At 70.0% G+C, this 56,489-nt stretch carries 55 protein-coding genes and 1 rRNA gene; 38 read left to right on the forward strand and 18 right to left on the reverse strand.

All coding sequences use genetic code 11. The features are described from left to right. Positions 1–152: 152 nt before the first annotated feature. From rrf to ACFY12_RS15370, 8 genes are all read left to right on the forward strand, one after another. Positions 153–269 (forward strand): 5S ribosomal RNA (rrf, locus tag ACFY12_RS15335). A 76-nt stretch (positions 270–345) separates the two neighbouring features. Continuing rightward, positions 346–996, forward strand: a complete 651-nt coding sequence (locus tag ACFY12_RS15340) for an HAD family hydrolase (RefSeq protein ID WP_390716290.1) — start codon at positions 346–348, stop codon at positions 994–996. 151 nt (positions 997–1,147) lie between these two features. After that, on the forward strand, positions 1,148–2,323 hold the full coding sequence (locus ACFY12_RS15345) for an acetoin utilization protein AcuC (protein WP_390716291.1): 1,176 nt from the start codon (positions 1,148–1,150) through the stop codon (positions 2,321–2,323). Positions 2,324–2,887: 564 nt separating this feature from the next. Beyond that, positions 2,888–3,703 (forward strand): phosphatase, encoded by an 816-nt coding sequence (locus ACFY12_RS15350; protein ID WP_390716292.1) that lies wholly within the window; start codon positions 2,888–2,890, stop codon positions 3,701–3,703. A gap of 128 nt (positions 3,704–3,831) precedes the next feature. Further along, positions 3,832–4,041: a helix-turn-helix domain-containing protein gene (locus tag ACFY12_RS15355; protein ID WP_014144137.1), complete on the forward strand. Its 210-nt coding sequence runs from the start codon at positions 3,832–3,834 to the stop codon at positions 4,039–4,041. A gap of 154 nt (positions 4,042–4,195) precedes the next feature. Further along, positions 4,196–4,294, forward strand: a complete 99-nt coding sequence (locus ACFY12_RS15360) for a 30S ribosomal protein bS22 (RefSeq protein ID WP_003948845.1) — start codon at positions 4,196–4,198, stop codon at positions 4,292–4,294. Positions 4,295–4,540: 246 nt separating this feature from the next. Continuing rightward, positions 4,541–5,590 carry an NAD-dependent epimerase/dehydratase family protein gene (locus ACFY12_RS15365; protein WP_390716293.1) on the forward strand — a complete coding sequence of 350 codons (1,050 nt, stop codon included), beginning with the start codon at positions 4,541–4,543 and terminating at the stop codon, positions 5,588–5,590. Positions 5,591–5,604: 14 nt separating this feature from the next. Continuing rightward, complete coding sequence (locus ACFY12_RS15370) at positions 5,605–6,597, forward strand: lysophospholipid acyltransferase family protein (protein WP_390716294.1); 993 nt, start codon at positions 5,605–5,607, stop codon at positions 6,595–6,597. 135 nt (positions 6,598–6,732) lie between these two features. Here ACFY12_RS15370 and ACFY12_RS15375 read toward each other — a convergent pair whose 3' ends face one another. From ACFY12_RS15375 to ACFY12_RS15390, 4 genes are all read right to left on the reverse strand, one after another. Continuing rightward, positions 6,733–7,926, reverse strand: coding sequence for a DUF5667 domain-containing protein (locus ACFY12_RS15375; RefSeq protein WP_390716295.1), 1,194 nt, complete (start codon positions 7,924–7,926; stop codon positions 6,733–6,735). Positions 7,927–8,218: 292 nt separating this feature from the next. Beyond that, positions 8,219–9,001 carry an ECF subfamily RNA polymerase sigma factor, BldN family gene (locus ACFY12_RS15380; protein WP_390716296.1) on the reverse strand — a complete coding sequence of 261 codons (783 nt, stop codon included), beginning with the start codon at positions 8,999–9,001 and terminating at the stop codon, positions 8,219–8,221. 434 nt (positions 9,002–9,435) lie between these two features. Beyond that, complete coding sequence (locus ACFY12_RS15385; RefSeq protein WP_390716788.1) at positions 9,436–10,386, reverse strand: HAD family hydrolase; 951 nt, start codon at positions 10,384–10,386, stop codon at positions 9,436–9,438. Between the two features lie 160 nt (positions 10,387–10,546). Then, positions 10,547–10,825: a glutaredoxin family protein gene (locus tag ACFY12_RS15390; RefSeq protein WP_390716297.1), complete on the reverse strand. Its 279-nt coding sequence runs from the start codon at positions 10,823–10,825 to the stop codon at positions 10,547–10,549. Positions 10,826–11,212: 387 nt separating this feature from the next. On the opposite strand from ACFY12_RS15390, the gene ACFY12_RS15395 reads away from it, so the two are divergent. Genes ACFY12_RS15395 through ACFY12_RS15410 form a run of 4 tightly spaced genes read left to right on the forward strand, consistent with a single transcriptional unit; the run spans position 11,213 to position 16,099 of the window. After that, positions 11,213–12,031: a redox-sensing transcriptional repressor Rex gene (locus ACFY12_RS15395; protein WP_390716298.1), complete on the forward strand. Its 819-nt coding sequence runs from the start codon at positions 11,213–11,215 to the stop codon at positions 12,029–12,031. Next, positions 12,028–13,395, forward strand: coding sequence for a glutamyl-tRNA reductase (locus tag ACFY12_RS15400; protein WP_390716299.1), 1,368 nt, complete (start codon positions 12,028–12,030; stop codon positions 13,393–13,395). The genes ACFY12_RS15395 and ACFY12_RS15400 overlap by 4 nt, the downstream gene beginning before the upstream one ends. Next, the gene (gene hemC, locus ACFY12_RS15405; protein ID WP_390716300.1) at positions 13,392–14,441 is read left to right on the forward strand and encodes a hydroxymethylbilane synthase; all 1,050 of its coding nucleotides are present in this window, start codon (positions 13,392–13,394) and stop codon (positions 14,439–14,441) included. Before ACFY12_RS15400 ends, hemC begins: the two co-directional genes overlap by 4 nt. Beyond that, complete coding sequence (locus tag ACFY12_RS15410; RefSeq protein ID WP_390716301.1) at positions 14,438–16,099, forward strand: uroporphyrinogen-III synthase; 1,662 nt, start codon at positions 14,438–14,440, stop codon at positions 16,097–16,099. Before hemC ends, ACFY12_RS15410 begins: the two co-directional genes overlap by 4 nt. Positions 16,100–16,275: 176 nt before the next feature. Here ACFY12_RS15410 and ACFY12_RS15415 read toward each other — a convergent pair whose 3' ends face one another. Next, positions 16,276–16,839 (reverse strand): YbaK/EbsC family protein, encoded by a 564-nt coding sequence (locus ACFY12_RS15415; RefSeq protein WP_390716789.1) that lies wholly within the window; start codon positions 16,837–16,839, stop codon positions 16,276–16,278. A gap of 186 nt (positions 16,840–17,025) precedes the next feature. Between ACFY12_RS15415 and hemB the strand changes: the two genes are divergently transcribed. Then, the gene (hemB, locus tag ACFY12_RS15420) at positions 17,026–18,015 is read left to right on the forward strand and encodes a porphobilinogen synthase (protein ID WP_390716302.1); all 990 of its coding nucleotides are present in this window, start codon (positions 17,026–17,028) and stop codon (positions 18,013–18,015) included. Positions 18,016–18,160: 145 nt separating this feature from the next. Here the strand turns inward: hemB and argS are convergent, their stop codons facing one another. Next, the gene (gene argS, locus ACFY12_RS15425) at positions 18,161–19,915 is read right to left on the reverse strand and encodes an arginine--tRNA ligase (RefSeq protein WP_390716303.1); all 1,755 of its coding nucleotides are present in this window, start codon (positions 19,913–19,915) and stop codon (positions 18,161–18,163) included. A 230-nt stretch (positions 19,916–20,145) separates the two neighbouring features. Here argS and lysS point away from each other — a divergent pair, with 230 nt between their 5' ends. Then, the gene (lysS, locus tag ACFY12_RS15430) at positions 20,146–21,900 is read left to right on the forward strand and encodes a lysine--tRNA ligase (protein WP_390716304.1); all 1,755 of its coding nucleotides are present in this window, start codon (positions 20,146–20,148) and stop codon (positions 21,898–21,900) included. A gap of 118 nt (positions 21,901–22,018) precedes the next feature. Continuing rightward, the gene (locus ACFY12_RS15435) at positions 22,019–22,219 is read left to right on the forward strand and encodes a hypothetical protein (RefSeq protein WP_390716305.1); all 201 of its coding nucleotides are present in this window, start codon (positions 22,019–22,021) and stop codon (positions 22,217–22,219) included. A 20-nt stretch (positions 22,220–22,239) separates the two neighbouring features. Here ACFY12_RS15435 and ACFY12_RS15440 read toward each other — a convergent pair whose 3' ends face one another. Continuing rightward, complete coding sequence (locus tag ACFY12_RS15440) at positions 22,240–22,965, reverse strand: DUF3558 family protein (RefSeq protein ID WP_390716306.1); 726 nt, start codon at positions 22,963–22,965, stop codon at positions 22,240–22,242. Positions 22,966–23,154: 189 nt separating this feature from the next. Continuing rightward, a complete protein-coding gene (locus ACFY12_RS15445) occupies positions 23,155–24,213 on the reverse strand; it encodes a hypothetical protein (RefSeq protein ID WP_390716307.1) in 1,059 nt (352 codons plus the stop codon). Positions 24,214–24,374: 161 nt separating this feature from the next. Between ACFY12_RS15445 and ACFY12_RS15450 the strand changes: the two genes are divergently transcribed. After that, the gene (locus ACFY12_RS15450; RefSeq protein WP_390716308.1) at positions 24,375–25,568 is read left to right on the forward strand and encodes an RtcB family protein; all 1,194 of its coding nucleotides are present in this window, start codon (positions 24,375–24,377) and stop codon (positions 25,566–25,568) included. A 64-nt stretch (positions 25,569–25,632) separates the two neighbouring features. On the opposite strand, the gene ACFY12_RS15455 is transcribed toward ACFY12_RS15450, so the two are convergent. Continuing rightward, positions 25,633–26,391: an SDR family NAD(P)-dependent oxidoreductase gene (locus tag ACFY12_RS15455; RefSeq protein WP_390716309.1), complete on the reverse strand. Its 759-nt coding sequence runs from the start codon at positions 26,389–26,391 to the stop codon at positions 25,633–25,635. Positions 26,392–26,574: 183 nt separating this feature from the next. On the opposite strand from ACFY12_RS15455, the gene ACFY12_RS15460 reads away from it, so the two are divergent. From ACFY12_RS15460 to ACFY12_RS15470, 3 genes are all read left to right on the forward strand, one after another. Continuing rightward, a complete protein-coding gene (locus tag ACFY12_RS15460) occupies positions 26,575–27,318 on the forward strand; it encodes an AAA family ATPase (RefSeq protein WP_390716310.1) in 744 nt (247 codons plus the stop codon). A 159-nt stretch (positions 27,319–27,477) separates the two neighbouring features. Next, the gene (locus tag ACFY12_RS15465) at positions 27,478–27,978 is read left to right on the forward strand and encodes a cupin domain-containing protein (protein ID WP_390716311.1); all 501 of its coding nucleotides are present in this window, start codon (positions 27,478–27,480) and stop codon (positions 27,976–27,978) included. Continuing rightward, positions 27,975–28,883: an SDR family NAD(P)-dependent oxidoreductase gene (locus ACFY12_RS15470; protein WP_390716312.1), complete on the forward strand. Its 909-nt coding sequence runs from the start codon at positions 27,975–27,977 to the stop codon at positions 28,881–28,883. The genes ACFY12_RS15465 and ACFY12_RS15470 overlap by 4 nt, the downstream gene beginning before the upstream one ends. Positions 28,884–29,041: 158 nt before the next feature. Here ACFY12_RS15470 and ACFY12_RS15475 read toward each other — a convergent pair whose 3' ends face one another. Further along, positions 29,042–29,593 carry a hypothetical protein gene (locus tag ACFY12_RS15475; RefSeq protein ID WP_079123999.1) on the reverse strand — a complete coding sequence of 184 codons (552 nt, stop codon included), beginning with the start codon at positions 29,591–29,593 and terminating at the stop codon, positions 29,042–29,044. A gap of 321 nt (positions 29,594–29,914) precedes the next feature. Between ACFY12_RS15475 and hemL the strand changes: the two genes are divergently transcribed. The 7 genes from hemL to ccsB all read left to right on the forward strand — a co-directional run bounded on the left by hemL (position 29,915) and on the right by ccsB (position 38,102). Continuing rightward, entirely contained in the window at positions 29,915–31,240 is a 1,326-nt protein-coding gene (hemL, locus tag ACFY12_RS15480; RefSeq protein ID WP_390716313.1) for a glutamate-1-semialdehyde 2,1-aminomutase, read from the forward strand. A gap of 47 nt (positions 31,241–31,287) precedes the next feature. After that, on the forward strand, positions 31,288–31,968 hold the full coding sequence (locus tag ACFY12_RS15485) for a histidine phosphatase family protein (RefSeq protein WP_390716790.1): 681 nt from the start codon (positions 31,288–31,290) through the stop codon (positions 31,966–31,968). Between the two features lie 230 nt (positions 31,969–32,198). Next, on the forward strand, positions 32,199–33,419 hold the full coding sequence (locus ACFY12_RS15490; RefSeq protein WP_390716791.1) for a hypothetical protein: 1,221 nt from the start codon (positions 32,199–32,201) through the stop codon (positions 33,417–33,419). Between the two features lie 273 nt (positions 33,420–33,692). Next, on the forward strand, positions 33,693–34,319 hold the full coding sequence (locus ACFY12_RS15495; protein WP_390716314.1) for a TlpA family protein disulfide reductase: 627 nt from the start codon (positions 33,693–33,695) through the stop codon (positions 34,317–34,319). Between the two features lie 4 nt (positions 34,320–34,323). Then, a complete protein-coding gene (locus tag ACFY12_RS15500) occupies positions 34,324–35,082 on the forward strand; it encodes a cytochrome c biogenesis CcdA family protein (RefSeq protein ID WP_390716315.1) in 759 nt (252 codons plus the stop codon). A 3-nt stretch (positions 35,083–35,085) separates the two neighbouring features. Further along, positions 35,086–37,011 carry a cytochrome c biogenesis protein ResB gene (locus ACFY12_RS15505; RefSeq protein ID WP_390716316.1) on the forward strand — a complete coding sequence of 642 codons (1,926 nt, stop codon included), beginning with the start codon at positions 35,086–35,088 and terminating at the stop codon, positions 37,009–37,011. Then, positions 37,008–38,102, forward strand: coding sequence for a c-type cytochrome biogenesis protein CcsB (gene ccsB / locus ACFY12_RS15510; RefSeq protein WP_390716317.1), 1,095 nt, complete (start codon positions 37,008–37,010; stop codon positions 38,100–38,102). The genes ACFY12_RS15505 and ccsB overlap by 4 nt, the downstream gene beginning before the upstream one ends. A gap of 172 nt (positions 38,103–38,274) precedes the next feature. Here the strand turns inward: ccsB and ACFY12_RS15515 are convergent, their stop codons facing one another. After that, positions 38,275–38,724 carry a PLD nuclease N-terminal domain-containing protein gene (locus ACFY12_RS15515; protein ID WP_390716318.1) on the reverse strand — a complete coding sequence of 150 codons (450 nt, stop codon included), beginning with the start codon at positions 38,722–38,724 and terminating at the stop codon, positions 38,275–38,277. Positions 38,725–38,812: 88 nt separating this feature from the next. Here ACFY12_RS15515 and ACFY12_RS15520 point away from each other — a divergent pair, with 88 nt between their 5' ends. Continuing rightward, positions 38,813–40,273 (forward strand): menaquinone biosynthesis decarboxylase, encoded by a 1,461-nt coding sequence (locus ACFY12_RS15520; RefSeq protein ID WP_390716319.1) that lies wholly within the window; start codon positions 38,813–38,815, stop codon positions 40,271–40,273. Next, a complete protein-coding gene (gene mqnP / locus ACFY12_RS15525; protein ID WP_390716320.1) occupies positions 40,270–41,172 on the forward strand; it encodes a menaquinone biosynthesis prenyltransferase MqnP in 903 nt (300 codons plus the stop codon). Before ACFY12_RS15520 ends, mqnP begins: the two co-directional genes overlap by 4 nt. 317 nt (positions 41,173–41,489) lie before the next feature. On the opposite strand, the gene ACFY12_RS15530 is transcribed toward mqnP, so the two are convergent. Beyond that, a complete protein-coding gene (locus ACFY12_RS15530) occupies positions 41,490–42,041 on the reverse strand; it encodes a rhomboid family intramembrane serine protease (RefSeq protein ID WP_390716792.1) in 552 nt (183 codons plus the stop codon). Positions 42,042–42,440: 399 nt separating this feature from the next. Between ACFY12_RS15530 and ACFY12_RS15535 the strand changes: the two genes are divergently transcribed. Then, positions 42,441–43,109 (forward strand): UbiX family flavin prenyltransferase, encoded by a 669-nt coding sequence (locus tag ACFY12_RS15535; RefSeq protein WP_390716793.1) that lies wholly within the window; start codon positions 42,441–42,443, stop codon positions 43,107–43,109. A 117-nt stretch (positions 43,110–43,226) separates the two neighbouring features. On the opposite strand, the gene ACFY12_RS15540 is transcribed toward ACFY12_RS15535, so the two are convergent. Continuing rightward, positions 43,227–43,361, reverse strand: a complete 135-nt coding sequence (locus ACFY12_RS15540) for a hypothetical protein (protein ID WP_258527797.1) — start codon at positions 43,359–43,361, stop codon at positions 43,227–43,229. A 121-nt stretch (positions 43,362–43,482) separates the two neighbouring features. Between ACFY12_RS15540 and ACFY12_RS15545 the strand changes: the two genes are divergently transcribed. The 6 genes from ACFY12_RS15545 to ACFY12_RS15570 all read left to right on the forward strand — a co-directional run bounded on the left by ACFY12_RS15545 (position 43,483) and on the right by ACFY12_RS15570 (position 49,012). Further along, a complete protein-coding gene (locus tag ACFY12_RS15545; protein WP_390716321.1) occupies positions 43,483–43,941 on the forward strand; it encodes an Lrp/AsnC family transcriptional regulator in 459 nt (152 codons plus the stop codon). Between the two features lie 293 nt (positions 43,942–44,234). Further along, positions 44,235–45,398 carry an aminofutalosine synthase MqnE gene (gene mqnE / locus ACFY12_RS15550; protein ID WP_390716794.1) on the forward strand — a complete coding sequence of 388 codons (1,164 nt, stop codon included), beginning with the start codon at positions 44,235–44,237 and terminating at the stop codon, positions 45,396–45,398. Positions 45,399–45,514: 116 nt separating this feature from the next. After that, positions 45,515–45,802 (forward strand): DUF4229 domain-containing protein, encoded by a 288-nt coding sequence (locus ACFY12_RS15555; RefSeq protein ID WP_390716322.1) that lies wholly within the window; start codon positions 45,515–45,517, stop codon positions 45,800–45,802. A 504-nt stretch (positions 45,803–46,306) separates the two neighbouring features. Beyond that, the gene (locus ACFY12_RS15560) at positions 46,307–47,767 is read left to right on the forward strand and encodes a dicarboxylate/amino acid:cation symporter (protein ID WP_390716323.1); all 1,461 of its coding nucleotides are present in this window, start codon (positions 46,307–46,309) and stop codon (positions 47,765–47,767) included. A gap of 114 nt (positions 47,768–47,881) precedes the next feature. Beyond that, complete coding sequence (locus ACFY12_RS15565) at positions 47,882–48,157, forward strand: hypothetical protein (protein WP_390716324.1); 276 nt, start codon at positions 47,882–47,884, stop codon at positions 48,155–48,157. A gap of 132 nt (positions 48,158–48,289) precedes the next feature. Further along, entirely contained in the window at positions 48,290–49,012 is a 723-nt protein-coding gene (locus ACFY12_RS15570) for a TetR/AcrR family transcriptional regulator (RefSeq protein WP_390716325.1), read from the forward strand. Between the two features lie 84 nt (positions 49,013–49,096). On the opposite strand, the gene ACFY12_RS15575 is transcribed toward ACFY12_RS15570, so the two are convergent. From ACFY12_RS15575 to ACFY12_RS15590, 4 genes are all read right to left on the reverse strand, one after another. Beyond that, positions 49,097–49,636 (reverse strand): hypothetical protein, encoded by a 540-nt coding sequence (locus tag ACFY12_RS15575; RefSeq protein WP_390716326.1) that lies wholly within the window; start codon positions 49,634–49,636, stop codon positions 49,097–49,099. A gap of 362 nt (positions 49,637–49,998) precedes the next feature. Further along, the gene (locus ACFY12_RS15580; protein ID WP_390716327.1) at positions 49,999–50,310 is read right to left on the reverse strand and encodes a hypothetical protein; all 312 of its coding nucleotides are present in this window, start codon (positions 50,308–50,310) and stop codon (positions 49,999–50,001) included. A gap of 80 nt (positions 50,311–50,390) precedes the next feature. Next, positions 50,391–50,528 (reverse strand): hypothetical protein, encoded by a 138-nt coding sequence (locus ACFY12_RS15585; protein ID WP_390716328.1) that lies wholly within the window; start codon positions 50,526–50,528, stop codon positions 50,391–50,393. A 609-nt stretch (positions 50,529–51,137) separates the two neighbouring features. Beyond that, the gene (locus ACFY12_RS15590) at positions 51,138–51,344 is read right to left on the reverse strand and encodes a cold-shock protein (RefSeq protein WP_390716329.1); all 207 of its coding nucleotides are present in this window, start codon (positions 51,342–51,344) and stop codon (positions 51,138–51,140) included. Positions 51,345–51,595: 251 nt separating this feature from the next. Between ACFY12_RS15590 and ACFY12_RS15595 the strand changes: the two genes are divergently transcribed. Continuing rightward, positions 51,596–52,495, forward strand: coding sequence for a menaquinone biosynthetic enzyme MqnA/MqnD family protein (locus ACFY12_RS15595; protein WP_390716330.1), 900 nt, complete (start codon positions 51,596–51,598; stop codon positions 52,493–52,495). Positions 52,496–52,675: 180 nt separating this feature from the next. Here the strand turns inward: ACFY12_RS15595 and ACFY12_RS15600 are convergent, their stop codons facing one another. Further along, positions 52,676–53,878, reverse strand: coding sequence for an alpha/beta hydrolase (locus tag ACFY12_RS15600; protein ID WP_390716331.1), 1,203 nt, complete (start codon positions 53,876–53,878; stop codon positions 52,676–52,678). A gap of 318 nt (positions 53,879–54,196) precedes the next feature. Here ACFY12_RS15600 and mqnC point away from each other — a divergent pair, with 318 nt between their 5' ends. Next, positions 54,197–55,396 (forward strand): cyclic dehypoxanthinyl futalosine synthase, encoded by a 1,200-nt coding sequence (gene mqnC / locus ACFY12_RS15605; RefSeq protein ID WP_390716332.1) that lies wholly within the window; start codon positions 54,197–54,199, stop codon positions 55,394–55,396. Positions 55,397–55,510: 114 nt separating this feature from the next. Then, the gene (locus ACFY12_RS15610) at positions 55,511–56,107 is read left to right on the forward strand and encodes a hypothetical protein (RefSeq protein WP_390716333.1); all 597 of its coding nucleotides are present in this window, start codon (positions 55,511–55,513) and stop codon (positions 56,105–56,107) included. Positions 56,108–56,489: the final 382 nt, after the last annotated feature.

Here is a 56,489-nt window from a genome sequence, read left to right on the forward strand (position 1 = left end):
GGTTGATAGGCCAGATATGGAAGCATCGTAAGGTGTGGAGTTGACTGGTACTAATAGGCCGAGGGCTTGTCCTCAGTTGCTCGCGTCCACTGTGTAGGTTCTGAAGTAACGACCGTTGAGCCGTGTGTTCCGGTTGGTTAACTTCATAGTGTTTCGGTGGTTATTGCGTTAGGGAAACGCCCGGTTACATTCCGAACCCGGAAGCTAAGCCTTTCAGCGCCGATGGTACTGCAGGGGGGACCCTGTGGGAGAGTAGGACGCCGCCGAACAATTTTTAGAAAAAGCCTCGTTCCCCGAGTTTCGACTCGGGGAACGAGGCTTTTTTGCGTTGTGTAGGGTCGCGGCATGCGATACGACCTGATCATCTTTGACAACGACGGGGTGCTCGTCGACAGCGAGCGCATCTCCAATACCATCCTGGCGCGCTATCTCACGGAGCTCGGGTACCCCACGTCGTACGAGGACTCGATACGCGACTACATGGGGTCGGCGATGCACCGTATCCATGACCTCGTCCTGCAACGCACGGGCCGGCGCCTGCCGGAGGACTTCGACGAGACTTTCCACGGCCGGGTGTTCGCAGCGTTCGAGCGCGAACTGCAGCCGGTCCCAGGGGCGATGGAGCTGATCGAGAAGCTGGCGGCGGACGGCATTGCGTATTGTGTCGGATCCTCCGGGAGCCATGAGCGGATCAGGGTGGGGCACCGGAAGACGGGCCTGGACCGGTGGTTCGCCGCGGGGCGGGTATTCAGCTCGCAGGATGTGGGGCGCGGGAAGCCGGCGCCTGATCTCTTTCTCCACGCGGCACGGGAGATGGACGTGGCGCCGGAACGGTGCGCGGTGATCGAGGACAGTCCACTGGGGGTGCAGGCGGCGGTGGCCGCTGGGATGGACGTGTACGGGTTTACAGCGATGACACCGCGGGAGAAGTTGGCGGAGGCCGGGGCGACAGCGCTGTTCGGCCATATGACGGAGTTGCCGGAGCTGTTGCGGTAAGGCGAGAACCTCGGGGCCGCGTGCAAGAGAGAGGTCCGGTGGCGGGTGCCTGCCGTAGAGGGGGCGCGGTGACGGAGTGGTGCGCGTACGCGAACTCAGGCTCGTGTATTCCCGCTCGTTCGGGGACCGGAGTCCCTATACGGTGACGGGCATGAGCGGCCGCGCACAGCTGATGTGGGATGAGGCAGTAACGGGGTACGACTTCGGGGCCGGGCATCCGATGGATCCGGTCCGGCTCGCGCTGACCATGCGTCTGGTGGAGGCGTTCGAACTCGACCGGGGGCCGCTGAAGGTCGCCGCGGCCAAGCCGGCCGGAGACTCGACACTGCGGCTGGTGCATCGTCAGGACTACATCGAGGCGGTCCGGCAGGCCTCCGCCGACCCCGCGTCCGCGGATATGACGTATGGGCTGGGGACGGCGGACGATCCGGCGTTCGTGGGGATGCACGAGGCGGCTGCGCTGATCGCCGGGCAGTCGGTCGGTGCGGCGGAGGCGGTGTGGCGCGGTGGGGTGACGCATGCGGTGAACTTCAGCGGTGGGCTGCACCATGCGATGCCCGGTGGCGCGTCCGGCTTCTGTATCTACAACGATGCCGCACTGGCGATCGCCCGGTTGCTGGAGCTGGGCGCCGAGCGGGTCGCGTATGTGGATGTGGATGTGCACCACGGCGACGGGGTGCAGGCGGCGTTCTGGGAGGACCGCCGGGTCCTGACGATTTCGCTGCACGAGCATCCGCGGACGCTCTTCCCGCAGACCGGGTGGCCGGAGGAGACCGGTGGGGAGGGGGCGGTGGGCACCGCAGTGAATGTGGCGCTGCCGGCCGGGACCGGGGACGAGGGCTGGTTGCGGGCGTTCCACGCGGTGGTGCCGGAGTTGCTGGAAGCTTTCCGGCCACAGGTGATCGTCAGTCAGCATGGCGCGGACACCCACTTCGAGGATCCGTTGGCGCACCTCGCGGTCAGTCTGGATGCGCAGCGTACGGTGGCCGAGACCTGCCATTCGCTGGCGCATGCGTTCGCCGAGGGGCGGTGGGTGGCGCTCGGCGGCGGAGGCTATGCGGTGGTGGACGTGGTGCCGAGGAGCTGGACGCATCTGGCGGCGATCGCGGCGGGACGGCCGATCGACCCGAGCACGATGGTGCCGGAGTCCTGGCGGCGGGAAGTGTTCCGCCGGACGCGTCAGCCGGCACCGCAGCGGATGACGGACGGGTGCACACCGCGGTGGCGGGACTTCGTCGACGACGGCTATGACCCGGCCGACCGCCTGGACCAGGCGGTGCTGGTCACCCGCCGGGCGGTGTTTCCGGCGCATGGTCTGATGCCGTAGGGCCGGGCCCCTAGGGGACGGTCGAACAGATCCCCTAGGGGGAGCGAGGGCCCCCTGCGGGGCCACAACAGGGGGAGGGCGGGGGGTATTCCCGCAGGTCTCCTGGGTGGGTGTGTCGAGACGTGATCCTCGCCGTGATGGGGATGCGCGCTGGGGAGGAGACGTCCTCGGACTGGAAGCCCCGGCATCCTGGGCTGCGGGCTGCGGGCTGCGGGCTGCGGGCTGCGGGCTGCGGGCTGCGGGCTGCGGGCTGCGGGCTGCGGGCTTGTGCCCTGTGGGCTTGTGCCCTGTGGCTGTGGGCTTGTGGGCTGTGGGTTGGCGGGGTGTAAGGCGCTGGTCGCAGGGTGCGCTGGTCATGGGGCAGGGGCCCGGGGGTGGGTTTCGCAGGGGTGGGCCACGCGGGCCGTGGGGTGATGGGTGGGCATGGGCTGGGGCATGGGGCATTTGGCATTGGGCATGGGGCTCTGGTTTCGGGTGTGGGTGGGGGGAAGGGTGCGCCACGGATGTGTGACTACGCGTAGGTTGGGGCGCGCGTGGGGATGTGAACGGGGCAGCATGGGGGGTGTGTTGGGCACCGGGGAGCTGCGGGCGCATCTGATCCAGGAGCGGCTCGCGGGGGCGATCGCGACTACGCGGGAGAAGAGCCTGGGGCGTTACCGGCTCTTCGCGGCGCGCGATCCACGGGTGTTGATGGGGCTGGATCCCGAACGGGACTGGCCGCTGGGGGAAGTACTGCGGCTGATGGGACAGAAGTGCGGCGTTTCGGACGATCCCGCGCACACTTCAGGCCTGGATGTGATTGATCCGGAGCGTACGATCGCGGCGCTTGACCGGTTCGCGGTGCGTATCGGTGTGGCGGCCGAGCGGCGGACGCCGGTGCTGCTCGGTACCGGCCATCCGCACCGGCTGCTGGACTTCTACGCCGCACTCGCAGACGCTCTCTCGGCGGCGGGCTGCCCCGTCCTCACCCCGGCGTATGGCGTCCGTGTCGACATAGCGACCCAGTTCGGCGTACGTACCCGGTTCCTCGACTACGTACGGGGAGTCGCGCTGATGCGAGAAACCGGCGTGCGGGGCGCGTCCGGAGTGGGGGGCGTACACACCCATTCTCCGCTTCCCGTGCGGACCGCTCTCGGGGCCGCGGCGGACGTCCGTGGGCCGCTGCCGGGGCTGGTGATCGGGGACCACGGCTGGGTCTGCGGAGCAGGTCAGCTGGGTATCGAGGGGATCGGGCTGGCTGATACGGACGACCCGGCGCTGTTCGTCGGACAGGCCGAGGGCCGGGTGTCCGAGGTGGTGCCGCTCGACGACTCCGCGCGGGCGGCGTCCTACCGGCCGCTGGCCCGTTATGTGATTAATCGCGCGTGTCTGTCCGGGTAAGCGGCTGTTCGCTGCTCCTCTTCCCCACTCGCATCACGCGCCCCTAATCTGGGGAGTGAGCGCATGGCGACGAAGAGTCACCGGAGGGGAAGCCGGTGTCCGTCTGATGCGGAAGGTGCAGGTGTGGCATGGCTGCAGACCAGAGGCCTCTGAACGAGGTCGTGTTCCTGACAGTGGCGGAAGTCGCCACGGTGATGCGAGTGTCCAAGATGACCGTGTACCGCTTGGTGCACAGCGGTCATCTGCCCGCGATTCGCGTGGGGAGGTCTTTCCGGGTTCCGGAGCAGGCGGTCCACGACTATCTCCGTGAGTCCTATGTGGGGGTGGAATCAGCCTGAGTGTCAGCCTGAGCGTCAGCCTGTGGTCGGCCTGACGGGTCCTTTCGCGACCTCGGATTACGCCGTTCGCCCGGCGCCGGGTAGGCTGACCCGCTGTAGGTAGTGTGGGCTCGGACGCCCCGCACCGAGTAATCGAAGTGAGCGAGGGTTAGTCGTGGGCTCTGTTATCAAGAAGCGGCGCAAGCGGATGGCCAAGAAGAAGCACCGCAAGCTGCTCAAGCGCACCCGTGTCCAGCGTCGTAACAAGAAGTAAGCACTGAAGCAGCGACGCTGATCGCGATTTTGCAGCCCCCCATCGCCATGGTGCGATCGGGGGCTGCGGCGCGTTGTGGGCCGTATGGACGGTGGTCGGGCGGAAATATGGCCGGGGGCATCCTGTGGTCATCACCCGGCAACACCGACCCGATAGCGTGGCGTGCACAGCTGGGCCAGGGCGTGTCTCCCCGATGGCGTCGGGACAGGTCCCGGGAAAAGTCGCGGCGGGAAGGTAGGGCTGATCTTGGGCAAGGTCGTGCTCGTCACGGGAGTCGCACGGCAGCTGGGCGGGCGGCTGGTGCGCCGGATCCAGCGCGATCCCGATGTCGACCGGGTGATCGGGGTGGACGCCGTGCCGCCGGAGCACCATCTGGGCGGCGCGGAATTCCTCAGAGCCGACATCCGGCATCCGGCGATCGCCAGAGTCCTGGCCGAGACGGGCGTCGACACCGTCATCCACATGGACATCAACGGCACGCCGCTGGGCAAGCGCGGCGGCCGTGCCTGGGTGAAGGAAACCAACGTCATCGGGACGATGCAGCTGCTGGGCGCCTGCCAGAAGGCCCCCCATGTGCAGCGCGTGGTGATCAAGTCCAGCACCAGCGTCTATGGCTCCGCGCCCCGCGACCCCGCCGTCTTCACCGAGACCACCACGCCGAAGTCGCTGCCCAGCGGTGGCTTCGCCAAGGACATCGTCGAGGTCGAGGGGTACGTACGCGGCTTCGCCCGGCGCCGGCCCGATGTGGCGGTGTGCGTCCTGCGGTTCGCCAACATCCTGGGACCGTGCGCGGACTCCCCGCTCGCGGAGTACTTCTCGCTGCCCGTGCTGCCCACCGTCCTCGGCTACGACCCGCGGTTGCAGTTCGTCCATGAGGACGACGCCATCGACGTCCTGCGGATCGCCGCCGCCGTGCCGCGCCGCGGCACCCTCAACAGCGGCACGTTCAACATCGCCGGTGACGGCGTCCTGCTGCTGTCGCAGACCTCCCGGCGGCTGGGGCGGCCCACGCTGCCGCTGTTCCTGCCGACGGTGACCTGGGCCGGTACGGCGCTGCGGTCCGTCGGCATCACGGACTTCTCGCCGGAACAGATCCGGCTGCTCACGCACGGCAGGGTGGTCGAGACGACACAGATGCGCGAGACACTGGGGTTCCACCCGAAGTACACGACGGCGGAGACCTTCGCGGAATTCGCCCGCAGCCGCGGACCCGGGCTGCTGCCGCCCGCGTCCCTCGCCCGTACCCTCGACCGGCTCGCCGGTGTGCTGCCCGCACGCGGCGCCCTGACCCAGTGAGGAGTTCACCCACGATGGCGGATGCCAAGGTCATTCCCTTCGGCGAGGAGCCCCGGGCGCGCAGGAAGGCCAGGCGGGCCGGGCGCGCGGGAGGCGGTACGGCGCTGGCGCCCGTACCGGAGGCACGGACCGAGCACCCCCCGGCAGCCCCTCCGCCGCCGGCCCCGCGGTCCCTGGACGAGCGGATCGCCGGCGGGCTGGCCTTTCTGCGGCGGCGGATCACCGGCGACTACGAGGTCGACGACTTCGGCTACGACGAGGAGCTCACCGACCAGGTCCTGATGTCGCTGCTGCGGCCGTTGTACGAGAAGTACTTCCGGGTCGAGGTCAAGGGCATCGAGAACATCCCCGCGGACGGCGGGGCGCTGATCGTCGCCAACCACTCCGGGACGCTGCCGTGGGACGGCCTGATGCTTCAGGTCGCGGTGCACGACAACCATCCGGCACAGCGCCATCTGCGGCTGCTGGCGGCCGATTTGGTGTTCGTCCTGCCGGTGATAAACGAGCTGGCGCGCAAGGCCGGGCACACTCTCGCCTGTGCGGAGGACGCCCAGCGGCTGCTGGAGCGCGGGGAGATCGTCGGGGTGATGCCGGAGGGCTTCAAGGGCATCGGCAAGCCCTTCTCGGACCGCTACAAGCTCCAGCGCTTCGGGCGGGGCGGCTTTGTGTCGACGGCGCTGAAGGCCGGGGTGCCGATCGTGCCCTGCTCGATCGTGGGCGCGGAGGAGATCTACCCGATGGTCGGGAACGCCAAGACGGTGGCGCGGGTGCTGGGGCTTCCGTACTTCCCGGTCACCCCGACGTTCCCGTGGCTGGGGCTGCTGGGTGTGGTGCCGCTGCCGACGAAGTGGACGATCCAGTTCGGCGAGCCGATTCCGACGGACGGCTATCCGATGGAGGCGGCGGACGATCCGATGCTGATGTTCAACCTGACCGACCAGGTCCGGGAAACGATTCAGCACACGCTGTACAAGCTGCTCGTGCAGCGGCGGTCGGTGTTCTTCTGACTCGGCCGGTGTTCTTCTGACCTGGCACCGTCTTGGGTGGGACTGCTGCGTTCCTCAAGGCACGACCTCAAGGCGCCGCCCCTCCGGGGACTGTTCCCGGAGGGGCGGCTTTTCGGGGCGCTTTATCGGTGGGCGCTACTTAGGGGCGTCCTCGCCGTTGATGCCCAGCCCCGGGAGCAGCCCCGGGATCAGCGGCGGGAGGGTGACCTCGGGCCGGACGGCGTCCCGGCCGTGGCCGCCCTTGTGCGGGGCGGGGCTGCCGGACCTGGACGGCGTGTCGAGCAGACCACCCGTGCCGCCGCCGAGCAGACCACCGTCCTGGGACGGCGAGGCCGAGGGGTGGGGCGCGTGTGCGCCACCGGGGTGCTTGCCGGAAGCGGGGTGGCTGCCGGACGGTGCCGGGCGGCCGTGGGAGCCGGTTCCGGTGCCCGCGGAGGCCGAGGTGTCGCCGGACCGGTGCTTCTCGCCCGGGGCCGACGGAAGCACCTGGCGGAGCGGATCGACCTCTTTGTCCATGTCGTCGAAGACCGAAGTGACCTGGTTGCCGACGTCCGCGAGCTGCACCGGGAGCTTGTCGCGCAGCTGCGACCAGGTGCGGCGGTGGGAGTTGGTGAAGGAGTGCAGCGCCTGGATGGGGCCGAGCGAACCGTCCCGCCGGTACGCCTTGTGCAGGAGGCGGTGGCCCTCGCCCGCGTTCCGGGTGACGTCGTCGAGCGCCTTGCGGATCCGGCCGAGCGCCTCGTGGTCGCGCCGGGGGCTGTCCATCAGGCGGTGGGCCTCCTGCATCCGCGTGGAGGCCTGGTCGAGGAGGAGCCGGCCGCGCTCGGTGTCGTCGTCGCCGGCCAGGTCGAGCATGAAGTCCTCCATGCCCCGTTTGAGGCCGTAGAGGGAGTCCCCGGGGAGCGCGTCGGAGCTGGCCGCGGCGACACCGGTGAAGGCGCCGGCGGCGACGCCGACCGTCAGCCCGCCCGCGGCGAGCCCCTTGGAGAGGCGGGAGCGCGGCCGCAGACGGCCCAGCGATGCCGTGGCGCGGTGTGCGCCCTTGCGTGTGCGCTGCTCGGGCACCCCGGCGCCGTCGGAAGCGCCTTCGGCGAAGGCGGATTCCATCGCGGCGAGGAGCTGGGCGCGCTGGACAGTCTTGACCTCGGCTGCCATCTCCGGCCTCGGGAGCCTCCCGAGGCCGTCGGCGACCGCCAACAGCCGTGCTTCGCCCGGCGCCTGCGCCGGATTGTCGACCTGGTCCTCGGCCGCCGCGCCCTCGAGGACCTGCTCCTCCAGGGCCTGGGCGAAGGCGTTGGCCCGCCGGTGCACAGAGACATTTGTGATCACGGGCGGCACCTCCTCTCGTCATCCCGCTCGGCTCCCCGGACTGGCATTGACTATCCAGACGGGCCGGACGCTGCACGCCGGTCGTACGCAACCACTCGATCGAGTGAGTGGCGGCGGGCCCGGCGTGACCGCATGGAGCCTGCATTCCGCACAACGAGCGGCGCGGCACTCGGGTTACGCACTCACGATGATCTGACCGATCGGGCATGGCCGGTCACCGGGCGTGAGGGCGGCGCGGCGTGCGGCACGGCCGGAGAAGGCGGCGTACGGGGGCGGGGCGGGCGGGGCCGGGTCAGCGGGCGTCTTCGGGCAGGAGGCGCGCCAGGGTGCGGACGGCGCGGTACTGGAGGGTCTTGATCGCGCCCTCGTTCTTGCCCATGACGCGGGCGGTCTCGGCGACCGAGAGGCCCTGCAGAAAGCGCAGCGTGACGCATTCCTGCTGTTGGGGGTTGAGCTTGCGTACCGCCTCCAACAGGGCGGCATTGGAGAGGGATTCGAGGACCGAGTCCTCGGGGCTGCGCTCGACCTCGTTGGCGTCGAGCATTTCTCCGGTGGTGACTTCCAGGCGGAAGCGCGAGGACTTGAAGTGATCGGCGACGAGGTTACGGGCGATGGTCACCAGCCAGGCACCGAAGTCACGGCCCTGCCAGGTGAAGGTGCCGATGCGGCGCAGGGCGCGCAGGAAGGTCTCGCTGGTGAGGTCCTCGGCCGTGGCGCGGCCGCCCACGCGGTAGTAGATGTAGCGGTAAACCGTGTCGGCGTACTGGTCGTAGAGGCGGCCGAACGCCTCGGCCTCCCCGGCCTGGGCGCGTTCGACGAGGTCCATCATGCGCCGGCTGTCGCTGTCGGCGGGGCGCCGGGCGGTGGTCGTGCCGCCGGAACGGCGGGCCCGGCCGGTGGCCTTGCCGACTGTGGCGCTCCCGTCGGCCAGGGCGTAGCAGGTTCCGGCGGCGGGGCCGGATGAGGCGAGTGCGGGGACGGCGTACGCGGTGGGGACGAAACTGCGCAGGTGGTCGACGAGTGTCGTACGCAGCGTAGCCAGGCCCGAGGCGTCAACCCCGACGTGTGGGTACACGGGACTCCCAGAGGCAGAGCTTCCATCACGTGCAGTGCGGGACCGTTCACTCGTCGTAGGGACGTGTGGGTTCCGGATTGCGTCTGAGGAGAATAACGCTTCGTATAGGCAGCGCTACACCCAGTTGCTCAAATCACCGATTACTTACGGTCCGTGCCAGGTTGGTGGCAGATCAAGTATCGAATGCTGAGCAACAATTGACCGGAAGGCGACGCAATCTGCCTGGTTGGAGGGCGTGTTGTGGCTGACCGTCAGCAATGGGACTGACGGGGCGGCGGGGTGGGTAGAGAGTGCGGATGGCTCGTCGCGCCGTCCGGTGATCAGTCCTGGTCACGGGCGCCGGTCGGCCGCCCCGGTCAGGGCACGGCTCGGCCGGTGGACCGGAGGCGGACCGGAGGTGGACCGGTGCGCCGGGGATCCGTCGGCGGCGTGGGTCAGCGGCGGCGGCGCTGCAGGGCGACCGCGGCCGCGGCGCCGCCGGCGAGGGCGCCCACCCCGGCCGCCGCCGGGATGCCGATCCTGACCGCCTTGCGGCCGGTGCGGTAGTCGCGCAGCCGCCAGCCGTGCTCCCGGGCGTGCTTGCGCAGCCGGCCGTCGGGGTTGATGGCGTACGGGTGCCCGACGAGCGAGAGCATCGGGATGTCGTTCGCCGAATCGCTGTACGCGGCGCAGTGCGAGAGGTCCAGGCCCTCGGCCGCCGCCAGCGCGCGGACCGCCTCGGCCTTGGCGGGGCCGTGCAGCGGCTCGCCCACCAGCTTGCCCGTGTAGACGCCTCCGACGGACTCCGCGACGGTGCCCAGCGCACCGGTCAGGCCGAGCCTGCGGGCGATGATCGTCGCGGTCTCCACGGGGGCCGCGGTCACCAGCCAGACCTTCTGGCCGGCGTCGAGGTGGGCCTGGGCGAGCGCACGGGTGCCGGGCCAGATGCGCTCGGCCATGTACTCGTCGTAGATCTCCTCGCCGATGGACATCAGCTCCGAGACCCGGTGGCCCTGGACGATGGACAGGGCGCTGTTGCGGGCGTCCGCCACGTGCTCGGGGTTCTCCGAGCCCACCACCCGGAAATAGATCTGCTGCCAGATGAAGCGGGCCAGTTCGCGCTTGTGGAAGAAGTGGCGCTTGTACAGGCCGCGGCCGAAGTGGAACAGGGACGCGCCCTGCATGACCGTGTTGTCGAGGTCGAAGAAGGCGGCGGCGGTGGTGTCCCCGGCGACCGGGAACTCGGGCTCGGCCGGGGGCTGCTCGGCGGGCCGGGCCGCCTCGGCCTCCTGCGAGGACTTGCGGGCGGCCTCGGCCGCGGCCTCCCCGGCCAGCACGCTGCGGGCGGTGGCGGGGCGTCGGCGGCGGGGGAGCCGGCCCAGGTCGAAGAGTGCCACGGAGGGCATCCATCCGGATCGGCGAGCAGGCGACATGACGCTAGCGTAGCCAGTTTGTTCGGTGCTTCCGGTTACGGGCGCGTGTCATGCGGGCCTGGAGCCGCGGACGGTTGTATTACGGCCACCTCTTCGGGCCGCCGGCCTGCGGGCAGGCACCCGGTGCCAGGCGTCAGGCACCCAGTGCCCGGCGGAGCCGCTGGGGGTCGACGCGCCAGAAGTCGTGCTGGGCGCCGTCGATCAGGACGACCGGAATCTGCTCCCAGTACTTGCGGTGCAGCTCGGCGTCCTCGGTGATGTCCTTCTTCTCCCAGGACGCGCCCGTTTCGGCGCACACCTTCTCGATCACGGCCTGGGCGTCGTCGCACAGGTGGCAGCCCGGCTTGCCGATGAGGGTGACCGTCCGGTCGGCGGGCCGGGTGCGGGGGCTGCGGCTGAACAGGGGGGCCATGGCGTCCATTGTGCCCGGTCGCGGCGGGGCTCCGTGGGGCTGCCGGGGCTGCTGGGGCGGGATTCGGCGGGGCGAGGGTGGCTTGCCGTCGACGGGCGATTGATGGGCGATGTGTGGATTTCCGGGGCATATGTGGGGTGTATTGGTGAGGGGTGAGGGTCTGTGTCCCCGTCGATGTCGCCGTGTTTCGCCAGTGGCGTGAGTGAACGGTGTGATGTGGGAGTTGGTTCCATCGGGGCCCGTAAAGGCCGCGTGAGCCCCATCACTTTGGCCGGACAAACCGGACACCATCTTTGTGCACGCGTTCACAAAGACATAGCCTGCAGTGGACAGGGCGGTCGGGTTCCAGACGGACGCCCGCAGCCCCGCTCTACCCGCAGGAGCACCGTGGCAACTGGCCGAACACACCGACCGGCGACCCGAAGCCGAGGGATTCCCGAGGCCACCGTCGCCCGGCTTCCGCTGTATCTGCGCGCGCTGACCGCGCTCTCCGAGCGTTCGGTCCCCACGGTCTCCTCCGAGGAGCTCGCCGCCGCGGCGGGGGTCAACTCCGCCAAGCTGCGCAAGGACTTCTCCTACCTCGGCTCCTACGGGACCCGCGGCGTCGGCTACGACGTGGAGTACCTCGTCTACCAGATCTCCCGCGAGCTGGGCCTGACCCAGGACTGGCCGGTCGTCATCGTCGGTATCGGCAACCTCGGCGCCGCGCTCGCCAACTACGGCGGCTTCGCCTCCCGCGGGTTCCGGGTCGCCGCCCTGATCGACGCCGACCCGGCCATGGCCGGCAAGCCGGTCGCCGGTATCGCCGTCCAGCACACCGACGAGCTGGAAGACATCATCCAGGGCAACGGCGTCTCGATCGGCGTCATCGCCACGCCCGCCGGTGCCGCCCAGCAGGTCTGCGACCGCCTGGTCGCCGCCGGTGTCACCTCGATCCTCAACTTCGCGCCGACCGTACTGACCGTCCCCGACGGGGTGGACGTACGGAAGGTCGACCTGTCGATAGAGCTGCAGATCCTCGCCTTCCACGAGCAGCGCAAGGCCGGCGAGGAGACCACGCCCGGGGCCGGCACTCCGGCCGCCGCGGCCGACCGGGCCGCCGCCGTCGCCGCGGCCGAATCCGCCGCCCTCACCGGCGAGTCCGCCGCCATCACGGGCGACCGCAAGGGACCTGACGGGGATGTGCCCGCCGTGATGCCGGCATGAGCCTTCTTGTTGTCGGACTGAGCCATCGCAGCGCGCCGGTGAGCGTGCTGGAGCGGGCCGCGCTCGCCCCCGAGGTGCGCGGCAAGCTGCTGCGGGACGCGGTGTCGGCCACGCCGGTCACCGAGTCCGCGGTGCTCTCCACCTGCAACCGCATCGAGCTCTACGCCGACGTGGACAAGTTCCACGCCGGTGTCGCCGAGCTGTCCACCCTGCTGGCCCGGCACAGCGGCGTCGGCCTGGAGGAGCTCACGCCCTACCTCTACGTCCACTACGAGGACCGCGCCGTCCACCACCTCTTCTCGGTGGCCTGCGGACTGGACTCGATGGTCGTCGGCGAGGGCCAGATCCTCGGCCAGATCAAGGACGCGCTGGCCGTCGCCCAGGAAGTGCACACCGCGGGCCGGCTGCTGAACGACCTGTTCCAGCAGGCCCTCCGGGTCGGCAAGCGCGCCCACAGCGAGACCGGCATCGACAAGGCCGGCCAGTCGCTGGTCACCTTCGGCCTGGAGCAGCTCGCGGGCGGCCAGGACGTGGCGGCCTGGGCACACGGCAAGCGGGCGCTGGTCATCGGTGCCGGCTCGATGTCGTCGCTGTCCGCCACCACCCTCGTACGCAACGGCATCGGCGAGCTGGCGGTCGCCAACCGCACCGTCGAGCGGGCCGAGCGGCTCACCGCACTGCTCACCGAGCCGGGCGGGCCCGGTGCCGCCAACGGATTGCGCGCCCGCGCCGCCGCCATGAGCTGTATCGAGCACGAGCTGGCGGTCGCCGACATCGTGATCTCCTGCACGGGGGCGACCGGCCTGGTCCTCGGCGCCGACCTGGTCGCGGCCGCGCTCACCGGCCGTACCGGGCCCATGGCGCTGCTCGACCTCGCCATGCCCCGCGACATCGACGCCGCGGTCCACCGGATCGAGGGCGCGCACCTCGTCGACATCGAGTCGCTCGCCGACGCTTCGGCCGACGCTCCGATGGCGGCCGACGTGGACAAGGTGCGCGGCATCGTCTCCGACGAGGTCGCCGCGTTCGGCGCCGCCCAGCGCGCCGCGCACATCACCCCGACCGTGGTCGCCCTGCGCACCATGGCCGCGGACGTCGTCGCCGGCGAGATCGCCCGGCTCGACGGCCGCCTCCCCGACCTGGACGACAAGCAGCGCGCCGAGATCACCCAGACCGTGCGCCGCGTCGTCGACAAACTCCTGCACGCCCCCACCGTGCGGGTCAAGCAGCTCGCCGGCGAGCCCGGCGGTGCCGGCTACGCGGACGCGCTGCGGGAACTCTTCGACCTCGACCCCCAGACGGTCGCCGCCGTCAGCCGTGCCGACACGCCCGGCGGCAGTCACGAAGCACGGGAGCGGTCATGAACGACAGCACCACCAGAGCCACCCGGGCCATGCCCGGAGCCACCACCGCACCCTTGCGGCTCGGCACCCGGCGCAGCGCGCTCGCCATGGCCCAGTCCGGGCAGGTCGCCGACGCGGTCCGCCGGCTGACCGGCCGTCCCGTCGAGCTGGTGGAGATCACCACGTACGGTGACACCTCCCGCGAGCACCTCGCGCAGATCGGCGGCACCGGCGTCTTCGTCTCCGCGCTGCGCGACGCGCTGCTCGCCGGGGACATCGACTTCGCCGTCCACTCCCTCAAGGACCTGCCCACCGCGCAGCCCGAGGACCTCGCCCTGGCCGCGATCCCCGTACGGGAGGACCCCCGTGACGCGCTGATCGCCCGGGACGGGCTCACCTTCGCGCAGCTGCCCGACGGCGCCCGGGTGGGCACCGGCTCCCCCAGGAGGATGGCGCAGCTGAACGCCTGGGCCCGGTCCCTGGGCCGGCGGATCGAGTGCGTCCCGATACGCGGGAACATCGACACCCGCATCGGCTTCGTCGCGAAGGGTGAACTGGACGCGGTGGTGCTGGCCGCCGCCGGACTCACCCGGATCGGCCGTATCGACGAGGCGACCGAACTGCTGTCGCCCGACGTGGTTTTGCCCGCCCCCGGCCAGGGGGCACTGGCGATCGAGTGCGCTGCCGCGAACGCAGACCTCGCCGCCACGCTCGCCGAGCTCGACGACCCGGACACCCGGGCCGCCGTGACCGCCGAGCGTTCCCTGCTCGCCGCCCTGGAGGCCGGCTGCTCCGCACCCGTGGGAGCACTGGCCGACCTTTCCCCAAGCTCTCGACTTCGCTCGAGCAGGGGAGGCCCCAAGGCCGGCGAACAGGCTGTCACCGAATTGCACCTGCGTGGCGTCGTCGGCACGACCGACGGCAGCACGCTGGTGCAGCTGTCCACCACCGGGCACGTACCCGCCTCTCCCGACGATGTGTCGGTCCCGCAGCAGCTGGGCCGGGAACTCGCCGCCGAGATGCTCGCAAAGGGTGCGGCCGGTCTTATGGGGGAGCGAGCACTTTGAACCCCACCGCCCCGAACCACTCCGCCTCCGGCCAGGTCACCTTCCTCGGTGCCGGGCCGGGAGACCCGGGCCTGCTGACGTTGCGTGCCGTGGAGGCGCTGGCCTCCGCGGACGTACTGATCGCCGACCCGCAGGTGCTGGACGTCGTGCGTGTGCACGCACGCGCACAGGTGGACACACCGCTGCAGGCGTCGGCTGACGAGGCGTCAATCCCCGTCTCCCCGGACGGCGTTTCCCCGCTCCGGGACACCGCCAATCTTGTCATGGCGGGTGCCCGCGCGGGCAAGCGGGTCGTCCGCGCCGTCGCCGGGGACCCCGGCCTGGACGGCAACGTCGCCGAGGAGATGCTGGCCTGCGCGGCCGAAGGCATCGTCTTCGAGGTGGTCCCCGGTATCGCGGCCGCCGTCGGCGTGCCCGCCTACGCCGGCGTCCCGCTGCGCGACGCACAGGGCACCGACGTCCGCTTCGTCGACGCCCGCGGCGCCGACGACCGCTGCTGGGCCGAACTGGGCAGCAGCGACGCCACCGCCGTGGTCTCCACCACCCTCGACGCGGTGGCCGCGGCCGCCGGTGAGCTGGTCTCCGCCGGCCGCAAGCCCGACACCCCGCTCACCGTCACCGTCGCCGGCACCACCACTCGCCAGCGCACCTGGACCGCCACTCTCGGCTCCGTCGCCCAGGTGCTCAAGGCCGCCAAGGTGCTGCCCTCGCCGGACGGCGGCCAGCCGGTCATAGCCGTGGTCGGTGAGCGCGGCGCCGCCGAGCAGCGCGACCGCCTGTCGTGGTTCGAGTCCAAGCCGCTGTTCGGCTGGAAGGTCCTCGTACCGCGCACGAAGGAGCAGGCCAAGTCGCTCTCCGACCAGCTGGAGTCCTACGGCGCGGTGCCGCACGAGGTGCCGACCATCGCCGTCGAACCGCCGCGCACCCCGCAGCAGATGGAGCGCGCCGTCAAGGGCCTGGTCACCGGCCGCTACGAGTGGATCGCCTTCACGTCGGTCAACGCCGTCAAGGCCGTCCGCGAGAAGTTCGAGGAGTACGGCCTCGACGCCCGCGCCTTCGCCGGCATCAAGGTCGCGGCCGTCGGCGAGCAGACCGCCAAGGCCCTGATCGCCTTCGGCGTCAAGCCCGACCTGGTCCCGAGCGGCGAGCAGTCCGCGGCCGGCCTCCTGGAGGACTGGCCGCCGTACGACCCGGTCTTCGACCCCATCGACCGGGTCTTCCTCCCGCGCGCCGACATCGCCACCGAGACCCTGGTGGCGGGCCTGATCGAGCTCGGCTGGGAGGTCGACGACGTCACCGCCTACCGCACCGTGCGCGCCTCGCCCCCGCCGGCCGAGACCCGCGAGGCGATCAAGGGCGGCGGCTTCGACGCGGTCCTGTTCACCTCGTCCTCGACGGTCCGGAACCTGGTCGGCATCGCCGGCAAGCCGCACAACGTCACCGTGATCGCCTGTATCGGCCCGGCCACCGCCAAGACCGCCGAGGAACACGGGCTGCGCGTGGACGTCATGTCCCCCGAGCCCTCGGTGCACAAGCTGGCCGAGGCGCTCGCGGACTTCGGCGCGAAGCGCCGGGACACCGCGCTGGAGGCGGGCGACCCGGTGACCCGCCCGAGCGAACGGCGCCCGGGCGCACGCCGGCGGCGGGCCACCCCGTAACCGCTGCTCGGAAGGCTCGGAAGGCCCAGAAGGCTCAGAAGGGGTGTCCCGGTGCTCGGGGCGCCCCTTCCGCGTGTGGTCCTGGTCCCCGTCGCCCTTGTGCGCGTGGTCCCGGCTGCGCAACGCTCCCCAGTTCCCGTCCGTACGCCCGTACTTCCCTTCCCTTTCCCACAGCCTCAGCCGGCCAGCCCGGGAACGACCTCGGCGTGGGGCAGCCGGGCCAGGAATCGGCCCGGAAGGATCACCTTGCCCCGGCGCCGGCCGCTTCCGACGAGCACATGCGGGGCCGCGGCCACGGCCTCGTCGACCAGGACGGGCCAGTGGCCCGGCAGCCCCAGCGGGGAGATCCCGCCGTACTCCATCGACGTCTCGGCGACGGCGGTGTCCATGGGGGCGAAGGAGGCCTTACGGGCGCCGAGGTGCTTGCGGACCGTCTTGTTGACGTCGACCCGGGTGGTCGCCAGCGCCACACACGCGGCGAAGGTCACCTCCTGGCCACGCTTGGCGGCGATCACCACACAGTTCGCGGAGGCGTCCAGCGGTACGTCATAGGCCGCGCAGAACACGGCGGTATCGGCCTTCTCCGGATCGGTGTCGACGACCAGCACCGACTCCACCGGCTCGGCCCCTTCCCACGCCCGGAGGGCCTCGGCCGTGGAGGCCGCCAGCAACTCCGGGCGGTCAACGGCCGGCCAGGCCTCGTCGAAGCGGCCGAAGGGTGCGGTGACGGGAGAGTTGATCACCGGTGCATCGTAATCACCGGCGCCCGCGCGGCGATGCGCACCGCCTGCGCCACCGCTCCCTATGCGCCATCTTTCTGCGCCCAGGAGTCGGCGCCCAGGAGTCGGCGCCCAGGAGTTGGGCTGCCGCGACTGTCGACGCGGCGTCGGCAAAGGCAGGGCCGGGGCGGGCGTAGCGTGGACGGTATGACGAAGTACGGATCCTTTCCCGGGGCACGGCCGCGGCGGCTGCGCACCATGCCCGCCATGCGGCGGATGGTGGCCGAGCACCGTCTCCACCCCGCCGACCTGATCCTCCCCGCGTTCGTACGGGAGGGCATCGGCGAGCCGGTGCCGCTCGGCGCCATGCCGGGCGTCGTCCAGCACACCCGCGACACGCTGCGGAAGGCCGCGGCGGAGGCGGTTGCGGCGGGCGTCGCCGGGATCATGCTCTTCGGCGTCCCGGAGGACGCGAAGAAGGACGCGGCGGGCACCGCCGGCACGGACCCGGACGGCATCCTCCAGCAGGCCATCCGGGATGTGAAGGCCGAGGTCGGCGACGATCTCGTCGTCATGTCGGACCTGTGCCTGGACGAGTACACCGATCACGGCCACTGCGGTGTGCTCGATGCCGACGGACGGGTGGACAACGACGCGACGCTGGAGCGGTACGCGGAGATGGCGCAGGTCCAGGCCGACGCGGGCGTCCACGTCGTCGGGCCCAGCGGCATGATGGACGGTCAGGTGGGCGTCATCCGGGACGCGTTGGACCAGACCGGCCATGAGGATGTCTCGATCCTGGCGTACACGGCGAAGTATTCGTCGGCGTTCTACGGCCCGTTCCGGGAGGCGGTCGGCTCGTCGCTGAAGGGCGACCGCAAGACGTACCAGCAGGACCCGGGCAATGTACGGGAATCCCTGCGGGAGTTGGCCCTCGACCTGGAGGAGGGCGCCGACATGGTGATGGTCAAGCCGGCGCTGCCCTACCTGGACGTCCTGGCGAAGATCGCGGCCGAGGTGGACGTGCCCGTCGCCGCGTACCAGATCTCCGGTGAGTACGCGATGATCGAGGCCGCGGCGGAGAAGGGCTGGATCGACCGCGACAAGGCGATCCTGGAGACGCTGACCGGCATCAAGCGGGCCGGCGCGAACATGATCCTGACGTACTGGGCGACGGAAGTGGCCCGTCAGCTCTGAGCCCAGCCCGTCGGCTCTGAGGGCTCTGAGCCCACCCCGTCGGCTCTGAGCTGGTGTGCCTCTACCGTGCACGGACAAAGCCGGTCCGCTCAAAGGGAGTTGAGCGGACCGGCTTCCCGTTGCCGGTCCCGTGAACGCCTGTCGCCTACAGGCGCTCGGGCGTCCTGATGCCCAGGAGGGCCATGCCCTGGTGGAGCGTCCTGGCCGTCAGGTCGCACAGGAAGAGGCGGTTCTCCACCTGCTCCGCCGTGTCGGCCTTCAGGACCGGGCACTTGTCGTAGAACGACGTGTACAGCGACGCCAGCTGGTACAGGTACGCGGCCAGCTTGTGCGGCGCGTACTCCGCCGCCGCCTCGAAGACCGTGTCGCCGAACGCGTCCAGGTGCAGGCCCAGCGCCCGCTCCACCGGGGCGAGTCCGAGCTCCGGGTGCGCGGCCGGCCGGGTGTCACCGGCCTTGCGCAGGATCGACTGGATACGCGCGTACGCGTACTGGAGGTAGACGGACGTGTCGCCGTTGAGCGAGACCATCTGGTCCAGGTCGAACTTGTAGTCCCGGTTCGGCGACGTCGAAAGGTCCGCGTACTTCACCGCGCCGATGCCGACCTGCGCGGCCCGCTCCTGGATCTCGTCCTCGGTGAGGTCCTGCGCCTTCTCGCGCACCACCTCGGCGGCCCGCTGCACCGCCTCGTCGAGGAGGTCCTCCAGCCGGACCGTCTCGCCCGCACGCGTCTTGAACGGCTTGCCGTCCGCGCCGAGCACCGTGCCGTAGCCCATGTTGTGGGCGGTGACGTCGTCGCTCAGCCAGCCCGCCCGGCGGGCCGCCTCGAAGACCATCCGGAAGTGCAGCGACTGCCGTACGTCCACGACGTACAGGAGCGTCGTCGCGTGCAGGCCGAGGACGCGGTTGCGGATCGCGGAGAGGTCGGAGGCCGCGTAGCCGAAGCCGCCGTCCGCCTTCTGCACGATGAGCGGCACCGGCTGGTCGTCCTTGCCGCGGATCTCGTCGAAGAAGACGACGAGCGCGCCCTCGGAGCGCACGGCGACACCGGACTCCTCCAGGAGCCGCGCCGTCTCCGCCATCATGTCGTTGTACGCGGACTCGCCGACGATCTCGTCGTCGCGGATCTCCATGTCCAGCTTCTCGAAGACCGAGTAGAAGTAGACCTTCGACTCGTCCACGAACCGCTGCCACAGGTCGAGGGTCTCCTGGTCGCCGGACTGGAGGGCGACGACCCGCTTCCGGGCCCGCTCCTTGAACGCCTCGTCGGAGTCGAAGACCGCGCGCGACGCCTTGTAGACCCGGTTCAGGTTGCTCATCGCCTGCTCGCCGTCGACGTCGGCCGCCGGGGCCAGCTCGCCGGGGTTCTCGATCAGGTACTGGATGAGCATGCCGAACTGGGTGCCCCAGTCGCCGATGTGGTGCCGGCCGATGGTCTTCTCGCCGGTGAAGTCGAGCATGCCGCGCAGCGCGTCGCCGATGACCGCCGAGCGCAGGTGGCCGACGTGCATCTCCTTCGCCACGTTCGGCTGGGCGTAGTCGATGACGGTGAGGCCCGGCTTCTCCTTCAGCGGCACGCCGAGCCGGTCGTCGGCGGCGCGCGCGGCGAGCGTCTCGGTGATCGCCCGGTCGGTGACCGTGATGTTCAGGAAGCCGGGTCCGGAGACCTCGACATCCGCGAGGAGACCACCATGCGTGATCTTCTCCACGGCCTGGGTGGCCAGCTCCCGCGGATTGCCCTTGAGCTTCTTCGCCAGCGCCAGCATGCCGTTGGCCTGGAAGTCGGCCCGGTCGCTGCGTCGCAGCAGCGGGTCGGCGGCACCGGCCTCCGGCAGGGCTGCCGAGAGGGCGTCCGCGACACGCTGGTTGACGGAGGCTGCGAGGGAAGGGACCGAGGCCATGAAGCTGCACTCTCTTCTGCGAGGAGGTGTCGTGGGAGCGGATCGGAGTGGAATCGGAGTCGAGTCGGAGTCGAATCGGAGTGGACAGGGTTTGCCAATGAGTATCCCACGCCCTTACCACTGATTATTCGTATGGCGGGTGTCTGGGAGAATGGCCTCGTCAGGCTTTTGCGCGTCATCGGGCGCAAGAGGGCGCAGCCGGAAAGCACCAGGAAGAGGAAGGGCCGATCGTGGCTCAGCAGAGCACCGAGACCGACTGGGTCTCCAGGTACGCGGACGAGGTCATTGCCGAGGCGGAGCGTCGCGCCTCCGGCAAAGTGACATCAGGTGCTTCCGCATCGGTGATCGTCTGCGCCTCGGGCCTCAGCCCCTCCGGCCCCATCCACCTCGGCAACCTCCGCGAGGTCATGACCCCGCACCTGGTCGCCGACGAGATCCGCCGCCGCGGCCACCAGGTCCGTCACCTGATCTCCTGGGACGACTACGACCGCTACCGCAAGGTCCCGGCCGGCGTCGAGGGGGTCGACGAGTCCTGGGCCGAGCACATCGGCAAGCCGCTGACCTCCGTACCGGCGCCCGCCGGCTCGGCGTACCCGAACTGGGCCGAGCACTTCAAGGCCGCCATGACCGAGGCCCTGGCCGAGCTGGGCGTGGAGTTCGACGGCATCAGCCAGACCGAGCAGTACACCTCCGGCGCCTACCGCGAGCAGATCCTGCACGCGATGCGGAACCGCGCGAAGATCGACGCGATCCTCGACCAGTACCGTACGAAGAAGGCTCCGGCGAAGAAGTCCCAGAAGCCGGTCGACGAGGCCGAGCTGGAGGCCGCCGAGGGTTCCGGCGCGGCCACCGAGGACGACGGCAGCGGCGGCTCGGCCGGCTACTTCCCGTACAAGCCGTACTGCGGCCGGTGCGAGAAGGACCTGACGACGGTGAACTCGTACGACGACGAGAGCACCGAGCTGTCCTACACCTGCACGGCCTGCGGTTTCGCCGAGACGGTCCGGCTGAGCGAGTTCAACCGCGGCAAGCTGGTGTGGAAGGTGGACTGGCCCATGCGCTGGGCCCGCGAGGGCGTGGTCTTCGAGCCGTCCGGCGTCGACCACTCCTCGCCCGGCTCGTCGTTCCAGGTCGGCGGCCAGATCGTCGGCATCTTCGGCGGTGAGCGGCCGATCGGCCCGATGTACGCCTTCGTCGGCATCAGCGGGATGGCCAAGATGTCGTCCTCCAAGGGCGGGGTGCCCACCCCGGCCGACGCCCTGGAGATCATGGAGCCGCAGCTGCTGCGCTGGCTGTACGCGCGCCGCCGCCCCAACCAGGCCTTCAAGATCGCCTTCGACCAGGAGATCCAGCGGCTCTACGACGAGTGGGACAAGCTCGCCGGGAAGGTCGCCGACGGCTCGGTGCTGCCCGCGGACGCCGCGGCCTACGCCCGGGCGATCGGTACCGCGGCCGGTGAACTGCCGCGTACGCCCCGCCCGTTGCCGTACCGCACGCTCGCCTCGGTCGCTGACATCACCGCCGGACACGCGGACCAGGCGCTGCGGATCCTCTCCGACCTCGACCCGGCCGCCCCGCTCACCTCGCTCGACGAGGCCCGGCCCCGGCTCGACAAGGCCGAGGCGTGGATCAACAAGCACGTCCCCGCCGAACAGCGCACCGTCGTACGCGACGAGCCGGACACCGAGCTGCTGAAGTCCCTCGACGACCAGGCCCGCGACTCGATCCGGCTCCTCCTGGAGGGACTCGACTCGCACTGGTCGCTGGACGGGCTGACCCACCTGGTCTACGGCGTGCCGAAGGTCCAGGCCGGCTTCTCCGCCGACGCGACGCCGAAGGAGCTGCCGCCGGAGATCAAGGTGGCGCAGCGGACGTTCTTCGCGCTGCTGTACCACCTGCTGGTGGGGCGGGACACCGGCCCGCGGCTGCCCACGCTGCTGCTGGCCGTGGGCGCCGACCGGGTGCGCACGCTGCTGGGTGCCTGACGACTGAGGACCGACCGCTGAGTCGGAGATGTCGATGAGGCGTCTACGACTCAGGGGCGAGTACGGGTTCGGCCCCGGGGAGGAGGTTCCCCGGGGCCGAACCCGTCACGCTGGAGCCATGAGGGGAATCATCGGCGTCATCTTCATGATCCAGGGCGTCTTGGGCATCATCGGCACGTTCACCGACGGTACGTGGGGCCTGCTCGCCCACTGGTTCGACCTGCCCTGGTACGCCTACGCCGGTCTCTTCGCGGCCGGCGCGGCCCTTGCCCTGTGGGGCGAGAGGGACAAGAAGCGCCACGAGCAGGCGGGGGCATAGGCCCGGGGGCTGGGGGCTCGTCAGGGCTTCGCCTTGGCGGTGGTGGCGACGGCCTCCTTGGCGGCGGCCTGGGCGGCCTTCAGCAGGTCCTCGCCCTTCGGGGTGTCCGCGCCGGCCAGGCCCGCGCCGTTGTAGTTGATCGTGATGACGACATTCGACAGGCGGGTGATGACCGTCGTGTTCCGGTAGTCGTTGCCGTCCTTCTTCGCGTCGTACGTGATCGCGGTCGCCTCGTCGCCGGTGCCGGAGGTCGTGGCCGCCTTCAGCTTCTCGGCGCCCGGAGTGGCCTTCGCGGCGGCGATCTGCTTGGCGTAGTAGTTCGTGGCGCGCTTGTCGGCGGAGCCGATGCCGGGGTCCGAGTCGTAGCGCTGGAGAGCGACGCCCAGCCAGCGGAACTGGGTGCCGTCGACGCCCTGTTCGTCGGAGCTGTTCCACGAGCAGGTGCCGTGCGAGGCGCTGTCCGAGGACCGGCCCCGCTCCCCGGCCGCGTCCTTCACCTTGGGCACCAGCTGCTTGAGGGCGTCCTTGGAGAACACCTCGCAGGGGTTCGGCAGCTGCTTGAACTTCGCGGGCGCGACGGTCGGCGACGGGCTGGCCGCGCGGCTGGGGGCGGAGGACGCGGAGGACGCGGAGGCGGAAGCGTCACCGGAGCTGTCGCTGTCCGAGCCGGAGCAGCCGGCGACAAGCAGCGCCGGTACTGCTGCGCAGGTGAGGAGGCTGGCGAGGCGCTTGGCTGAACGGTGCATGATTCCTTCGCTGTTCGTCGTCGTCGGGGCGAACGTTGCCTGTTGCCCCCCTGGTGGGGCACTGGGGCCCTTCTGACGGCACGGTACGCGGCGCAGCGGGGTGGGTGACCGTTTCGTGTCGGTGAGCACGACAAACAGAGTCGACATTCAGGACTTGCCGATCAAGCATGACAAGTCGCCCAATCCGGACTATTCGCTGAGCCGGTCCGTCAGCTCGCCGGCCAACGCACGCGCCTTGTCCTGCAGTTCCTGGCTGTCCGGCAGCATCGACGTGTCCGTCGACCACTGGTCGTAGGTGAGCGTCACGATCACATTGGACGTGCGGAAGACCACAGTGATGTCGCGGTGGACGCCGGAGTCCGCCGTGACCAATTTGTCATCGAGGAACGCCGCGTCGCCGAGGTCGTCCAGGACGCGGGGGGCGGTCGATGCGCTGGGGCCGGCGGAGGGGCCGGAGCCCTTGGAGGGGGTTGCCGAGGCGCTCGTTCCGGACTTGCCGCCGTCCTGGCCCGCGGTGCCGGACTTGTCTCCGTCCTTACCTGCGGTGCCGGACTTGTCTCCCTCGTCCGCCTTTCCGCCGTCTCCGTCCGTGGAGGGCTTGGCGTCTGCCCCGGGTGTTCCGTCCGTGGCGGGCTTTTCGCCCTTGTCGACGGAGCCGCCCTGGGGAGCCGTGCCCTGCGTGGCGCCCGAATCGGCGTCCTTGCCCTTCTCCGTCTCCTTCTCCTCCGCCGTGGCGGGGGGAGTCGTGGAGGTCGCGGGGGAGGCGGAGCCGGTGCCGGTGCCGCCGGCCGGTATCTTCGCGGCCAGTTCCTTGCCGTCGTAGATCTTCTGCGCCTTGTCGTCGTCGCTGACCTTGGGGTCGTACGAGACCACGCGCTGGATGTCGAGGGTCAGGTGACGGGTGCCCGCGCTGGTCTCGCGGGTCCAGTGGCAGCCGACGCGGCGGTCCGTGTCATAGGTGATCTCGGCCTTGCCGTCGTAGACCTTCTCCGCGTCCGCGCCCTGGGGCTGCGGGTCGTCGCCGGGCAGCATGCCCCGGAGGGTGCCGCGGGAGGGCAGTCCGCAGGGTTCCGGAAGGGTCTGGTAGCGGCCCGGTTCGGCGGCCTGGCTCGCCGTGGTGGTGCCGCCGCCCTTCGCGTCGGGGCCGGCGCTGTCGTCGCTGGAGCCGCTGGTGCAGCCGGTGAGAGCGGCGGCCAGTGCCGCGGTGGCCACCAGTGCGGCACCGGGTACGAACGACCTCCGTGGCATCGCTCGCGGCTCCTTCCCTGCGAAATGCGCTTGCCGCCGGGCGACGGCCGATGGACACAATGTGTACCGCACGTCTTGCCGCGCACGCCGGTCCGGCGTCCAAGATCGGATGACTTGTCCGGTTTTTGCTTTATTCAGGTTTTCGGGGGAATGGGGAAGTTATGTCGTACATCGAGGTGCCCGGCGCGCAGGTGCCGATCCGGATGTGGACGGATCCGGCCACGGTCGAGGACGTCGCGATGCAGCAGCTGCGCAATGTCGCCACCCTGCCGTGGATCGAGGGTCTGGCCGTGATGCCCGATGTGCACTACGGCAAGGGCGCCACGGTCGGCTCGGTGATCGCCATGCGCGGCGCGGTCTGCCCGGCGGCGGTCGGTGTCGACATCGGCTGCGGAATGAGCGCGGTGAAGACCTCGCTCACCGCCAACGACCTGCCCGGAGACCTCTCCCGCCTCCGCTCGAAGATCGAGCAGACGATTCCGGTGGGCCGGGGGATGCACGACGCACCGGTCGATCCGGGCCGGCTGCACGGTGTCCCGACGGCCGGCTGGGAGGACTTCTGGAGGCGGTTCGACGGGGTCGCCGATGCGGTCAAGTTCCGTCACGAGCGCGCCACGAAGCAGATGGGGACGCTCGGGTCCGGGAATCACTTCCATGAGATCTGCCTCGACGACGACCAGTCGGTGTGGATCATGCTGCACTCCGGATCGCGCAACATCGGCAAGGAACTGGCCGAGTACCACATGGGCGTGGCCCAGAAGCTGCCGCAGAACCAGGGGCTGGTCGACCGGGACCTCGCCGTCTTCCTCGCGGACACCCCGCAGATGGCGGCGTACCGGAACGACCTGTTCTGGGCGCAGGAGTACGCGAAGCACAACCGCGAGATCATGATGGCCCTCACCCAGGACGTGATCCGCCGTGAGTTCAAGAAGGCGAAGGTGACCTTCGGCGAGGTCATCTCCTGCCACCACAACTACGTGGCGGAGGAGACGTACGAGGGCATGGACCTGCTGGTGACCCGCAAGGGCGCCATCCGGGCGGGCAGCGGCGAGTACGGCATCATCCCGGGCTCGATGGGCACCGGCTCGTACATCGTCCGGGGCCTGGGGAACGCCGCGTCCTTCAACTCGGCCTCGCACGGCGCCGGCCGCAGGATGAGCCGGAACGCCGCGAAGAAGCGCTTCACCCGGCAGGACCTGGAGGAGCAGACGCGGGGCGTGGAGTGCCGCAAGGACACCGGGGTGATCGACGAGATCCCCGGCGCCTACAAGCCGATCGAGAAGGTCATGGACCAGCAGCGGGACCTGGTGGAGGTCGTCGCCCACCTCAAGCAGGTGGTGTGCGTGAAGGGCTGACGGGCTGACGCCGCCCTTTGTGCGGTCGGCGCTGCTCGGCGGGTGCGGTGGGGCTCTATGGGGCTCAAGTGGTGCGGTGCACCTTGGTGTTGGAGGCCTGGGCGCGGGGGCGGAGCACGAGAAGATCGACGTTGACATGGGCGGGGCGGGTGACGGCCCAGGTGATGGTGTCGGCGACGTCCTCCGCGGTGAGAGGCCGGTCGACGCCTTCGTAGACCTTGGCGGCCTTGTCGATGTCGCCGCGGAAGCGGGTGGTGGCGAACTCCTCGGTCTTGACCATGCCGGGCGCGATCTCCAGGACGCGCACCGGCTCGCCGCACAGTTCGAGGCGGAGGGTCTCGGCGATCACATGCGCGCCGTGCTTGGCGGCGACATAACCGCCGCCGCCCTCGTAGGTGCCGTGCCCGGCGGTTGAGGAGAGGACCACGATGGTGCCGTCCCCGGAGGCGGTGAGGGCGGGCAGCAGCGCCTGCGTCATGTGGAGCACGCCGAGGACGTTGACCTCGTACATCGCGCGCCAGTCGGCGGGGTCGCCGGTGGCGACCGGTTCTGCGCCGAGGGCGCCGCCGGCGTTGTTGACCAGGACGTCGATGGAGGGGCGGTGGCCGAGGGAGGCGGCGAAGGCGTCGACCGCCGCGCGGTCGGTCACGTCGAGTGCATGGGCTTCGGCGTGCGGCAGCTCGGCGGCGAGTGCCTCGATACGGTCCTTGCGGCGGGCGGTGAGGACGACGTGGTAGCCGGCGGCGGCGAGGGAGCGCGCGGTGGCGGCGCCGATACCGCTGCTGGCTCCGGTGACGACGGCGGTGGGGGCCTCGGCGGTCATGGCGCTCTCCTCGGGTGTGTATCCACGATCACTGCTGCGTACTGCTGTACTGCGGTGCCGCTCATGCTGCGGTGCCACTCGTGCTGCGGTGTCACCACGGTGTCACTGCCGTGCCGGCGCGACGGCCAGCGTACCGATCATGTCCCGGCCGAGGCTGTCAGTGGGGTGTGAGAGCTTCGGGGCATGCTGATCGAACGGGCCTATGTGGACCTTCCGGACGGAGAGGGAACGGCCGAGGACGGCTGGCCCTGGACGGTGCCCTGCGTGCGCCGGCTGGCCGATGAAGGGCTGGCGTTCCGGGCGCCGGTGACCTTCCTGGTGGGGGAGAACGGCTCGGGGAAGTCGACACTGGCCGAGGCGCTGGCGGAGGGGTACGGGCTGGACTCGTACGGCGGGTCGGCGGGCTACAAGTACGCCGGCCCCCGGGGGGTGTCCCCGCTGGGTGCCCGGATGCGGTTCGACCCGACCCGCGAGGGGCGCGCGATGGTGCGGGCGCCGCGGGTGCGCCGACGGGGCTTCTTCCTGCGGGCCGAGACGGCGCTGGAGGCGCTGAGCGGCGAGTGCAGGACGGGGCGGATGTCGCAGGATCCGGACGAGATGAGCCATGGGGAGGGCTTTCTGCTGGCCTTCCGGGAGCGGTTCTCCCAGCGGGGGCTGTACGTACTGGACGAGCCGGAGGCGGCGCTGTCGTTCTCCTCCTGTCTTGAACTGATAGGGCTGATGGACGAGTTGGGGCGCAGCGGCGCACAGGTCATCTGCGCCACACACTCCCCGCTGCTGACGGCGCTGCCCGGCGCGGAGATCGTGGAGGTCGGAGAGCACGGGATGCGGCCGGTGGAGTGGGCGGAGCTGGGGCTCGTCGACCACTGGCGGCGCTATCTCAACGACCCCCGGGCGTATCTGCGCCATGTGCTGGCGCCGGGGTGACGGCCGCGGCCGCCGGGCCCATCGGCGTAGGCGGTGGACATGGCTCGAATGTGACCGTCGCGCCGCGCCGTCTCGGTGCCTAGGCTGATGCACGACCGGATCACCGCGCGACAGCAGACCGAAGCGCCATCGACCGCGAGTGGGAGGGTTACCCCACGGATGGACGAGCACCCCCGGGCCCCGGGCCCCGAGGCACTGATCGAGCTGTACGGGCTGGTGCCGCTGCCCCGGGAGGGCGGACGGTTCCGGCAGACCTGGCGGGGGCCGCAGCGTCCCGACGGGCGGCCCGAGGGGACCGCGATACTGATGCTGCTCACCGCCGAGCCGGGCGACTTCTCCGCGCTGCACCGGCTGCCGGCCGACGAGATCTGGCACTTCTACACCGGCGACCCGCTGAGCCTCTTCCTCCTCCCCGAGGACGGCCCGGCCCGTACGGTCGTTCTCGGCCCGGATGTCCTGGGCGGACAGCAGGTGCAGTTCACGGTGCCCGCCGGTACGTGGATGGCCGCCGAGGTCGCCGCCGGCGGAGCCTGGACGCTCTTCGGCTGCACGATGGCGCCCGGATTCACGTACGAGGACTATGAGCACGGGGACGGCGCCGAACTGGCCGCGCGCTTTCCCCAGGAGGCGGCGCGGATCGCGGAGCTGAGCCGGTCATGACAGGGATGCGGACCCCTCATCAGCCCAACACCGGGGATGGGGCGGGGATTTCCAGGGAGCGCGCCGGCTCTACGGACCCCGCCGGCCTTCCGGAGCGCGCCGGGCTGCCCGATCTCAGCGGGCAGGTCGTGCTGGTCACCGGGGCCGCCGGTGGTATCGGCAGCGGGATCGCGCTGCGGTTCGCGGCCGCGGGGGCGGCGGTCGTGGTGCACCACCGTACGGGCATCGAGGCGGCGCGGGCCCTGGTGGCGCGGATCGAGGAGGGCGGCGGGGACGCGTTGGCGCTGCGCGCCGACCTCGCCGTCGAGGAGGAGTGCCACCGCCTGGTGGCCGAGGCGGCCGGCTGGCGCGGCCGGCTGACCGCGCTGGTGAACAACGCAGGGGTGCAGCCGACGCAGGAGCTGGCGACGATGTCGCTCGCCGACTGGCGGGCGGTGGCGGACGTGAATGTGCACTCCGTTTTCGCCTGCACCCAGGCCGCGGTGGCCGTGATGCGGGAACAGGGCGGCCAGGGCGGCCGCGGGCCGTCCTCCCGGCCGGGGGCCGGAGGAGGCTCGGTGACCCATATCGCCTCGATCGAGGCGGACCGGCCCGCGCCGCACCACGCCCACTACTGCGCGTCCAAGGCCGCCGTGGTGATGCACGCGCGCGCGGCGGCGCTGGAGTACGGGCCGTACGGAATCCGCGTCAACAGCGTCTCGCCGGGGCTGATCGCCCGCCCGGGCCTGGCCGAGGACTGGCCGGAGGGGGTGCGGCGCTGGGAGGCCGCGGCGCCGACCGGGCGGCTGGGGCGGCCGGAGGACGTGGGCGATGCCTGTGTGTTCCTCGCTTCACCGATGGCATCCTGGATCACCGGGCACGAGCTCGTCGTGGACGGTGGAGTATCGGCCCGCCCCACGTGGTGAGCGGCCTGCCGCACGGGGTGAGCGGCTCGCCCCATATGGGGAGCGGCCCGCCCCGTGTGGTGAGCAGGCCGCCGATGGCCCCACCTGGTGAGCAGGCCGCCGAACCGTTCCCTCGGCCGTTGCCTCGACAGCGCGCCGGACCCGCTCCCGCTGAACCGTTACGGCCACACCAGGCAGTACGCCTGGTGCCCCGCCTCGTGCAGCCGGTGGCTGAAGTCCTGCCACTCGTGCAGCAGCTGGTACACGGTGAAGGCGTCCCGCGGGCCACCGCGGTCGGGGACGGTGGACCAGATGAAGGCCGCCGCGCCGACCGACTCCTCGCCGACCCCGCGCAGGGGGTCGACCACGGTCATCGGGAGTTTGACGACGGCGTAGTCGGGGTGCAGGACGACGAGCTCCAGCGGGGGGACCTTGTGAAGCGGTATGCCCTCTATACCGGTGAGGACCATCGCGGCCATCGTCTCCGGCTTGATCTTGGAGAACATTCCGCCCATACCGAGCTCGTCACCGCCGAGTTCCTCGGGGCGCATGGAGATCGGGACACGGGCCGCGGTCGCACCGTTGGGGGCGCCGAAATATTTGTACGTCACCCCCATGCGGCCGCCCCTGATGTCCCCGCCTTTGGTTCCCTCGCGCCGGTGACGGCCGCGCTGGGCGCGCCCGGAACCCCGGTCATCGGTTCCTTCGCCCAGTTCGCCACCGCGATGCATATCTCCACCCGACTACTCGCAGCCCCAGCCGCGCAACCCGATCATCGTCTCAGAGACCTCCCCCGTCGCCAGCGCGTGAAACGCCCGGCCGCACGCCCCCGTGCGCCTCTGAGACCATTGCTTGCGTGACTTACTCGTCCGTCGCCCCAGTTTCGCAGACGACTGGGGGCTGACGCCCGGTCGAAAGCGAGAGGAAGCAAAAAAGGATCGAGCGGGAACCGTACGGCCCCCCGAGGGGTCCGAGCGGGGATTCCCGCACGTTGTCAGCCGGGCCGTGTCCGTGCGCCGCCGCCCTCCCCGTTTATGCAGGTCAGGATCGTCGTGTCTTTTCCTTATGAAGCCCCTGTTTCCCAGTCGCTGTTCGAGCGCGCGTCCGCGGTGACGCCGGGCGGCGTCAACTCTCCGGTGCGGGCGTTCCGGGCCGTGGGCGGTACGCCCCGGTTCATGGTGTCCGGTACCGGTCCGTACCTCACCGACGCCGACGGCCGTGAGTATGTCGACCTCGTGTGCTCGTGGGGTCCGATGATCCTCGGCCACGCACACCCCGAGGTGATCGCCGCGGTCCAGGAGGCGGTCGCCCGCGGGACGTCCTTCGGTACGCCCGGCGCGGGCGAGGTCGAGCTGGCCGAGGAGATCGTGGCCCGGGTCGAGCCGGTGGAGCAGGTGCGCCTGGTGTCGTCCGGCACCGAGGCGACGATGTCGGCGATCCGGCTGGCGCGCGGGTTCACCGGCCGGCCGAAGGTGATCAAGTTCGCGGGCTGCTACCACGGGCATGTGGACGCGCTGCTGGCCGCGGCCGGCTCGGGCGTGGCGACGTTCGGTCTGCCCGACACGCCGGGCGTCACGGGCGCACAGGCCGGCGACACGATCGTGCTGCCCTACAACGACCTGGAGGCGGTGCGTGCCGCCTTCGCCGCGCACCCCGGCGAGATCGCCTGTGTGATCACCGAGGCGTCGCCCGGCAACATGGGCGTGGTGCCGCCGCTGCCCGCCGCCGACGGCCGCCCGTCCTTCAACCAGGGACTGAAGGACCTGTGCGCCGAGAACGGCGCGCTCTTCATCTCCGACGAGGTGATGACCGGCTTCCGCGTCAGCAAGTCCGGCTGGTACGGAATCGATGGCGTACGTCCGGATCTGATGACCTTCGGGAAGGTGATGGGCGGCGGCTTCCCGGCCGCGGCCTTCGGCGGCCGCGCCGACGTCATGGCGCATCTGGCCCCGGTCGGCCCGGTCTACCAGGCGGGCACCCTGTCCGGGAACCCGATCGCCACCGCGGCCGGTGTCGCGCAGCTGCGGCTGCTGGACGACGCCGCGTACGAGAAGGTCGACGCGGTCTCCGCCGAGATCCGGGGTCTGGTCGCCGAGGCCCTGACGAAGGAGGGCGTGGCGCACCGCGTCCAGGCCGCGGGCAATATGTTCACGGTCTTCTTCACCGGCACGGACGTCACGAACTACGACCAGGCCAAGGCGCAGGAGACCTTCCGCTTCACCGCCTTCTTCCACTCGATGCTGGCCCAGGGGGTCTACCTCCCGCCGTCCGCCTTCGAGTCGTGGTTCGTCTCCACCGCGCACGACACCCGGGCCGTCGAGCGGATCGCGGCCGCCCTGCCGGCTGCCGCCCGGGCCGCCGCCGAAGCGACGGAATGAGGAGGGGCGACATGAGCAGCGGCATGAATGGCGGCATGAGCAGCGGCATGAGCGGCGAAGACATCACCGTGGTCCATCTGATGCGGCACGGAGAGGTGCACAACCCCGAGGGTGTGCTGTACGGGCGCCGTCCCGGCTACCACCTCTCCGACCTGGGCCGGAAGATGGCCGACCGGGTCGCCGAGCACCTCGCGCAGCGCGACATCACCCATGTCGTCGCCTCGCCCCTGGAGCGCGCGCAGGAGACCGCGGCGCCGATCGCGGACGCGCACGGCCTGGCGCTGGCCACCGACGAGCGGCTGATCGAGGCGGCCAACGTCTTCGAGGGGAAGACCTTCGGGGTCGGCGACGGCGCGCTGAAGAAGCCGGGGAACTGGAAGTACCTGACGAATCCGTTCCGGCCGTCGTGGGGCGAGCCGTACATCGAGCAGGTCGTACGGATGATGGCGGCGCTCGGCGCGGCCCGGGACGCGGCCCGGGGGCACGAGGCGGTGGCGGTCAGCCACCAGCTGCCGATCTGGATCGTGCGCAGCTTCGCGGAGCGGCGGCGGCTGTGGCACGACCCGCGGAAGCGGCAGTGCACGCTGGCTTCGCTGACGTCGTTCACCTTCCACGGCGACAAGATCGTTTCGGTGGGGTACAGCGAACCGGCGCGCGACCTTGTACCCTCCCACCTTCTGGCGGGCGCCAAACCCGTCAAGGGAAAGGCCAAGGCTTTCGGGGCCTGACATTGCCTCATCTGGCGGAGCGTCAACGAGAGCGCCAATGACAACGCCGGCGAGAACGCCCGCGAGAACGCCCGCGAGAACGCCCGCGATGAGCGAAATGACCTGTCCGAGCGCTTGACCCGGAATCCCGCCGGCGCTTGCCCCGGAGTCCCGTCGGCCGACATGCCCTCCCCTCGGTTGTCCGTTTATATGGATATCGAGTTCCGGTGAGTACGGATGGGGACGAGGGCATGCATGCGATAAGCCGGCGGGACCTGCTGGGGATGGGGGCCGGGGCGGCCGTCACCGCACTGGGCATAGCCGGCTGCTCCGCGCCCGGCCCGAACGGCGCGGAGAAGGTGAAGAGTTCGGTCCAGGCCCGCCCCCGGCTCATCGGAGACGGCTCCACCGCGTATTACGGTCCCCAGCCCCACCAGCCGGAAGCACCCGAAAGGCTGGAACCCGGACAGGTCCCTCCGCAGTTCGTGGTCTTCTCCTGGGACGGCGCGGGAGAGGTCGGCAACGGCCTCTTCCCCCGCTTCCTCAAACTCGCCAGGGACCACGGCGCGGCCATGACCTTCTTCCTCTCCGGGCTCTACCTTCTCCCCGAATCCCAGCGGCACCTCTACACCCCGCCGAACAACCCGCCCGGCGCCTCCGCCATCGGCTACCTCAGCGACGACCACATCAGGGAGACCCTGAGCTGCGTCCGCCAGGCCTGGCTCGACGGCCACGAGGTGGGCACCCACTTCAACGGCCACTTCTGCGGCGCCGCCCGCACCTCCGTCAGGCACTGGACACCCCGGCAGTGGCGCTCCGAGATAGACCAGGTGATGGACTTCGTCACCAAGTGGAAGACGCACACCGGCTTCACCGATCTCGCACCGCTCCCCTTCGACTACCGCACGGAATTGGTCGGCAGCCGTACGCCCTGTCTGCTCGGCCAGGAAAACCTGCTGCCCACCGCCAGAGAACTCGGCTGGCGTTATGACGCCAGCTCGCCCGGGGGACTTCAGATGTGGCCCAGGAAAAAGCTGGGTATCTGGGACTACCCGCTCCAGCAGATACCGTTCCCCGGGCACCCCTTCGAGGTGCTCTCGATGGACTACAACATCCTCGCCAATCAGTCGAAGAAATCCACCAAGGCTCCGCCGGACAACTATCCCGGCTGGCGCCGGCAGGCCACCGACGCCTATATCTCCGGATTCCGCCGCGCCTACGAGACCAACCGCGCGCCGTTCTTCATAGGCAACCACTTCGAGCAGTGGAACGGCGGTATCTATATGGACGCCGTCGAGGACGCCTTCTCGCACATCGCCCACGAGCGGAACCGGGATGTCCGGCTGGTGTCCTTCCGGCAGCTCACCGACTGGATGGACGCTCAGGACCCCGAGGTGCTGTACAAGCTCCAGCGCATACCGGTCGGCGAACGCCCCGGCGAAGGCTGGAACGCGTACCTCTCGGCGGCCTGACGCGCCCGCTCCGGAGACGTGGCTCTTCCGCGTTGTCGTCACCGGTGTCCGTGCGGCCTGACGCGCCCGCTCCGGAGACGTCCGCCAAGGTCGTGACCCCCGGTGCCCGGAGGCCCGCCAGGCGTCCCGGGTCCGCCCCCCGGAGGCCCGCCAGGCGGCACCCCGACACGCCGCCCCGGCCGCCCCACCCGCCTGACCTGCCCCTCGGCCCCGGCCTCCGTCACGCCAGGGGGGCAAGGAAGATCGGCGAAAGGCCCATGCGAAACTTTTCACATGAGTGCTGACCGCAGTGCTGACCGCGTCCCCCGCCGTACGCGCCGCCGCCGTCTGGCCCTGCTCGCCGCAGGTGCCGCGGTCGCCTCGCTGACGCTCAGCGCCTGCGGCGACGGCGCCTCCGGCGGCTCGGCCCAGACCAGGTTCGTCCAGGGCGAGAACGGCATCGACACCGTCAAGCCCGCCGACCGGCAGGACGCACCCCACCTGTCCGGCGAGACCACCCGCGGCGAGAAGCTGGACCTCGCCGACTACCAGGGCAAGATCATCATCGTCAATGTCTGGGGCTCCTGGTGCGACCCCTGCATCGCCGAGGCGCCCAACTTCGCCAAGGTCGCGCGCGAGACCAAGGGCAAGGGCGTCCAGTTCATCGGGATCAACACCCGGGACGCCGAGAAGGCGCAGGCCGTCGGCTTCGAGGACGATCACAAGGTGCCCTACCCGAGCCTCTACGACCCCACCGGCGGCCGCCAGATCCTGCGCTTCCCCAAGGGCAGCCTCAACCCGCAGGCCATCCCCTCCACGATCGCCATCGACCGGCACGGCAAGATCGCCGCCCGCTCGCTCGGCCCGCTCACCGAGGACGACCTGCGCACCATGGTCGACCAGCTGGTCGCGGAGAAGTGACGCCGTGATCCAGCTCGCCGTCACGGAGAACCAGACCATCCTCACCGGCACACTCCTGGCCGCCGTACCCATCGCGCTGCTGGCCGGGCTCGTCTCGTTCTTCTCGCCCTGCGTCCTCCCGCTGGTCCCCGGCTACATGTCGTACGTCACCGGCGTCACCGGCACCGACCTCGGCGAAGCCCGCCGCGGCCGGATGCTGGCCGGCGCCACCCTCTTCGTCCTCGGCTTCACCGCCGTCTTCGTCTCCGGCGGCGCGCTCTTCGGGTTCTTCGGCAACACCCTGCAGGAGTACAAGGACGTCATCTCGCGCGTCCTCGGCGCCCTGATGATCCTCCTCGGACTGGCCTTCGCCGGCGTCCTGCGCCGCTTCGGCCAGCGCGAGCTGCGCTTCCACAAGAAACCCGCCGTGGGACTGGCCGGCGCACCGGTGCTCGGGCTGCTCTTCGGCATCGGCTGGACGCCGTGCCTGGGCCCCACCTACGCCGCCGTCAACACCCTCGCCTTCCACGACGCCAGCGCCGGCCGCGGAGCCCTGCTCACCGTGGCGTACTGCCTGGGCCTGGGCCTGCCGTTCATCGCCGTCGCCCTCGCCTTCCGGCGGATGCTCGGCGCGTTCGGCTGGGTCAAACGGCACTACGTATGGGTCATGCGGGCCGGCGGCGGCATGATGGTCGCGCTCGGCATCCTCCTCGTCACCGGCGTCTGGGACAGCCTCATGTCCGAGCTGCAGAGCTGGACGCAAAGCATCACCGTTGGGATCTGACTGATGTCCACCACGACCGACAGCCCCCGCGACCCGGACAACGACGCCTCGGACGCCGGCGCCCCGGGCAGCGGCGGTGCCGCGGACGCCGGCCGTGCCGCGAAGACCGGCGGTGCTGCGAAGACCGGCGGTGCCGCGAAGACCGGCGGTGCTGCGAAGACCGGCCGTGCCGCGAAGACCAGCGGTGCTGCGAAGACCAGCGGTGCTGCGGACGCCGGCGCCCAGGGAAGCGACCTCGGCGCGGCCGGATCCCAGCTCTCCACCGCGCCCAGGGAAGACATCTCCCTCCCCTCGCTCGGCCCCCTCGGCTGGGCCCGCTGGTTCTGGCGGCAGCTCACCTCCATGCGCGTCGCGCTGCTGCTGCTCTTCCTGCTGTCGATCGGCGCCATCCCCGGCTCACTCATCCCCCAGACCGGCATCGACCCGGTCAAGGTCGACGAGTTCAAGGCAGACCACGAGACCCTCGGCGCCCTCTACGACAAGCTGGGGATGTTCCACGTCTACAGCTCGGTGTGGTTCTCGGCGGTCTACCTGCTGCTGTTCATCTCCCTCATCGGCTGCATCGTGCCGCGCACCTGGCAGTTCGCCGGACAGCTCCGCCGCCGCCCGCCGGCCGCCCCGCGCCGCCTCACCCGGCTCCCCGCGTACACCACCTGGCGCACCGACGCCGCCCCCGACGACGTCCTCGCCGCCGCCGAGCGGATGCTGAAGAAGCGCCGCTTCCGCGCCCACCGGGCCGGCACCGCGGTCGCCGCCGAGAAGGGCTACCTGCGCGAGGTCGGCAACCTGGTCTTCCACCTCGCGCTGATCGTGATGCTGGTCGCGTTCGCCGTCGGCAACCTGTGGAAGTCCGAAGGCGGCAAGCTGATCACCGAAGGCGACGGCTTCGCCAACAGCCTCACCCAGTACGACGACTTCAAGTCCGGTGCCTTCTTCGACACCGACACCATGGAGCCCTTCGGCTTCACCCTGCACAAGTTCGCCGCCACCTACGAGCGCACCGGCCCCCAGAAGGGCACCCCGCGCGTCTTCCGCGCCGACATCTCGTACTTCTCCGGAGCCGACGGCAAGGAGCACCGGACCTCGATCGAGGTGAACACCCCCCTCGACATCGCCGACTCCAAGGTCTTCCTGCTCTCGCACGGCTACGCGCCGCGGGTCACCGTCAAGGACGGCCGCGGCAAGACCGTCTACCAGGGCGCGGTGCCCTTCCTCCCGCAGGACAGCAAGAACTTCACCTCGACCGGCGTGGTCAAGGTGCCCGGCGCCAAGACCAAGGACGGCCGGCCCAACCAGCTCGGCTTCCAGGGCTTCTTCATCCCGACATACGGGGGCAAGGGCTCCGGAACGATGTTCTCCCAGTTCCCGGCGCTGGATAACCCCCGCCTCGTGCTGACCGCCTACCACGGCGATCTGGGTCTCGGCTCCGGACTGCCGCAGAACGTCTACCAGCTGAAGATGAAGGGCCTCAAGCAGTACTCGGTCGACGGCCGGGCAGTCGCCCAGATGATGCGGCCCGGCGAGACGATGACGCTGCCCGGCGGCGACGGCAGCATCACCTTCGACGGCGTCAAGCCCTGGGCCAGCTTCAAGATCAGCCACCAGCCCGGCAACGGCTTCGCGCTCACCGGCGCGGTCGCCGCCCTGCTCGGCGTGGCCGGCTCGCTGTTCATCCAGCGGCGCCGGGTCTGGGTCCGGGCGGAGAAGGGCGCCGACGGCGTCACCGTCGTCGAGATGGCCGGCCTCGGCCGCAGCGAGGCCCCGAGACTGCCCGAGGAACTCGCGGACCTCGCGGGGGCTCTGGAGCCCGCCGCGCCGATCGCGCCGGCCGCCGGCCCCGAAACCTCCGAAGACCCCGCGGAGCCCACCGACTCCGACGGTCCCGACTCAGACGGTCCTGCTGACCCCTCCGAAGGAGCGCGCGCGTGAACATCGCTGCCGCAGCCAACGAGACACTGGCGCACAACAGCAATCTGCTGGTCTATTCCGCGATGGCGGTCTATACGCTCGCCTTCGTCGCGCATATGGCCGAGTGGGTGTTCGGCAGCCGCAGCAAGGTCGGCCGCACCGCCGCCGCCCTCACCGCCAACGCCACCGCCGCCGCACCGGCGACCATCACCGTCCGGGGTGCCCAGCAGGGCGGCGGCACGGCCGTACTGGAACGTCCCCAGGTCATCACCAAGACCGCCGCCGGCAGCCGCGACGTCCCCGACGGCCCCGGCGCCGCCGGCGGCACGGAGAAGGGCGACCTCTACGGCCGGATCGCCATCTCCCTGACCGTCCTGGCCTGGGCGCTGCACGTCGGCGGCGTTCTCACCCGCGCCCTGTCCGTACAGCGTGCCCCCTGGGGCAACATGTACGAGTTCTCCACGACCTTCGCCGCCGTCGCGGTCGGCGTCTACCTGGTGCTGCTCACCCTCAAGAAGAACGTCCGCTGGCTCGGCCTCCCCCTGGTCACCACCGTCCTGCTCGACCTGGGCCTCGCCGTCTCCGTTCTCTACACCGCCAGCGACCAGCTCGTCCCGGCCCTGCACTCCTACTGGCTGTGGATCCACGTCAGCTGCGCCATCCTCTCCGGCGCGGTGCTCTACATGGGCGCGGTCGCCACCGTGCTGTTCCTCTTCCGCGACCGCTACGAGGCCAAGCTCGCCGACCCGGCCGGCAAGCAGCCCGGCGCCTTCGCCCGCTCCGTCCTGGAACGGCTGCCCTCCGCCGCGTCCCTGGACAAGTTCGCCTACCGCGTCAACGCCACCGTCTTCCCGCTGTGGACGTTCACCATCATCGCGGGCGCCATCTGGGCCGGGGCCGCCTGGGGCCGCTACTGGGGCTGGGACCCCAAGGAGGTCTGGTCCTTCATCACCTGGGTCGCCTACGCCTGCTACCTGCACGCCCGCGCCACCGCCGGCTGGAAGGGCCGCAAGGCCGCCTGGCTGGGCCTGATCGCCTTCGGCTGCTACCTGTTCAACTACTACGGCGTGAACATCTTTGTGCAGGGCCTGCACTCTTACGCCGGGGTCTAGTACGCGGTCCCGGGGGTCTGGTTACGCGGTCCCGGGGGGGCTGGTACGCGTCCAGTACGGGGGTTTGTACGCCGGCGGGCTGGTACGCCGGGGGCCGGCGCCGGGAACCAGGGGAACTGAGGGAAAACCAGGGGAACTAGGGCCTGTCCGATGGGGCAGGCCCTAGCTGTCGTCAGCTGTCGTCGCGGCTCTCCGGCGCCTCGCCCCGCTTGCGCCGCAACTCCTCCTCGCGCCGCCGCAGATCCGCCTCCCAGTCCTTCAGCAGCGCCTCGTCCTTCTTGTTCCCGTTCCCGTTCCCGTCCTTCCCGTCCTTCTTGCTCTCTTCCGCGAGAGAACGGAGGAACTCGGGATTGTCATCCGGCGCGACCCACTTCCGGCTGCGGCCGCGGCTGCGGTGCCACTCGGAGGGCGTACCGCCGGAGCCGCCCGCCGCGCGCTGCCGCTGCTTGCCCGCCACCAGCCAGGCGACCGGGCCGATCAGCACCTCACCGAAGAGCAGGACGACGATCACCCACACCGCCTTGGGCAGCCCACGCACCTGAGATTCAGGGGTGTTGACGCAGTCGATGAACGCGTAGATCCACAGCGCCAGCACCAAGAGGAACGGCAGATACCTGAGCATTGCGGAACGAGCCCCCTGCGTACGGCGGCGGGCCCTCGACGGGGCCCGGTGACCCGTCCAGGGTAGTCCGTACCGGATACTGGAGCGCATGGCTTACGACGACCTCCGCTCGTTCCTGCGCGCCCTTGAGCGGGACGGCGACCTCAAGCGCATCAAGGCCGAGGTCGACCCGTACCTCGAAGTCGGCGAGATCGTGGACCGGGTGCAGAAGTCCGGCGGCCCGGCGCTGCTCTTCGAGAACGTCAAGGGTTCGGCGATGCCGCTCGCGATGAACGTCTACGGCACCGACCGCCGCCTTCTGAAGGCGCTCGGCCTGGCGTCGTACGAGGAGATCAGCACCAAGATCGGCGGGCTGCTGAAGCCCGAACTGCCGCACGGGTTCGTCGGGATCCGCGAGGCGTTCGGCAAGCTCGCGGGTGTGACGCACGTGCCGCCGAAGAAGGTGAAGGGCGAGAACGCGCCCGTCCAGGAGGTCGTCCTCAAGGGCGACGAGGTCGATCTGGAGAAGCTGCCGGCCCTGTTCACCTGGCCCAAGGACGGCGGCTCCTTCTTCAACCTGGGGCTGACGCACACCAAGCACCCGGAGACCGGCGTACGCAACCTCGGTCTCTACCGCCTGCAGCGCCACGACAAGCGCACCATCGGCATGCACTGGCAGATCCACAAGGACAGCCGCAACCACTACCAGGTCGCCGCCCGGCGCGGGGAGAAGCTGCCGGTCGCCATCGCCTTCGGCTGCCCTCCGGCGGTCACCTACGCCTCCACCGCCCCGCTGCCCGGCGACATCGACGAGTACCTCTTCGCGGGCTTCCTGCAGGGCAAGCGGATCGAGATGGTCGACTGCAAGACCGTCCCGCTACAGGTCCCGGCGAACGCCGAGGTCGTCATCGAAGGCTGGCTGGAACCCGGCGAGATGCTCCCCGAAGGCCCCTTCGGCGACCACACCGGCTTCTACACCCCGCAGGAACCGTTCCCCGCCCTGAAGATCGACTGCGTCACGATGCGCAAGCGTCCGCTGCTCCAGTCGATCGTGGTCGGCCGGCCGCCGACCGAGGACGGGCCCCTCGGCCGCGCGACGGAGCGCTTCTTCCTCCCCCTCCTCAAGATCATCGTCCCTGACATCGTGGACTACCACCTCCCCGAGTCCGGCGGCTTCCACAACTGCGCGATCGTCTCGATCGACAAGAAGTACCCCAAACACGCCCAGAAGGTTATGCACGCCATCTGGGGCGCGCACATGATGTCGCTGACCAAGCTGATCGTGGTCGTCGACGCGGACTGCGACGTCCACGACCTCCACGAGGTCTCCTGGCGCGCGCTCGGCAACACCGACTACGCCCGCGACCTGACCGTCGTCGAAGGCCCCGTCGACCACCTCGACCACGCCTCCTACCAGCAGTTCTGGGGCGGCAAGGCGGGCATCGACGCCACGAAGAAGTGGCCCGAGGAGGGCTACACCAGAGACGGCGGCTGGCCGGACATGGTCGAATCCGACCCGCGAACGGCGGCCCTGGTGGACCGCCGTTGGAAGGAGTACGGCCTCTCATGACCAGCGCCTCCGCAGCCGTCCCGCAACCGGGCCGCACCAAGGCGTTCCTGCGCCTGGTGATGATCGAGCACTCGGTCTTCGCGCTGCCCTTCGCCTACATCGCCTCCCTGACCGCGATGTACGAGTGGGACGAGCACATCCACTGGGCCCGCCTGCTCCTCGTCACCGTCTGCATGGTCGGCCTGCGCACCTTCGCGATGGCCGCGAACCGCATCATCGACCGCGAGATCGACGCCCGTAACCCGCGCACCGCGCACCGCGAACTGGTCACCGGCGCGGTGTCGGTGAAGTCCGCCTGGACCGGCGCCCTCATCGCGCTCGCCGTCTTCCTCGGCGCGGCGGCCCTGCTGAACCCCCTGTGCCTGGCGCTCGCCCCGCTCGCCGTGGTGCCGATGGTGGTCTACCCGTACGGCAAGCGGTTCACGAACTTCCCGCAGGCGATCCTCGGCCTGGCCCAGGCGATCGGCCCGGTCGGCGCCTGGCTCGCGATCAGCGGCTCCTGGTCCTGGCAGGCCGTGATCCTCGGCCTCGCGGTCGGCATCTGGATCGGCGGCTTCGACCTGATCTACGCCTGCCAGGACGTGGAGACGGACCGCGAGATCGGCGTCCGGTCCGTCCCCGCCCGGTTCGGCGTCCCGGCCGCGATCTGGGGGGCGCGTGGCTGCCACCTCGTCACGACGGCCCTGTTCGTCTGGTACGCGCTGGCGACCGGCGCCGGCGCGTTCTTCTGGCTGGGCCTGGTGATCGTGGTGGCCGCGTTCCTGTACGAGCACACGATCGTCAAGCCGCACGACCTGGCCCGCGTCAACCGCGCCTTCTTCCAGGTCAACGGCTTCATCGGCATCGCGCTCTTCGTCTGCGCACTGCTGGATCTGCTGGTGCGGGGGCTTACGGTCTGACGGGGTGACGGCCTGACGGACTCGCGTGAGGGCCTGACGGACTCGGGTGACGGTCTGACTGACCCGGGTGGTGGGCTGACTGGCTCGGTGATGGCTTTTCTGACCCGGTGATGGTCTGGCTTGCGTGGCCCCGGTGATGGGCTGACTGACCCGATGACTGTTGGGCCTGCCTGGTGCCGCCGTGCCTCCTTCCTTTTTACGGCAACGATTACGGAGAGCGATTCATTCCGTAGCGTAGTGAGTTGTTTGCGGTGGGTTAGTGTCCGGCTGGTGGCTGGTGGCTGGTGGCTGGTGGTGGGTTACTAGCTAGTGGTGGGTCAGCGGTGGGTTAGTGGTGCTGGGGTGGCTCGGGGGCGTTCGCGGAGGATGAAGGCGGCCAGTACGCCGCCGATCAGGCCGAAGAGGTGGCCCTGCCAGCTGATGCCGCTGTCGGTGGGCAGTGCGCCCCACAGGATCGAGCCGTACAGGGCTCCGACGGTCAGGCCGATACCGATGTCGAGCAGCTTGCGTTCGATGAAGCCGCGTATCAGGAGATAGCCGAAGAGGCCGAAGACGACACCGGAGGCGCCCGCGGTGTTGCTGTCGGGCGGGGCGGTCAGCCATACGCCCAGGCCGCTGGTGAGGACGATCACGAGGGCGACGGCGAGGAAGCGTCGCACGCCGGTGCGGAGTGCGGCGAGGAAGCCGAGCAGCAGCAACGGCACGGTGTTGGCGGCCAGATGACCGAAGCCGAAGTGCAGGAATGCGGCGGGCACGACATCGACCAGCTCATCGGGGTCGCGCGGCTGTATGCCGAAGGAGTCCAGCGCGCCTCCGGTGACGAAGTCGACGCCCTCCAGCAGCCAGAGCAGCGCCACCCAGCCCAGCATCAGGCAGATCGCGGGTCCGGCCCGTCCTGCCGCGGCCTGTCCCGCCGTCGTCGCCCGTCCTGTCAGTCGTCCTGTCAGTCGTCCTGCCGTGGCCCGTCCCGTGGTCTGCCCTGTCGTCCGTGCTGTCATCTCCGGCCGTCCCTTCCCGTCCCCGGCGTCCCCCGTCCGCCCCCCGTCCAGGCGTGGCGAGGGGCGCATCGTAAGAACGGACGTGAGGGGCTCGGTGGTTCCGCCGGATAGGCTCGATGCGTGGAGCCGCGGCACAACAGCACGAGCAATGACACCGACAACACCACCAGCAACGGCAGCACCGGCGTCGGCAGGGCCAGCGACGGCAAGGCCGGCGACAGCACGGCCGGCGTCGGCGCGCAGGGCCCTGCCCCCCGCCGTCCGTGGGTCGTGGGGATCTCCGGCGCGTCCGGGACGCCGTACGCGGCTTCCGTTGTGCGCGGGCTGCTCGCCGCCGGCGAGGCGGTGGACCTGATCGTCAGCCGGGCGTCGCGGCTGACGCTGCTGGACGAGACCGGGATCGCCTTCCGGGACGCGCACTGGCGCGCCGACCTGCGGGAGTGGCTGGCGCGTGGGGCGGACGGCAAGCCGGCCACGTTCCCGGTGGCAGAGGCGGATCTGGCGCGGGTGCGCTACTGGCCGGCCGGGGATCTGGCGGCCGGACCCTCATCGGGTTCGTATCCGGTGAAGGGGATGCTGATCGTCCCGGCGAGTACGGCGTGTGTGGCCGGGGTGGCGCTCGGGCTGTCGAAGGACCTGCTGCAGCGGGTGGCGAGTGTGACGCTCAAGGAGCGGCGGCCGCTGGTGGTGGCGGTGCGTGAGACTCCGCTGAACGGGCCGACGCTGAGGCATCTGGTCGCGCTGGACGAGGCGGGCGCGGTGGTGCTGCCCGCCTCGCCGGCGTTCTACGCGGGGGCGACGCACATCCAGGATCTGGTGGACTTCGTCGCGGGCCGGGTGCTCGACGCGGCCGAGGTGCCGCACGGGTTGTACCGGCGCTGGGAGGGGGAGCTTCGGGGTGGCTCCAAGGGAGAGAAGGAGGCCCCGGACGTTGCTTAGGTCGTAGCTGGTAGCTGGTAGCTGGTAGCTGGTGGCTCGTGGCTCTCAGCTCGTGGCTCTTCGGGGGCTCAGCGCCGGGCGCTTGGCTCTCAGTGCTGAGCCCTCAGCGCGTGGCGCTCAGCGCTTCTTCGCCGTGGTGGCGCGGCCGAAGCGGCGCCGGGACTGCGGCTGGGCGAGCTTGTGGGCACGTGAACGATTGGCCTGGTCCTGCAGCTCGCGCATGCGGGCGTAGGCCATCTCGATCGAGTACACGGTGACTACTCCTATGAGATCTTCTTTGATCGCTGGAAAGAATCGCAGGGTCTAGGCCCTGTATGCCTTAGATTCTACATGCAAAACTCGAAAATGCGTAAAGATTGGAAGGCTTGAGGGCATGGACGCGGTGGATAGGCAGCTCATCCAGGCACTTCGCGAGAACGGCCGCGCCTCGTACGCGGAGCTCGGCCGGCTCGTGGGCCTTTCCGGGCCCAGCGTCACGGACCGGATCAACCGCCTCGAAGCGGCCGGAGTGATCACCGGCTACCGCGCGACGGTCGACGCCGCCTCGCTCGGCCTCGGCGTCACCGCACTGGTCGGCATCTCCCTCTCGGACGCGGCCGACCACGAGGACGTCGCCCGCCGGCTGCGCGACCTCGCCGAGATCGAGGACTGCTGGTTCATCGCGGGCGACGACTCGTACATGCTCAAGGTGCGGGTGGGCGACGTGGACGGCCTGGAGCGCACCATCCGGCGGCTCTCCGGCACCAAGGGCGTCTCCCGTACGCGCACCACCATCGTGCTCTCCACCAAGTGGGAGAACCGGGTCGGCGAGCTCCCCGACGAGGTCGAATAGGCCCCGACGAGGCCGAAGCCGAACAGGCCCCCACGAAGCCGAACAGGCCCCCACGAGGTCGAGTGGGCCCCCATGAGGTCGAGTGGGCCACGTAGAGCAGGCCACCGGAGCCGGGCGGAACGCGGCGAGCGGACGGGCACACCAAGGGTGCCCGTCCGCTGTCATCAGGGTGCCCCGTCCGCTGTCATTGCGGGGGAGTACGCTCGACGAAGCCGTTACCGGCACAGAAACGGCACGGATCACGGCGGCACGGAGCACGGCAGAGACTGGGAGGCGACCGGATGGCTGCGTCGATGGATGTGGGCCTCAAGCGCGAGCTGGAGGCGAAGGTCCACGCCGGGGAGCGGCTGACCCGCGAGGACGGCATCGCCCTGTACGAGTCCGACGACCTGGCATGGCTCGGCGGCCTCGCCCACGAGGTGCGCACCCGCAAGAACGGCGACGTCGTCCACTTCAACGTCAACCGCCACCTCAACATGACCAATGTGTGCACCGCGTCGTGCGCCTACTGCTCGTTCCAGCGCAAGCCGGGCGAGAAGGACGCGTACACCATGCGCATCGAGGAGGCCGTCCGCCTCGCCAAGGCCATGGAGAGCGACAACCTCACCGAGCTGCACATCGTCAACGGGCTCCACCCCACGCTGCCCTGGCGCTACTACCCCCGGTCGCTGAAGGCCCTCAAGGAGGCGCTGCCGAACGTCTCCCTGAAGGCGTTCACCGCCACCGAGATCCAGCACTTCGAGAAGATCTCCGGGCTTCCCGCCTCCGAGATCCTCGACGAGCTGATCGACGCCGGTCTCGAATCGCTGACCGGCGGCGGCGCGGAGATCTTCGACTGGGAGGTCCGCCAGCACATCGTCGACCACGACACCCACTGGGAGGACTGGTCGCGCATCCACCGCCTCGCCCACGAGAAGGGCCTCAAGGGTCCGTGCACGATGCTGTACGGGCACATCGAGGAGCCCCGCCACCGCGTCGACCATGTCCTGCGGCTGCGCGAACTCCAGGACGAGACCGGCGGCTTCCACGTCTTCATCCCGCTGCGCTACCAGCACGACTTCGTGGACATGAAGGACGGCAAAGTCCGCAACCGCCTTCAGGCGCGTACGAGCATGGCCACCGGCGCCGAGGCGCTGAAGGTCTTCGCGGTCTCCCGCCTCCTCTTCGACAACGTCCCGCACGTCAAGTGCTTCTGGGTGATGCACGGTGTGCAGACCACCCAGCTCGCGCTGCAGCACGGCGCGGACGACATGGACGGCTCGGTCGTCGAGTACAAGATCACGCATGACGCGGACAACTTCGGTACGCCGAACAAGCTCAGCCGTGAGGATCTGCTGGAGCTGATCCGTGACGCCGGCTTCCGCCCGGTCGAGCGCAACACGCGTTACGAGGTCATCCGCGAGTACCCGGGCCCGGATTCCGAGCGGCGCGAGTCGCCTCAGCCGATGCGCGTCTGAGACGGTCTCCGAGCCGGTCGGTCCGGACGCGTCCCGGGGCCCGGAAGATCGCCCCGGGGGCTGTGCTTGACTGGAAGGCGACCCTTTCGGTTGCCGTTGAGAAAAAGGTCCCCGCCGTGAGCAGCCACAAGTTCGCCACACTCCGCTACACCGCCCTTCGCATCGGCCTGTTCATCGCCTGCTTCGCGGTGGTGTGGGTGCTGGCCTACTTCCACGTCATTCCGCTCGGCGTGGGCGCGTCCAACACCATCTGGATGCTGCTGCTCGCCATCGTGATCTCCGCGCCGCTCAGCTTTGTGCTGCTGCGCAAGCAGCGGGACGCGATGTCCGAGCAGATCGTCGCCAAGGTCGACCGCCAGCGTGCCCGGATCGCCGCCAACGCGAGCCAGGAAGACGGGCTGTAGGACGAGCCAGAGCCAGGAAGGCGGGCTGTAAGGCGAGGCAGGAGGGCGGGCCGTAGGCGAACGCGCTGTCAGCGGACGCGCTGTAAGACGCGTCACAGCCGCAGCCGCCGCACACTTCGCAGGCGCCCGGCGCCGTGGACAGATCCCACGGTGCCGGGCGCCTTTCGCATGGTCCGGGGCTTGTTGGGGGCTTTGTTCGGGACTGCTCTCCCCGAGGCCCCCTGGGTCCCCACACAGATCCCAAAGATTTTCTTTGGGATCCTCAAAGTTCAAGTGTTAACGTGCTTGTCATGAAGACCGCAGCCGCGCCCCCGTCCCCCATGAGCGTTCCGCTCGTGGCGCGCCTGCACGTCGATCTTTGCCGCTGTATGTCCGCGGCCTGTCGCCGCCGCTGACCGACCTCACGCAGTGGCCGGAGATCCTGTCTGAAGTACGGACCTCCTGGCGCTCATCCACGCCGATTCCCGACGTCCCGACGTCTTCCCTGTCCCCGGAGTGTGTCCGTTGTCCACGTCTGCCGAGACCACCGAGTCCGCCCAGACCCCGCGAGCCACCCAGGCTCCCCAGCCCCCTCAGGCCCCCAAGTCCTCCCGAATATCCAGCATCCCCTTCTGGGCCCAGATCCTCGCCGGTCTCGTACTCGGCGTGGTCCTGGGCGGGATCGCCAAGAGCGGTGACATCAGCTGGCTCACCACCACGCTGCAGCACATCGGCGATCTCTTCGTCCAGCTGCTGAAGCTGGCCGTGGCCCCGCTGGTGTTCTTCGCGATCCTGGTGTCGATCACCAACCTGCGGCAGGTCAACAACGCCGCCCGGCTCGCCACCCGCACCCTGCTGTGGTTCATGGTCACCTCGCTGATCGCCGTCGCGATCGGCCTGGCGATCGGCCTGCTCACCAACCCCGGCGCGGGCACCGGCCTGACGCCCAAGGACGGCAAGCTCCCCGCACACACCGGCTCCTGGATCGACTTCCTCACCGGCATCGTCCCCAAGGACGTCATCACACCGTTCACCGAGCTGAACGTCCTGCAGATCGTCTTCATGGCGGCGGTCGCCGGTATCGCCGCACTGCAGCTCGGCGAGAAGGCCGAACCGGTCCTCAAGATCAGCCGCTCGGCTCTCGAACTGCTGCAGAAGGCGCTGTGGTGGGTCATCCGCCTCGCCCCGATCGGCACCGTCGGCCTCATCGGCAACGCCATCGCGACGTACGGCTGGAACCTCATCGGCAAGTACGCGACCTTCACCGTCGACATCTACGTCGGCTGCGCGCTGGTGATGTTCGGCGTCTACCCGCTGCTGCTGTCGACCGTCGGCAAGGTCAGCCCCCTGAAGTTCTTCAAGGGCGCCTGGCCCGCCATCCAGCTGGCGTTCGTCTCCCGCTCGTCGGTCGGCACCATGCCGGTCACCCAGCAGGTCACCGAGCGCCTCGGTGTGCCGCGCGAATACGCCTCCTTCGCGGTGCCGTTCGGCTCGACGACCAAGATGGACGGCTGCGCCTCGATCTACCCGGCGATCGCCGCGATCTTCATCGCCCAGATCTTCGATGTCCCCCTCAGCATCGCCGACTACGTCCTGATCGCGTTCGTCTCGGTCATCGGCTCGGCCGCCACCGCCGGCCTGACCGGCGCGACGGTCATGCTGACCCTGACCCTCTCCACCCTGGGCCTGCCCCTGGAGGGCGTCGGTCTGCTGATGGCCATCGACCCGATCGTGGACATGATGCGGACGGCCACGAACGTCGCCGGACAGTCGGTCATCCCGATCCTGGTCTCCGCCAAGGAGAAGATCCTGGACCGCGAGGCGTACGCCCGCGCCGGCAGCATCCGCGTCGGCGACAGTGACAGCGACGGCACCAGCGGAAGCAACGGCATCGGCAACGGCAGCGGCAACAGCGACAGCCGCGCGTCCGCCGAGCCGGCGCCCGCGGCCGTCCCTGCCGCCCCCGCCGCGGCCACCGCGAGCTGACCCGGCGTCCGGGTCCGGTCCGCCGTACGGCGCCCCCGCAGCCACTGCACACCGGCTGCGGGGGCGCCGTCGTTGCCCCGTGCGCTCGGTGATCCGCTGCCCCGGCATACGGAAGTGCGCGTCGTCGAAGGGCAGTTGACCACCGGCGAGTACCCGCCAGTGTTCGACCCGCCGCTCCGCCTCCGCCGCCCGGCCGTGGTCCTCGACCGGGCGGGCCCACATCTCCAGGACCTCGGGCGCGATACCAGGGAGTTCGCCGACCGGGACGGTGCTGCCGCCCGGGCGGGTACAGGGGGTGGCGCTGAGGGCGCAGGTGCCCCTGAGGGTGGCGCTGATCAGTCGGTCGGGGTGGTCGGCGAGCACCATCTGGGCCAGCATGCCGCCCCATGACAAGCCGACGAGATGCGCCGTATCGCCTCGCCACGGAGGCGATCATGCCAAGGAGTGAGAGCGGCGGGCGGCGGGGGCGGAGATCGTAAACTTACTCGTCGGTAACAGGGCGGGGATGGAGGGCTGTTCAGGGTGGAAGCTGTGAAGAGCAAGCGGGTACCGCGCGCCGTCCGGGAGCGGCAGATGCTCGATGCCGCGGTGCTGACGTTCGCCCGGCGCGGTTACCGGGCGGCCTCGATGGACGAGATCGCCGAGATGGCCGGGGTCTCCAAGCCGCTGGTCTACCTCTACCTGCATTCGAAGGAAGAACTCTTCAGCGCGGTGATCCGACGGGAGCGGGCGGCGCTGGTGGCGGCCGTGGCGGCCGCCGTCGAGCCGGGGGCGACGGCCGACCGCCAGCTGTGGAGCGGCCTGTGGGGCTTCTTCGCACACACCGCGCAGAACCCGGACGGCTGGGCCGTACTGCACCAGCAGGCCCGGACGCATGGCGAGCCGTTCGCACGCGAAGTGGCCGTCATGCGGGCGGAGATCGCCGCATTCGTCACGGACCTGATCGGCATGGCCGCCAAGGAGGCGGGCTGCGCCGGTGAGCTGGCCGAACGCGAGGTGGCGGGCCTGGCACACGCCCTGGTCGGTGCCGCCGAATCGCTCGCCGAGTGGGTCAACATCCGTACGGACGAGGGGCCTTCGGGTGAACGGGTGCACCCGTCGGCGAAGGACGCCGCCGCCACGATGATGAACTTCGCCTGGACCGGCCTCGGGCACCTGATGGGCAGCGAACGCTGGACGCCGGGCGGCACCTCCGGTGGGGAGGGTCCGCCCGGCGTGGCCGGTGTGCCCGGCATCCTCGACTGACGGGCTCTGCGGCTCTGACGGGCTCTGACGGGCTGACGGGGCTCTGGTGGGTGCTGATCGGCCCTGGCGGGCTCCGGGGCGGCTCTACCGCTGGCTGCTGCCGCAGTAGGCGACGGCGAGCGCACTGCCGCCGGCCACCGCAGCGGCCGCCGCCCCGCCTCCGCCGGTGATCAGGACCGCGTGGGTCCCGTTCCGCTCCTCGCGGTCGTCGGCTATCTGCGCGGCCGGCTTCTGTTCCACGGCGGTGACCCGCCGGCCGGCGTGCAGCTTCTTCGCCTTCGCGCCGTGCGTCTCCTTGTGGTGTGCGCGGATACGGTGCCGCTCCCGGGCGTCGGCGAAGATGAGGCCGGCGCAGGAGGTCTGACGCACGACGTCGGTCCGGAGGCCGTCGCTCCGACGCACCGTCTCCTCTGGCTTGCTCTCTTTTTGCTTGCTCTCTTTGCCGACGGCATGGGCACCGGTCGGCCCTGCGGCCATCGCGGTCGTCGTCGGGATCGCCAGGGTCCCGACGAGGATGGCGGTGGCGACGGCGGCACGTACGGAGATGCGGCGGGAGTGGGAGCGGGAGGGGCGAGGGGGGCGGGCAGTGTGGGAGGCGTGGGAGGTGCGGGTGATCTTGCTCATTGGCGCGTAACCCTTCTCGTTGTGCGTCCTCGTGGTGCGTCAACCCGATGCCCTTCACGCTATTTCTCCCAAATACCGGACACATCGGAAAAATGGTCGATATCGCCTCCTTCTGACTCGCCCGTAAGGACTACTTTCGCCTCCGCGCCCAGAGGCGAAAGTCCCGGACCGCTGGACCTCGCGTGCCCGGTGCGTCGAGCGTGACGCGGCGCAGCCCGGAAGGGTGTCGGGTTGCGCAGGGCAACTGCCCGGCATCAGGGGCGAGTTGCGCCGCCGGGGGAGAGGATCGGGGAGGCTCGGGGACCTTTCGGGGAGATCGGGCCCCGCTGCCCTGGATCGGGCCCCACTGCCCTCTATGCCCTCTAGCGCGGCGGCAGGGCCACCGCCGTCTGTAGCTCACACGAATTGCACCAGAAAGCCCAGCCGTTGGCGTCCACGGCCCGCGAGCCGCATGCCAGACACGGATCACCCACGAACATCGCGGTCACCCAGGCGCCGGCCGTCGCCCCCCGTCGCCCCATGGCCACGCACTCCTCCGCATAGCAGGGAATGCAGACCCCGCCCTGTCGGCCGGGCAGCTTCATCGACCGTATTCCGCAGGTGGAGCACGGCAGTTTGCCGACGTACTGCGCATCCAGGCCGACCGGCTTCCCGTTCCTGCTCAACGCCGCCACGTCGCCTCTGCCTCCTCTTCCGGCTCTTTCAGCTCTTCCGGCTCTTCCGACTCTTACCTCTGTTGTGTCTCTTGTGCCTTTCACGCCAGGACCGTTCCGGTGCCACCGCATCCGGAGCACTGTGTGGTGACCTCGTCACCGGCCGGCGTCTCCCAGTCCACGGTGCCTCTGCCTCCGCAGTCGGGGCAGAGCTTCTCCGGTGGCAAGTGCTCGCTCATTCTGCCCACGGTAGGCCGCAGCAAGTCGCGATGTGACCACTTTCCGTGATCGCTTTGGCAGGCAGGCAGGCAGGCAGGCAGGCAGGCAGGCAGTGCGGAGCAAAGCGGGGCGGAGGTGAACAGGGCGGGGCAGGGTGGGACAGGGCGGGGCGGGGATCGGGCGGGTGCCAGGTCGGCCTGATGGCGTCCGCCCGGGTCCGGCCCACTGTGAACGCTAGGGAACCGTCGGCGCTCCCGTATCCGCCGCCGTACTCAACGACGCCGTACGGATACCCACGTACGGCTACGGACAGCGGACGGAAAAGTGGGCGGCCGGTCGGTTCCGGTCAGGTGCGTGATCTACGTAAGCAACCCGACACGCTCACTCATCGTCCAGGAATTGCCCGGCCTGCGTTTCGCGGGGCGTAATGCGGCCGACGGTAAATGTTCATGAAGTCGCCGTCGGTGGGAAGTCGCTGTCGGCGTACGTGTGCGCCGCGCCGACGAAAAGGGAGGGGTGCGACAAAAGGCAGGAGCCCCGCTCGGCGCCGAATGGCGGAGCAGGGCTCCTTGGGTACTGCATGGAGCGACCGGAACTCATTTCCGGTCGGGCAACTCAGCTCTGCGCGATCAGGCCGCGGGAGTGACGTTCTCGGCCTGCGGGCCCTTCGGACCCTGCGTGACGTCGAAGGTCACCTGCTGGTTCTCCTCAAGAGAACGGAAGCCGGAGGCGTTGATCGCGGAGTAGTGGACGAAGACATCCGGGCCGCCGCCGTCCTGGGCGATGAAGCCGAAGCCCTTTTCAGCGTTGAACCACTTGACGGTTCCGGTAGCCATAAGCCCTCCTTGGGCCAAAGGGTTGCCCTGCTCCAGAACCTGCAAACAAGTCTGAAAACTACAAAAGCCTGCGGGTCACATGCTCCGCAGGCTCTGTACTGCAAGGGAAACCAAACTGCAACTTGCGCTGAGCCTAGCACGGTGTACTCGCGACGCGGAAGAGCCAAAGATCACGTTTAACCGTCAGCACTAACGTCCATACGTTGCCCCCCGGCGCACCCCGCGAAGCGCGGCGGGTCTAGCCTCCGCATGTGGACAATTCAACCTTCGGAGACGCACCCGCAGAACCCGGCGCCGACGCCCGCCCCCGTCGCAGCCGGCCGCGGGTGGGCCACATCCAGTTCCTGAACTGCCTGCCCCTCTACTGGGGCCTGGCCCGTACGGGCACCCTGCTCGATCTGGACCTCACCAAGGACACGCCGGAGAAGCTCAGCGAACAGCTGATCCGCGGGGAACTCGATGTCGCGCCGGTCACGCTCGTCGAGTTCCTGCGCGCCGCCGACGACCTCGTCGCCTTCCCGGATCTCGCCGTCGGCTGCGACGGGCCGGTGATGTCCTGCGTGATCGTCTCCCAGAAGCCGCTGGAGCAGCTGGACGGCGCCCGGGTCGCCCTCGGCTCGACCTCGCGGACCTCCGTACGACTGGCGCAGCTGCTGCTGGCCGAGAAGATCGGCGTACGGCCCGACTACTACACCTGCCCGCCGGACCTCGGCCTGATGATGCAGGAGGCGGACGCGGCGGTGCTGATCGGTGACGCCGCGCTGCGCGCCAATCTGCACGACGGACCGCGGCTCGGCCTGGAGGTGCACGACCTCGGGCAGATGTGGAAGGACTGGACGGGGCTGCCGTTCGTCTTCGCCGTATGGGCCACCCGGCGTGAGTACCTGGCGCGCGAGCCGGCCACGGTGCAGAAGGTGCACGAGGCCTTCCTGGCCTCGCGTGACCTGTCGCTGGAGGAGGTCACCAAGGTCGCCGAGCAGGCCGCTCGCTGGGAGGCCTTCGATGAGTCCGTGCTGGAGCGGTACTTCACCACGCTGGACTTCCGCTTCGGTGCCGAGCAGCTGCGGGGCGTGACGGAGTTCGCCCGGCGCGTCGGGCCGACGACCGGGTTCCCGGCGGATGTGCGCGTCGAGCTGCTGGGGCGGGCGTAGGGGCGGGCGCCCTCGGAGCGGCTCGGACCGGCCCGCACTGGCCCGGACCGGCCCGCACTGGCCCGGACCGGCCCGCACTGGCCCGGACCGGCCCGCACTGGCCCGGACCGGCCCGCACTGGCCCGGACCGGCCCGGACCAGCGCCTGCTCGGCTCGGCGCCTTGCTCGGCTCGCGGTCGCTCAGCTCTTCGGTGTCGGGCCGCGCAGTACCTTGCTGATCGCCTCCAGGCTCGCGTCCCGCATACCGCGGACGTAGCTCTTGGCGTTGTGGCCGCCGCCCTGGATGACGTGCAGATCGGCGGTGATCGGGCCCTTGGCGTACCGGCGGATGAACTGCTCCAGTTTGGGGCGGCCGCGTTCCTGCGTACCTATCTGGAACTGGAGGAGGACGGGCGGCGCGTCGGGACGGGCGGACAGGTGCGCGGCGAGGCGCTCGGGGTCGTTCGCGCGCCGCTCCTTCTCGTGGCCGCGCCAGAGCGGGGAGTCCGGACGGGTGTCCGGGCCGCTGGCGATCACCGCCCGGAAGCGGTCCGGATGCTGCAGTGCCTGCTTGAGAGCGACGAAGCCGCCGGACGAGGACCCCATGAGGGCCCATCCATCGCGGGTGTCGAACGTCCGGAAAGTCGCCCTGACCAGGTCGGGAACGTCGTCGGACAGCCAGGTGCCGATCTTCGGCCGGCCCGGTATGTCGCTGCCGTCATGGTAACGCTTCTCCGGATTGAGCTGCGGCATGACGAGGATGAACGGCTTGCCGCGGCCCAGCGCCGCCAGGTCGGTGACGGCGCTCTCCAGCCCGAGCTGGGGACGCATCCAGTAGTTGAGCGGGTAGCCGTAGCTGCCGGGCAGCGCGATCAGTACCGGGAACGCACTGTTGCGGTAGCGCTCCTCGTAGTACTCCGGAGGCGCCCAGGCCCACACCTTGCCGGTGAAGCCGGACTTCTTCCCGCGGAGCGTGGTGACGCCGATCTTGGTGCCGTCCGCGAGGGTGTCGGCCGTGAGGAACCGCGCCTGCGGGCCGTCCGGCCGTACTCCGGCCGTCGGCAGGCCGCCGAACGACATCGGGGTGCTGGTGTCAGGGAAGACGTCCCCGTATTTGATGACGGGGAACAGACCGATCCCCAGGGCCGTGACGATCACGGCGACGAGCCGTGCCCGCAGCCTCGACCTGCGGCGACGCGCGGGATGAGGGGGCGTGGGAGGGGCCGTGGGCTGCGGCACGGGCGGGCGCACGGTCAGGGGCGCGGGCTGCGGCACGGGCTCTCTCCGGGGGCAGATGGTCGAGTTCGGCTGACCGCGGCGGGCGGGCCCCGTACTCTTCGCCTCGTCGAGGTGGAGCTCGTCGACTCGGGCGGCGTCATCTGGGGGCGCGTCGTTGTGGGTCACGTCTTTGGGGCACGTCTTTGGGTCGTGTTGCTCCCTGTTTGATGCGGAAAGCGGGACGGCGGTTTCGGCGGCCCGGCATGACATGGGTCACCGCCATGACGCATGACGTAGGTCACCGACATGGCACATGACATGGGTCACCGGCATGACATGGGGCACCGGAATCACGCGGACCGTCCGGGAAATCACGCGGACCGTCTGGGGAATCACGCGGACCGTCCGGCCGCCGCGGAGCCATGGCACGGCCCCCAACGAGGCTGTCAGACCCCTGACGTACGCTGGTCGAGTTGTGATGCCCGCCTGCGAAAGGGACGCCCGGTGACCGAGAACGCCGACCTCCAGTCCGTACTCGACCGCGCTGCGCAGGGCGGCCGCATCACGCCGCAGGAAGCCCTCGACCTGTACCGTTCCGCGCCGCTGCACGCGCTGGGCCAGGCTGCCGACGCCGTACGCCGCCGCCGTTACGCCGGTGTCGACCACATCGCCACGTACATCATCGAGCGCAACATCAACTACACCAACGTGTGCGTGACGGCCTGCAAGTTCTGCGCCTTCTACGCCCCGCCGAAGGACACCGCGAAGGGCTGGACCCGCGACCTCGACGACATCCTGCGCCGCTGCGCGGAGACCGTCGAACTGGGCGGCACCCAGATCATGTTCCAGGGCGGCCACCACCCGGACTACGGCGTCGAGTACTACGAGAAGCACTTCGCCGCCATCAAGAAGGAATTCCCGCAGCTGGTCATCCACTCCCTCGGCGCGTCCGAGGTCGAGCACATGGCCCGGATCTCCAAGGTGTCGGTCGAGGAGGCGATCCAGCGGATCCACGCGGCGGGTCTCGACTCCTTCGCGGGCGCCGGCGCCGAACTCCTCCCGGCCCGCCCCCGCAAGGCCATCGCGCCGCTGAAGGAGTCCGGCGAGCGCTGGCTGGAGATCATGGAGGTGGCCCACAAACTGGGCGTCGAATCCACCTCCACCATGCTCATGGGCACGGGCGAGACCAACGCCGAGCGGATCGAGCACCTCCGCATGATCCGTGACGTCCAGGACCGTACGGGCGGCTTCCGCGCCTTCATCCCGTACACCTACCAGCCGGAGAACAACCACCTGAAGGGCCGGACGCAGGCCACGCTCTTCGAGTACCTGCGCATGATCGCCATCGCCCGGGTCTTCCTCGACAACGTCGCGCACATTCAGGGGTCGTGGCTCACCACCGGCAAGGAGATCGGCCAGCTGTCGCTCCACTACGGCGCGGACGACCTCGGCTCGATCATGCTGGAGGAGAACGTGGTCTCCTCGGCCGGCGCCAGGCACCGCTCCAACCGTATGGAGATCATCGACCTGATCCGCAAGGCGGGCCGGGTTCCGGCGCAGCGCACCACGACGTACGAGCACCTGGTCGTGCACGACGACCCGGCCGACGACCCGGTCGACGACAAGGTCGTCTCGCACCTCTCCTCCACGGCCATCGAGGGCGGTACGGCCCATCCGGAGTTGCAGATCGTCGAGGCCAAGTAGCGGAAACGCCGGCTGAGCAGCTGATTCCTCGTAAGCAGCTGATTCCCCGTAAACGGTGACTGGCAGGAATGCCGCGCCGTCTGACTGAGTAGCGGAAACGGTGGCTGAGCGGTCGTGCTGACGATTCACCGGGTACGGGGAGTCCGGCGGGTGCATGATGGCCCGCTGGACGCCGGGCATGCGGTCGTCGTCGACGGCGCCCGGCTCGCCGCCATCGGCCCGTACGAGGAACTGGCGGCGACGTACGGCCTGGACGACCTGCCTGCTCATGAGGGTCCCCCCACGCATCGGGGGCGGGCTCGCCTCCGCGAGTGGGACGGGGTGCTGACCCCCGGCCGCTACGAACCGGACGGTGCGGCGTTCCTGGAAGCCGCCTACCATCCCGACCCGCGCGAGGCTGATGAACTCGGCAGTGAGCCGATCACGGGCGAGGCGCTCGCGGCCCTCGACATGACCGAGATCCGCTGGGGTGCCAGCGCCCGCCGGGGCCTGCAGCGGCTGCTGGCGTCCGGGACGACAGCGCTGACCGGCCCGTTCACCCGCCCCGCGATCCGTACGGCCGTCCAGCGTTCCGGCCTCGACGTGCTGTCCGGTCCCGGTCCCGGCCCGCGCACCCTGACCCCTGGCGGCGTGGCCACCTTCGCCGTCTTCGCTGACGACGGCACCGCCCTCGCCACCGTCCTCGCCGGCCGCCTGGTCCACCGCCGGTAGTCACGTCACCCTTCCGCCCTCCCGTCACTCAATGTAACGACGCAGGAATAAATAACTCTCCGTAATCGTTGCCGTAGTAACGAAGGAGGCAGCACGCAAGGCCCGACAGCATCCACATCCACATCCACCCGACCCCCCACCCCCACCCTCAGCGCCTAACACCCCAACGCCTAACACCCCAGCGCTTTCAGGATCCCGGAGCCCGCGGACCGGGCCTCAAGACCCGAACCCCCAAGACCAACCCCCGCCCCAGGCCGAACCCGGCCCGTCGCCCCCCGCCCCAGACCAAACCCCGCCCGTCGTCCCGCCCCGGTCTGCCCCGTCAAGAACGTCAAGAAGCCGTCAGCGCGCTCCCCTTGCGCGTCAGGGCGGTGTCAACGCA

The organism is Streptomyces sp. NPDC001339 (assembly GCF_042895955.1).
GTDB lineage: Bacteria > Actinomycetota > Actinomycetes > Streptomycetales > Streptomycetaceae > Streptomyces.

Coding starts and splice junctions, on each gene's coding strand:
- ACFY12_RS15340 (WP_390716290.1), top strand. CDS start 346: ATGCGATACGACCTGATCATCTTTGACAACGACGGGGTGCTCGTCGAC.
- ACFY12_RS15345 (WP_390716291.1), top strand. CDS start 1,148: ATGAGCGGCCGCGCACAGCTGATGTGGGATGAGGCAGTAACGGGGTAC.
- ACFY12_RS15355 (WP_014144137.1), top strand. CDS start 3,832: ATGGCTGCAGACCAGAGGCCTCTGAACGAGGTCGTGTTCCTGACAGTG.
- ACFY12_RS15370 (WP_390716294.1), top strand. CDS start 5,605: ATGGCGGATGCCAAGGTCATTCCCTTCGGCGAGGAGCCCCGGGCGCGC.
- ACFY12_RS15385 (WP_390716788.1), bottom strand. CDS start 10,386: ATGCCCTCCGTGGCACTCTTCGACCTGGGCCGGCTCCCCCGCCGCCGA.
- ACFY12_RS15390 (WP_390716297.1), bottom strand. CDS start 10,825: ATGGCCCCCCTGTTCAGCCGCAGCCCCCGCACCCGGCCCGCCGACCGG.
- ACFY12_RS15400 (WP_390716299.1), top strand. CDS start 12,028: ATGAGCCTTCTTGTTGTCGGACTGAGCCATCGCAGCGCGCCGGTGAGC.
- hemC (WP_390716300.1), top strand. CDS start 13,392: ATGAACGACAGCACCACCAGAGCCACCCGGGCCATGCCCGGAGCCACC.
- hemB (WP_390716302.1), top strand. CDS start 17,026: ATGACGAAGTACGGATCCTTTCCCGGGGCACGGCCGCGGCGGCTGCGC.
- argS (WP_390716303.1), bottom strand. CDS start 19,915: ATGGCCTCGGTCCCTTCCCTCGCAGCCTCCGTCAACCAGCGTGTCGCG.
- ACFY12_RS15435 (WP_390716305.1), top strand. CDS start 22,019: ATGAGGGGAATCATCGGCGTCATCTTCATGATCCAGGGCGTCTTGGGC.
- ACFY12_RS15440 (WP_390716306.1), bottom strand. CDS start 22,965: ATGCACCGTTCAGCCAAGCGCCTCGCCAGCCTCCTCACCTGCGCAGCA.
- ACFY12_RS15445 (WP_390716307.1), bottom strand. CDS start 24,213: ATGCCACGGAGGTCGTTCGTACCCGGTGCCGCACTGGTGGCCACCGCG.
- ACFY12_RS15450 (WP_390716308.1), top strand. CDS start 24,375: ATGTCGTACATCGAGGTGCCCGGCGCGCAGGTGCCGATCCGGATGTGG.
- ACFY12_RS15455 (WP_390716309.1), bottom strand. CDS start 26,391: ATGACCGCCGAGGCCCCCACCGCCGTCGTCACCGGAGCCAGCAGCGGT.
- ACFY12_RS15460 (WP_390716310.1), top strand. CDS start 26,575: ATGCTGATCGAACGGGCCTATGTGGACCTTCCGGACGGAGAGGGAACG.
- ACFY12_RS15465 (WP_390716311.1), top strand. CDS start 27,478: ATGGACGAGCACCCCCGGGCCCCGGGCCCCGAGGCACTGATCGAGCTG.
- ACFY12_RS15470 (WP_390716312.1), top strand. CDS start 27,975: ATGACAGGGATGCGGACCCCTCATCAGCCCAACACCGGGGATGGGGCG.
- ACFY12_RS15475 (WP_079123999.1), bottom strand. CDS start 29,593: ATGCATCGCGGTGGCGAACTGGGCGAAGGAACCGATGACCGGGGTTCC.
- ACFY12_RS15485 (WP_390716790.1), top strand. CDS start 31,288: ATGAGCGGCGAAGACATCACCGTGGTCCATCTGATGCGGCACGGAGAG.
- ACFY12_RS15490 (WP_390716791.1), top strand. CDS start 32,199: ATGCATGCGATAAGCCGGCGGGACCTGCTGGGGATGGGGGCCGGGGCG.
- ACFY12_RS15495 (WP_390716314.1), top strand. CDS start 33,693: ATGAGTGCTGACCGCAGTGCTGACCGCGTCCCCCGCCGTACGCGCCGC.
- ACFY12_RS15505 (WP_390716316.1), top strand. CDS start 35,086: ATGTCCACCACGACCGACAGCCCCCGCGACCCGGACAACGACGCCTCG.
- ACFY12_RS15515 (WP_390716318.1), bottom strand. CDS start 38,724: ATGCTCAGGTATCTGCCGTTCCTCTTGGTGCTGGCGCTGTGGATCTAC.
- ACFY12_RS15520 (WP_390716319.1), top strand. CDS start 38,813: ATGGCTTACGACGACCTCCGCTCGTTCCTGCGCGCCCTTGAGCGGGAC.
- mqnP (WP_390716320.1), top strand. CDS start 40,270: ATGACCAGCGCCTCCGCAGCCGTCCCGCAACCGGGCCGCACCAAGGCG.
- ACFY12_RS15530 (WP_390716792.1), bottom strand. CDS start 42,041: ATGCTGGGCTGGGTGGCGCTGCTCTGGCTGCTGGAGGGCGTCGACTTC.
- ACFY12_RS15545 (WP_390716321.1), top strand. CDS start 43,483: ATGGACGCGGTGGATAGGCAGCTCATCCAGGCACTTCGCGAGAACGGC.
- mqnE (WP_390716794.1), top strand. CDS start 44,235: ATGGATGTGGGCCTCAAGCGCGAGCTGGAGGCGAAGGTCCACGCCGGG.
- ACFY12_RS15575 (WP_390716326.1), bottom strand. CDS start 49,636: ATGAGCAAGATCACCCGCACCTCCCACGCCTCCCACACTGCCCGCCCC.
- ACFY12_RS15585 (WP_390716328.1), bottom strand. CDS start 50,528: ATGAGCGAGCACTTGCCACCGGAGAAGCTCTGCCCCGACTGCGGAGGC.
- ACFY12_RS15590 (WP_390716329.1), bottom strand. CDS start 51,344: ATGGCTACCGGAACCGTCAAGTGGTTCAACGCTGAAAAGGGCTTCGGC.